53 protein-coding genes are annotated in these 57671 nt (G+C 73.7%); 35 read left to right on the forward strand and 18 right to left on the reverse strand.

Features of this window, described 5'->3' with window-relative positions:
- Positions 1-1880: heavy metal translocating P-type ATPase (locus HF526_RS15855; protein WP_169382215.1), on the reverse strand; the 1880-nt coding region annotated here is incomplete at its 3' end.
- A 140-nt stretch (positions 1881-2020) separates the two neighbouring features.
- Between HF526_RS15855 and HF526_RS15860 the strand changes: the two genes are divergently transcribed.
- Positions 2021-2314 (forward strand): ArsR/SmtB family transcription factor, encoded by a 294-nt coding sequence (locus HF526_RS15860; RefSeq protein ID WP_211177300.1) that lies wholly within the window; start codon positions 2021-2023, stop codon positions 2312-2314.
- A 13-nt stretch (positions 2315-2327) separates the two neighbouring features.
- On the opposite strand, the gene HF526_RS15865 is transcribed toward HF526_RS15860, so the two are convergent.
- From HF526_RS15865 to HF526_RS15885, 5 genes are read right to left on the reverse strand one after another with little or no spacing between them, the layout of a single operon-like run.
- The gene (locus HF526_RS15865) at positions 2328-2669 is read right to left on the reverse strand and encodes a MaoC family dehydratase (RefSeq protein ID WP_169382217.1); all 342 of its coding nucleotides are present in this window, start codon (positions 2667-2669) and stop codon (positions 2328-2330) included.
- Entirely contained in the window at positions 2666-3079 is a 414-nt protein-coding gene (locus HF526_RS15870; protein ID WP_169382218.1) for a hypothetical protein, read from the reverse strand. The genes HF526_RS15865 and HF526_RS15870 overlap by 4 nt, the downstream gene beginning before the upstream one ends.
- The gene (locus tag HF526_RS15875; RefSeq protein WP_169382219.1) at positions 3079-5193 is read right to left on the reverse strand and encodes an acetate--CoA ligase family protein; all 2115 of its coding nucleotides are present in this window, start codon (positions 5191-5193) and stop codon (positions 3079-3081) included. The genes HF526_RS15870 and HF526_RS15875 overlap by 1 nt, the downstream gene beginning before the upstream one ends.
- Positions 5194-5195: 2 nt before the next feature.
- Positions 5196-6041 carry an SDR family NAD(P)-dependent oxidoreductase gene (locus HF526_RS15880; RefSeq protein ID WP_169382220.1) on the reverse strand — a complete coding sequence of 282 codons (846 nt, stop codon included), beginning with the start codon at positions 6039-6041 and terminating at the stop codon, positions 5196-5198.
- Entirely contained in the window at positions 6041-7633 is a 1593-nt protein-coding gene (locus HF526_RS15885) for an AMP-binding protein (RefSeq protein ID WP_169382221.1), read from the reverse strand. Before HF526_RS15885 ends, HF526_RS15880 begins: the two co-directional genes overlap by 1 nt.
- Positions 7634-7718: 85 nt before the next feature.
- Here HF526_RS15885 and HF526_RS15890 point away from each other — a divergent pair, with 85 nt between their 5' ends.
- The 3 genes from HF526_RS15890 to HF526_RS15900 are packed head-to-tail and all read left to right on the forward strand — an operon-like array spanning position 7719 to position 10713.
- Positions 7719-8372 carry a TetR/AcrR family transcriptional regulator gene (locus tag HF526_RS15890; protein WP_169382222.1) on the forward strand — a complete coding sequence of 218 codons (654 nt, stop codon included), beginning with the start codon at positions 7719-7721 and terminating at the stop codon, positions 8370-8372.
- On the forward strand, positions 8333-9892 hold the full coding sequence (locus tag HF526_RS15895; protein WP_338051507.1) for a hypothetical protein: 1560 nt from the start codon (positions 8333-8335) through the stop codon (positions 9890-9892). Before HF526_RS15890 ends, HF526_RS15895 begins: the two co-directional genes overlap by 40 nt.
- On the forward strand, positions 9889-10713 hold the full coding sequence (locus tag HF526_RS15900) for an amidohydrolase family protein (protein WP_211177295.1): 825 nt from the start codon (positions 9889-9891) through the stop codon (positions 10711-10713). Before HF526_RS15895 ends, HF526_RS15900 begins: the two co-directional genes overlap by 4 nt.
- Here HF526_RS15900 and HF526_RS15905 read toward each other — a convergent pair.
- The 3 genes from HF526_RS15905 to HF526_RS15915 form a co-directional block, all read right to left on the reverse strand.
- On the reverse strand, positions 10695-11435 hold the full coding sequence (locus HF526_RS15905) for a polysaccharide deacetylase family protein (RefSeq protein ID WP_169382224.1): 741 nt from the start codon (positions 11433-11435) through the stop codon (positions 10695-10697). The two genes, HF526_RS15900 and HF526_RS15905, sit on opposite strands and share 19 nt — an antisense overlap.
- Positions 11432-12718, reverse strand: coding sequence for an MGDG synthase family glycosyltransferase (locus HF526_RS15910; protein WP_169382225.1), 1287 nt, complete (start codon positions 12716-12718; stop codon positions 11432-11434). The genes HF526_RS15905 and HF526_RS15910 overlap by 4 nt, the downstream gene beginning before the upstream one ends.
- Before the next feature lie 133 nt (positions 12719-12851).
- On the reverse strand, positions 12852-14528 hold the full coding sequence (locus tag HF526_RS15915) for a phosphoenolpyruvate--protein phosphotransferase (protein ID WP_169382226.1): 1677 nt from the start codon (positions 14526-14528) through the stop codon (positions 12852-12854).
- A 91-nt stretch (positions 14529-14619) separates the two neighbouring features.
- Between HF526_RS15915 and HF526_RS15920 the strand changes: the two genes are divergently transcribed.
- The 6 genes from HF526_RS15920 (at position 14620) to ppc (ending at position 21539) form a co-directional block, all read left to right on the forward strand.
- Complete coding sequence (locus HF526_RS15920) at positions 14620-15381, forward strand: DeoR/GlpR family DNA-binding transcription regulator (RefSeq protein ID WP_169382227.1); 762 nt, start codon at positions 14620-14622, stop codon at positions 15379-15381.
- A complete protein-coding gene (gene pfkB / locus HF526_RS15925) occupies positions 15378-16325 on the forward strand; it encodes a 1-phosphofructokinase (RefSeq protein WP_169382228.1) in 948 nt (315 codons plus the stop codon). The genes HF526_RS15920 and pfkB overlap by 4 nt, the downstream gene beginning before the upstream one ends.
- Positions 16322-16774, forward strand: coding sequence for a PTS sugar transporter subunit IIA (locus HF526_RS15930; RefSeq protein WP_169382229.1), 453 nt, complete (start codon positions 16322-16324; stop codon positions 16772-16774). Before pfkB ends, HF526_RS15930 begins: the two co-directional genes overlap by 4 nt.
- A gap of 4 nt (positions 16775-16778) precedes the next feature.
- The gene (locus tag HF526_RS15935) at positions 16779-18281 is read left to right on the forward strand and encodes a PTS fructose transporter subunit IIC (RefSeq protein WP_169382230.1); all 1503 of its coding nucleotides are present in this window, start codon (positions 16779-16781) and stop codon (positions 18279-18281) included.
- A gap of 30 nt (positions 18282-18311) precedes the next feature.
- Positions 18312-18593 carry an HPr family phosphocarrier protein gene (locus HF526_RS15940; protein ID WP_169382231.1) on the forward strand — a complete coding sequence of 94 codons (282 nt, stop codon included), beginning with the start codon at positions 18312-18314 and terminating at the stop codon, positions 18591-18593.
- Between the two features lie 153 nt (positions 18594-18746).
- Complete coding sequence (gene ppc, locus HF526_RS15945; RefSeq protein WP_169382232.1) at positions 18747-21539, forward strand: phosphoenolpyruvate carboxylase; 2793 nt, start codon at positions 18747-18749, stop codon at positions 21537-21539.
- Between the two features lie 7 nt (positions 21540-21546).
- Here ppc and HF526_RS15950 read toward each other — a convergent pair whose 3' ends face one another.
- Positions 21547-23073 carry an MFS transporter gene (locus HF526_RS15950; RefSeq protein ID WP_169382233.1) on the reverse strand — a complete coding sequence of 509 codons (1527 nt, stop codon included), beginning with the start codon at positions 23071-23073 and terminating at the stop codon, positions 21547-21549.
- A gap of 43 nt (positions 23074-23116) precedes the next feature.
- Entirely contained in the window at positions 23117-24391 is a 1275-nt protein-coding gene (locus HF526_RS15955) for an ROK family protein (protein WP_239028747.1), read from the reverse strand.
- A gap of 109 nt (positions 24392-24500) precedes the next feature.
- Here HF526_RS15955 and HF526_RS15960 point away from each other — a divergent pair, with 109 nt between their 5' ends.
- The 12 genes from HF526_RS15960 to HF526_RS16015 all read left to right on the forward strand — a co-directional run bounded on the left by HF526_RS15960 (position 24501) and on the right by HF526_RS16015 (position 35349).
- On the forward strand, positions 24501-25319 hold the full coding sequence (locus HF526_RS15960; RefSeq protein ID WP_169382234.1) for a sugar phosphate isomerase/epimerase family protein: 819 nt from the start codon (positions 24501-24503) through the stop codon (positions 25317-25319).
- Positions 25316-26476, forward strand: a complete 1161-nt coding sequence (locus tag HF526_RS15965) for a substrate-binding domain-containing protein (RefSeq protein ID WP_169382235.1) — start codon at positions 25316-25318, stop codon at positions 26474-26476. The genes HF526_RS15960 and HF526_RS15965 overlap by 4 nt, the downstream gene beginning before the upstream one ends.
- Positions 26473-27981, forward strand: coding sequence for a sugar ABC transporter ATP-binding protein (locus HF526_RS15970; protein ID WP_211177296.1), 1509 nt, complete (start codon positions 26473-26475; stop codon positions 27979-27981). The genes HF526_RS15965 and HF526_RS15970 overlap by 4 nt, the downstream gene beginning before the upstream one ends.
- A gap of 2 nt (positions 27982-27983) precedes the next feature.
- On the forward strand, positions 27984-28937 hold the full coding sequence (locus HF526_RS15975) for an ABC transporter permease (RefSeq protein WP_169382236.1): 954 nt from the start codon (positions 27984-27986) through the stop codon (positions 28935-28937).
- A gap of 8 nt (positions 28938-28945) precedes the next feature.
- A complete protein-coding gene (locus tag HF526_RS15980) occupies positions 28946-29989 on the forward strand; it encodes a Gfo/Idh/MocA family protein (protein ID WP_169382237.1) in 1044 nt (347 codons plus the stop codon).
- Positions 29986-30906: a TIM barrel protein gene (locus HF526_RS15985; protein WP_169382238.1), complete on the forward strand. Its 921-nt coding sequence runs from the start codon at positions 29986-29988 to the stop codon at positions 30904-30906. Before HF526_RS15980 ends, HF526_RS15985 begins: the two co-directional genes overlap by 4 nt.
- 45 nt (positions 30907-30951) lie before the next feature.
- Positions 30952-31482 carry a hypothetical protein gene (locus HF526_RS15990; RefSeq protein WP_169382239.1) on the forward strand — a complete coding sequence of 177 codons (531 nt, stop codon included), beginning with the start codon at positions 30952-30954 and terminating at the stop codon, positions 31480-31482.
- A gap of 1 nt (position 31483) precedes the next feature.
- A complete protein-coding gene (locus tag HF526_RS15995; RefSeq protein ID WP_169382240.1) occupies positions 31484-32296 on the forward strand; it encodes a mycofactocin-coupled SDR family oxidoreductase in 813 nt (270 codons plus the stop codon).
- Positions 32297-32486: 190 nt separating this feature from the next.
- Complete coding sequence (locus HF526_RS16000) at positions 32487-32765, forward strand: FmdB family zinc ribbon protein (protein WP_169382241.1); 279 nt, start codon at positions 32487-32489, stop codon at positions 32763-32765.
- Between the two features lie 54 nt (positions 32766-32819).
- Positions 32820-33464 (forward strand): AmiS/UreI family transporter, encoded by a 645-nt coding sequence (locus HF526_RS16005; RefSeq protein WP_169382242.1) that lies wholly within the window; start codon positions 32820-32822, stop codon positions 33462-33464.
- 87 nt (positions 33465-33551) lie between these two features.
- Positions 33552-34805 carry a formamidase gene (fmdA, locus tag HF526_RS16010; protein WP_169382243.1) on the forward strand — a complete coding sequence of 418 codons (1254 nt, stop codon included), beginning with the start codon at positions 33552-33554 and terminating at the stop codon, positions 34803-34805.
- A 298-nt stretch (positions 34806-35103) separates the two neighbouring features.
- Positions 35104-35349 carry a hypothetical protein gene (locus HF526_RS16015; RefSeq protein WP_169382244.1) on the forward strand — a complete coding sequence of 82 codons (246 nt, stop codon included), beginning with the start codon at positions 35104-35106 and terminating at the stop codon, positions 35347-35349.
- A 7-nt stretch (positions 35350-35356) separates the two neighbouring features.
- Here the strand turns inward: HF526_RS16015 and HF526_RS16020 are convergent, their stop codons facing one another.
- On the reverse strand, positions 35357-36061 hold the full coding sequence (locus HF526_RS16020; protein WP_338051509.1) for a GntR family transcriptional regulator: 705 nt from the start codon (positions 36059-36061) through the stop codon (positions 35357-35359).
- Positions 36062-36173: 112 nt separating this feature from the next.
- Between HF526_RS16020 and HF526_RS16025 the strand changes: the two genes are divergently transcribed.
- The 5 genes from HF526_RS16025 to HF526_RS16045 are packed head-to-tail and all read left to right on the forward strand — an operon-like array spanning position 36174 to position 40423.
- On the forward strand, positions 36174-37391 hold the full coding sequence (locus tag HF526_RS16025; RefSeq protein WP_169382246.1) for a divalent metal cation transporter: 1218 nt from the start codon (positions 36174-36176) through the stop codon (positions 37389-37391).
- On the forward strand, positions 37388-38164 hold the full coding sequence (locus HF526_RS16030; protein ID WP_169382247.1) for a 5-oxoprolinase subunit PxpA: 777 nt from the start codon (positions 37388-37390) through the stop codon (positions 38162-38164). Before HF526_RS16025 ends, HF526_RS16030 begins: the two co-directional genes overlap by 4 nt.
- Positions 38161-38775, forward strand: coding sequence for a 5-oxoprolinase subunit B family protein (locus tag HF526_RS16035; protein WP_169382248.1), 615 nt, complete (start codon positions 38161-38163; stop codon positions 38773-38775). Before HF526_RS16030 ends, HF526_RS16035 begins: the two co-directional genes overlap by 4 nt.
- Complete coding sequence (locus tag HF526_RS16040; RefSeq protein WP_169382249.1) at positions 38772-39644, forward strand: 5-oxoprolinase/urea amidolyase family protein; 873 nt, start codon at positions 38772-38774, stop codon at positions 39642-39644. Before HF526_RS16035 ends, HF526_RS16040 begins: the two co-directional genes overlap by 4 nt.
- Before the next feature lie 11 nt (positions 39645-39655).
- Positions 39656-40423, forward strand: a complete 768-nt coding sequence (locus HF526_RS16045) for a putative hydro-lyase (protein WP_211177305.1) — start codon at positions 39656-39658, stop codon at positions 40421-40423.
- Here HF526_RS16045 and HF526_RS16050 read toward each other — a convergent pair.
- The 4 genes from HF526_RS16050 to HF526_RS16065 are packed head-to-tail and all read right to left on the reverse strand — an operon-like array spanning position 40405 to position 45516.
- Complete coding sequence (locus tag HF526_RS16050; RefSeq protein ID WP_169382251.1) at positions 40405-41949, reverse strand: adenylate/guanylate cyclase domain-containing protein; 1545 nt, start codon at positions 41947-41949, stop codon at positions 40405-40407. The genes HF526_RS16045 and HF526_RS16050 overlap by 19 nt on opposite strands.
- 11 nt (positions 41950-41960) lie before the next feature.
- Positions 41961-42851, reverse strand: a complete 891-nt coding sequence (locus HF526_RS16055) for a MaoC family dehydratase (RefSeq protein ID WP_169382252.1) — start codon at positions 42849-42851, stop codon at positions 41961-41963.
- A complete protein-coding gene (locus tag HF526_RS16060; protein ID WP_338051510.1) occupies positions 42851-44233 on the reverse strand; it encodes a 3-oxoacyl-ACP reductase in 1383 nt (460 codons plus the stop codon). The genes HF526_RS16055 and HF526_RS16060 overlap by 1 nt, the downstream gene beginning before the upstream one ends.
- Complete coding sequence (locus tag HF526_RS16065) at positions 44230-45516, reverse strand: acetyl-CoA C-acetyltransferase (RefSeq protein ID WP_169382253.1); 1287 nt, start codon at positions 45514-45516, stop codon at positions 44230-44232. Before HF526_RS16065 ends, HF526_RS16060 begins: the two co-directional genes overlap by 4 nt.
- A gap of 77 nt (positions 45517-45593) precedes the next feature.
- On the opposite strand from HF526_RS16065, the gene HF526_RS16070 reads away from it, so the two are divergent.
- The 5 genes from HF526_RS16070 (at position 45594) to HF526_RS16090 (ending at position 51693) form a co-directional block, all read left to right on the forward strand.
- Entirely contained in the window at positions 45594-46256 is a 663-nt protein-coding gene (locus HF526_RS16070; protein WP_169382254.1) for a TetR family transcriptional regulator, read from the forward strand.
- Entirely contained in the window at positions 46253-48172 is a 1920-nt protein-coding gene (locus HF526_RS16075) for an acyl-CoA dehydrogenase family protein (protein ID WP_169382255.1), read from the forward strand. Before HF526_RS16070 ends, HF526_RS16075 begins: the two co-directional genes overlap by 4 nt.
- Positions 48173-48277: 105 nt before the next feature.
- Complete coding sequence (locus tag HF526_RS16080) at positions 48278-49915, forward strand: long-chain fatty acid--CoA ligase (RefSeq protein ID WP_338051511.1); 1638 nt, start codon at positions 48278-48280, stop codon at positions 49913-49915.
- A gap of 2 nt (positions 49916-49917) precedes the next feature.
- Positions 49918-50967, forward strand: a complete 1050-nt coding sequence (locus tag HF526_RS16085) for an alcohol dehydrogenase catalytic domain-containing protein (RefSeq protein ID WP_169382256.1) — start codon at positions 49918-49920, stop codon at positions 50965-50967.
- A gap of 42 nt (positions 50968-51009) precedes the next feature.
- A complete protein-coding gene (locus tag HF526_RS16090; RefSeq protein WP_338051512.1) occupies positions 51010-51693 on the forward strand; it encodes a type 1 glutamine amidotransferase domain-containing protein in 684 nt (227 codons plus the stop codon).
- Between the two features lie 36 nt (positions 51694-51729).
- Here HF526_RS16090 and HF526_RS16095 read toward each other — a convergent pair whose 3' ends face one another.
- Positions 51730-52104 (reverse strand): winged helix-turn-helix transcriptional regulator, encoded by a 375-nt coding sequence (locus HF526_RS16095; protein WP_169382258.1) that lies wholly within the window; start codon positions 52102-52104, stop codon positions 51730-51732.
- A 103-nt stretch (positions 52105-52207) separates the two neighbouring features.
- On the opposite strand from HF526_RS16095, the gene HF526_RS16100 reads away from it, so the two are divergent.
- Positions 52208-53026 (forward strand): NmrA family NAD(P)-binding protein, encoded by an 819-nt coding sequence (locus tag HF526_RS16100; protein WP_169382259.1) that lies wholly within the window; start codon positions 52208-52210, stop codon positions 53024-53026.
- A 24-nt stretch (positions 53027-53050) separates the two neighbouring features.
- On the opposite strand, the gene HF526_RS16105 is transcribed toward HF526_RS16100, so the two are convergent.
- Positions 53051-54655, reverse strand: coding sequence for an AMP-binding protein (locus HF526_RS16105; protein WP_169382283.1), 1605 nt, complete (start codon positions 54653-54655; stop codon positions 53051-53053).
- A gap of 85 nt (positions 54656-54740) precedes the next feature.
- On the opposite strand from HF526_RS16105, the gene HF526_RS16110 reads away from it, so the two are divergent.
- A complete protein-coding gene (locus HF526_RS16110; protein WP_169382260.1) occupies positions 54741-56402 on the forward strand; it encodes an FAD-dependent oxidoreductase in 1662 nt (553 codons plus the stop codon).
- Between the two features lie 8 nt (positions 56403-56410).
- Positions 56411-57628: a cytochrome P450 gene (locus tag HF526_RS16115; protein ID WP_169382261.1), complete on the forward strand. Its 1218-nt coding sequence runs from the start codon at positions 56411-56413 to the stop codon at positions 57626-57628.
- Positions 57629-57671: the final 43 nt, after the last annotated feature.

Raw genomic sequence — 57671 nt, forward strand, 5'->3', positions numbered from 1 at the left:
GGGGACCAGCCGGGGCGGGCCAGCAGGCGCAGGCCGTTCAGGCACACCAGGACCGTGGACAGCTCGTGGCCGGCCACCCCGAGCGCGAGCGGCAGCGTGCCGACGAGGTCCCAGCCGACCAGGAAGACGATCACCGCGGCGGCGAACGCCAGGTTGGCCTGCGCGACCCGGCGGGCCCGGCGGGCGAGTGTGATCAGCGGGGCCAGGTTGCCCATCGGGTCCCGCAGCAGCACCCCGTCGGCGGCCTGCACGCTCAGCGCGCTGGCCCCCTCCCCGACGGCGAGCCCGACATCGGCCGTGGCCAGCAGCGGAGCGTCGTTGACGCCGTCCCCGGCGGCGAGGACCGTGCGGCCCTCGCGCTGCCAACCGGCGACCACCGCGGTCTTGTCCGCCGGGAGCAGCTCGGCGTGCAGGCCGGCCTGCGCATCGGCCAGGCCCAGCCTGCCGGCGACCGCGCGGGCCGGCACCGCGGCGTCGCCGGTGAGCAGCGCGGGACCGCGCCCGATCAGCTCCGTCAGCGCGGCCACCGCGGCGCCGGCCTCCGGGCGCAGCTCGTCGGCCAGCGCGAGCACACCCACCGGGCGGGCGTCGGCGAGCACGACGACCGCGGTGTGGCCGTCCCGCTCGAAGCCCGCGACCACCCGGCGGGCCCCGGCATCGTCGTCCTCCAGCAGCGCGGGGTGCCCGACCGCGACCTCGGTGCCCGCCACCACAGCGCGGACCCCGCGCCCGGGCAGCGCGACGAAGTCGCGCACCTGCGGCAGGACGACGGCGCGGCGGCGCGCCTCCTCGCGGACCGCCCGGCCCAGAGCGTGCTCGCTCCCGGACTCCGCCGCCGCGGCCAGCGCCAGCACATCCTCGGGCGTGCCCCGCAGCGCCGCGACGCCCACCACCTGCGGGACGCCGCGGGTGACCGTCCCGGTCTTGTCCAGCGCCACCGCGTCGACGGCAGCCAGCGCTTCGATCACCGTCGCGTCCTTGACCAGCACACCGTTGCGCCCGGCGGCGGCGATCGCCGCGAGCAGCGGGGGCATGGTGGCCAGCACGACGGCGCACGGCGAGGCGACGATCATGAACGTCATCGCCCGCAGCAGCGTCGGCTCGAAGGCCGCACCGAACAGCAGGGGCCCGACGAGCAGCGCGACCGCGCCCGCGACCACCAGGACCGAGTAGCGCTGCTCGATCCGCTCGATCAGCAACTGCCGGCGGGCCTTGGTCTCGCCGGCCTGCTCGACCTGCGCGGCGATCCCGGCGACGAGCGTCTCGGCGGGGTCGCGGTCGACCCGCACCCGCAGCGTCCCGGTGCCGTTGATCGTGCCCGCGTACACGGTGTCGCCTGGGACGGTGCGCCGCGGCAGCGGCTCCCCGGTGAGGCTCGCGGTGTCGACCTCGCTGGCCCCGTCGATCACCTCGCCGTCGGCCGGGATCTTCTCCCCCGGGCGGACCAGCACCTCGTCGCCGACGACGAGGTCGCGGGCCGGGACCTGCCGCTCGCCGTCGGGGCCGATCCGGGTCGCGGTCTCCGGGGCCAGGTCGAGCAGGGCATGGATGCTGTCGCGGGTCCGCGCGGTCATCACCGCCTCGAGCGCCCCCGAACTGGCGAAGATGACGATCAGCAGGCCGCCGTCGAAGTACTGGCCGATCGCCGCGGCGGCGATCGCGGCCACGACCATCAGCAGGTCGACGTCGAGCCGGCGCTCGCGCAGGGCCTGCAGCCCGGACCAGGCCGGCTCCCAGCCGCCCGCGACGTAGCAGACCAGGTAGGCCGCGCCGACGAGCGCGACGGGCGCCCCGGCGAGGTCGCCGGACACGGCGATGCCGAAGGCCGCCAGGGACAACGCCGCGCGCCGGACGTCCGGCACCGACCAGAGCGATGACATGCGTGGGAGCATAACTGCGCACTCACGCAGATACGAAGGCAGCTGCCCACGCAGACGTGAAGCCACATACCTGCGCATTCCCTCAGGTGAGCAGGCGGAGCTAGACTCGCCTCGTGCACGACGGCATTCCCGGCTTCGAGATGCCGCACCCGGAGGACGTCCGGCGAGCGGCGGAGTCGCTGCGTCTGCTGGCCGACCCCACCCGGATCAAGATCCTCTGGGCCCTGCTGCAGGGCGAGACGTCGGTGGCGTGCCTGGCCGAGCTCGTCGGCGCGGCGCCCACCGCGGTGAGCCAGCACCTCGCCAAGCTGCGGCTCGCCGGCCTCGTCGAGGGCCGTCGCGAGGGCACCTTCGTCTACTACTCGGTCGAGGGCAGCCACGTCCGCGCGCTGCTCACCGAGGCCCTCGGGCACGCGACCGCCGGCGCGCGCTGAGCGATCCCGCCCGTCAGGCCGGTCGCAGCCGCGCCGTCCCCACCACCGCCGGGCCGGCCGGTGTGCTCGCCAGGATCTCCCAGCCGCCGTCGCGCTCGGCGAGCTCCACGGAGAACGGCGTCCCCTCGGTCACCGGCGACACGAACTTCACCTCGAGGCTGCCCCGCCCGGACCACTCCGGGACCTGCGCGCACAGCTGCTTCTCGATCACCGCGAGCAGGTAGACGCCCTGGACCAGGGTCTTCCCGAACGGCGTCGTGGCCGCGAACTCCGGTTCGGTGTGGATCAGGCCGGTACCGCCGCTGGCCACCCCGAAGTCGTCCATGTCCTGCTGGCTGAACGTCCTCGTGCTCATCGCGTCGCATACCCCCACAGCAGCGTCGACCGCACCCGGCAGACCACGTCACCGTCCCTGGCGTACTCGGTGTCCAGCACCACCGTCGGCCGGCCCCTGCGCATCGCGGCCTCGGTGACCGTCACCGCGACGCTCAGCACGTCGCCGACCCGGGCCGCGCCGAACTGCTCCACCTGCTGGCGGGCGTGCACGCTGCCCTGCTCCATCCGCCCGCCCATCGCCCGGTAGATCGGCAGGAACGTGCAGTACACCCACGGCGGCACCACGACGCGCTCACCCGGTGGCGCGTCGACCAGACGGTCGTAGGACGCGACGAGCTCCGGTGTGAGCGGGTACGTCGTGCGGTACACCGACCCCGGCTCCAGCTGCGCGAACGGGATGTCGGCGAACTCCTGCGCGATACGCGGCATCAGGCCTCCTCGGGGTCCGGCCCGGCCACCCGGACCAGCGCGTCGGCGACGACCACGCCGTCACGCAGGACGAACACCGGATTCAGGTCGATCTCGGGCAGCGCGCCACCGGTCGCGGCAAAGTGCGTGGAGAAGCGCAGCACCAGGTCCACCAGTGCGTCCACGTCGAGCGGCTCGGCCCCCCGCGCCCCGGTGAGCAGCGGATGGATCGCCAGCGCCCGGAGCGCGTCGGCGACGCCGGCGCGGTCCAGCGGCGGGATCAGCAGCTGGAAGTCACGCAGCACCTCGACGTGCACGCCACCCGACCCGACCAGCACCGTCGGCCCGAACACCGGATCCCAGGTCGCCCCGAGCGAGATCTCCACCCCGCCGCGGACCATCCGCTCGACCAGGACACCCTCGATCGGCGTCACCCCCGCGGTGCGGCCCGCGGCGAGCACCTCGGCGGCGGCGCGCTCGACCGCGTCGGCGTGGGTCAGCCCGAGCCGGACCGCGCCCAGCTCCGTCTTGTGCGCGGCGGCCGGCGAGCACAGCTTGACCACCAGCGGGTAGCCCAGGTCCACCCGCGCGGCGGCGGCCGGGCTCGGCACGAGCCGGCCCGGGACGACCGGCAGCTCCCAGGCCGCCATCAGCGCCTTGCCCGCGTGTTCGCTGAGGAAACCGGGGGGCGCCCCCTCGGGCAGCGGGACCGCCAGGGGCGCCGCGGCGGGCGGCGGGGTCCGGCGCAGCCACTCGCAGTGTTCGGCGAAGCGGGCGACGGCGCGGACGCAGGCGGCGTCGTCGTCGAAGGTGGGTACGCCGCGCGCGGTGAGCCGCTCCCCGAGGTCGGGGCGCCCGCCCACGGACGCGGCGGCCACCAGCACCCCGCGGGTCGCGGCCTCGGCGTGCAGCGCGGCGATGTCGGAGACGATCGCGTCGATGTCGTAGGTCGGGCCGACGATGCCCAGCGCGACCAGCACGATGTCGACCCACGGGTCGGCGGCCAGCAACGGCAGCACGTCGGTCAGCACCCGTGGCTGCTGCACGATCTGCCCGGTGACGTCGACCGGGTTGCCCACCGCGGCGAACGACGGCAGCACCGCGCGCAGCGCCTTCCGGGTGCCCTCGGTGAGCTCGGCGAGCTCGAGGCCGCCGGCGACCGCGGCGTCGGCCATCATCACGCCGAGGCCGCCCGAGTTGCTGACGATCGCGAGCCGGTTGCCGCGCACCGGCACCGACGTCCCGAAGACCCGCGACAGCTCGGACAGCTCGCCGAGGCTGCGCGCGCGGACCACCCCGTGCCGGCGCAGGAACGCCTCGACGACCACCTCCGGCTGGGCCAGCGCGCCGGTGTGTGAGCCGGCCGCCTTCGCGCCGGCCTCCGTCGCCCCGGCCTTGACCATCAGCACCGCCTTGCCCGACCGGCGGGCCTTCTCCGCGGCCGCGGCCAGCCGCGGCGCGTCGGCGAGGTGTTCGCCGTAGGCCTGCACGACCCGCACGCCCGGGTCGTCGAGCACCGCGTCGATCAGCTCGGCGACGGTCACGTCGGCCTCGTTGCCGGTCGCCACCCAGTAGCGCAGCCCCGTGGCGTGCGGGTGCTGCAACGCCGCCAGCATGCCGGCCACCGCGCCGCTCTGGCTGACGATCGCGACCGCACCGTCGCGCAGCGGAAAGTTGGTGAAGGTGCTGGAGAAGCTGGTCACGGCGCCGCTGGCCAGGTTGGCCACGCCCTGGCAGTTCGGCCCGAGCAGCCGCATCCCGTGGGCGCGGGCCGTGGCCACCATCTCCCGCTGCACCCGCTCGCCGTCGCCGCCGAGCTCGGCGAACCCGCTGCTCAGCACCACGCAGGCGCGCACCCCGCGGCGCGCGCACGCGGCCACCGCGTCCGGCGCGGCGCCGGCGGCGGTGACGACCACCGCCAGGTCGACCCCCTCGGGCAACTGGTCGGCGGCGCGCAGTGCGGGCAGCCCCTGCACGGTGTCCCGGGTCGGGTTGACCGGCAACACCTTGCCGGCGAAGCCGTAGTCGGACAGGAACCGCAGCAGCCTGCCGCCGATCTTGTCCGGGTCGTCGGACGCCCCGATGACCGCGATCGATGCGGGGTCCAGCAGCGCGGTGAGCCCTGGATCGGTCATGCTCAGCTCGGCTCCACTCGTCGGCGGATCACCGGCGGTTCGCCGGTGGTTCCACGGTTCACCCCGACCAGGCCGCGGCCCCGCGGGTCACCGCCGTAGGCCGCGTGCATCCGGGGGCCGGCGGCGCGCAGGCCGCCGTCGACGGTGATCTCCTCGCCGGTGACGAAACGGGAGGCGTCCGAGGCCAGGAACACGATCACCTCGGCGACGTCCTCCGGCCGGCCCAGGTCCGGCCACGGCTGCGCCTCGTCCATCACCGACCGGGCCGCGTCGACGGCGTCACCGATCAGCGGGGTGACGATCAGTCCCGGGCACACCGTGTTGACCCGGATCCGGTCGGCGCCGAGCTCGGCCGCGGCCACCTTGCCCAGGTTGAGCACCGCCGCCTTGGCCGCCGAGTACGCCTGCGGTCCGGCACCACCGCTGAACGCCGCGACCGACGCGGTGTTGACGATCGAGCCGCCGCGGCCGGCCGCCCGCATGGCCAGCGCGCCGTGTTTGATCCCGAGGAAGACGCTGCGCACGAGGACGGCGAACGTGTAGTCCCAGTCCTGCACCTCGATCTCGGTGAGCGCGCCGAACGCGCCGCCCACCCCGGCGTTGTTCACCACGCAGTCGATGCGCCCGAACGCGTCGACGGTGGCCGCCACCGCGGCGGCGACGTCGTCCTCCTGTGCGACGTCGGTCCGCACGAAGGTCGCGCCCAGCTCGTCGGCCGTCGCCTTCCCGGTCTCGGCGTTGAGGTCGGCGAGCACGACCTGCCAGCCCTCGGCCAGCAGCCGCGCGACGGTGGCCCGGCCGATCCCGCTCGCACCGCCGGTGACCAGTGCGGCCTTCCCGTCCCCCATCAGGCCTGCCTCGCCGCAGCGCTGCCCAGATGCGCGTACTCCTCGCGCAGCCTACGTTTGAGGATCTTGCCGCTCGCGTTGCGCGGCAACGCGTCGACGAACACCACGTAGCGCGGGCGCTTGTACCCGGCCAGGCGTTCCCGGCAGTAGGCGATGACCTCGTCGGAGGTCAGGCTGTGCCCGTCGTTGAGCACGATCGCCGCGCACGGCGTCTCGTCCCACTTCGCATCCGGCACACCGATCACCGCGGACTCCTGGATCGCGGGATGGTCCGCGAGGATGTTCTCGATCTCGGCGGGATAGATGTTCTCCCCGCCGGAGAGGATCATGTCCTTGACCCGGCCGATGATGTAGATGTAGCCGTCGGCGGTGATCCGGGCCAGGTCACCGGTGCGGCACCAGCCGTCGACGAACGTCTCCGCGGTGGCCTCCGGTTTGCCCCAGTACACCCCGCACACCGACGGGCTGCGCGTCCACAGCTCGCCGTCGGTGTCGGCCGGGAGCTCCTCGAGCGTCGCCGGGTCGACGATCTTGACCTCGGTCAGCGGCAGCGGGCGGCCGACGCTGGTGCGGTGGTCGTCGAGCCGCTCGGGGTCCATGACGCTGGTCATCGCGCCGCCCTCGGTGAGCCCGTAGGCCTGCTCCATGCGCACCTGCGGGAACCGGGTGCGGATCTTGTCCACCGCCCAGCCGAGGATCGGCGAGCCGCCGGTGACCACCCGGCGCAGCTCCGGCACGTCGACCCGGTCGAGCTCCGGCCAGGACATCCACTGGTAGATCGTGGCCGGCAGCAGGAAGACGTCGGTGCAGCGGTGGTGCTGCAGCACCCCGACGATCGTGTCGATGGTCAGCCCGGTGGAGCGCATCATCACCGCGTGCCCGCCGCTCATCAGCACCGGCAGCACGCAGTCCTCGAAGCCGCTGACGTGGAACATCGGGGTGGTGCCCAGGTGTACCGAGCGTTCGTCGTAGCGCCAGTACATCGCCTGCATCGCGCCGAACCACAGCGTCTGCCCGTGCGTCCACAGCGCACCCTTGGGGTAGCCGGTGGTGCCCGAGGTGTACATGATCATGCAGGGGTCGGTGAGCGAGGGCTCGGCCGCGGCGGGCTCGCTCGCGTCGGCGTCCTCGAGCACCGACTGGCCGAGCGCGCCGGGCAGCGCCGAGCCGTCGGCGTCGAGGTCGGTGTCGAGCACGAACACGATCGACGTGCGGACCGGCGTCTCGGCGAGCACCGGGGCGATCGTCGCGGCGAAGCGCCCGTGCAGGCACAGCACGCTGGTCCCCGAGTCGGTCAGCGCGTAGCGCAGCTCCGCACCGGTGAGCCGCCAGTTCAGCCGGACCGCGATCGCGCCGAGCCGGGTGATGGCCAGGTACATCGCCCAGTACTCGAGGCTGTTCGACAGCAGCATCCCGACCCGGTCGCCGGCCTGTACGCCCTGGGCCGCCAGCCCGTTGGCGTAGCGGTTGGTCCGCTCGGCCAGCTCGGCGTAGGTCCAGGTCCGCTCGTTCTCCAGCGAGATGGCGGGCCTGTCGCCGGCTCCGCCGCGGGCGGGTTGCAGCAGGTTGCGCGTGATGATCCCGGTGAACACGCTGATTCCCTCCGATGGGGCAGGTGACCTGGACTACTGGGCGAACGTACTGTTGTGTTGGACACACGTCCAGAGGAGGAGCCCGATGCCCTCGCGGAGCTACGGCGACCGCCTGCTGTCGCCCAATCAGGAGTTCCGGCGCGGTGAGATCGTCGAGGCGGCGTGCCGGCTGTTGCGGACCCAGGGCGTGGCAGCGTGCACCGTCCGCACCATTGCCGACGAGGCCGGCGTGAGCAAGGGCGTCATCCACTACTACTTCGCCGACGTGCACGAGCTCGTCGAGCTCGGCTTCGCGCAGCTGGCCCGGTCGTTCTACGCGCACATCGATGAGCACGCGGCCGCGATCGCCGACCCGGTGCAGGCGCTGTGGGACGCGATCGTCTCCTACGTGACGCCGTGGGACGCGCACGCGAGCATGGCCGGGCTGTGGTGCGAGTACTACGTGGCGAGCCTGCGCGCGGGCCGGCTCGACGGGGTGGTCGCGATGCAGCGGGCCATGCACGACCTGTTCGCCGGGGCGCTGGCCCGGGTCGCGCCGGACGCCGTCCGGCACGCCGGGGCCCTCACCCGGCACGTCACCGGGACCGTGCTCACCCAGACCCAGATGCCCGTCGACGTGCCCGAACTGCTCGCGGAGATCAGCCGCATGATCGGGGTCCCGGCGCCGGCCACGGTGGGCGCGGGCTGCGACGACCCGGGGTGCGTGTTCCACTCCGCCCGCCGATCGAGGTCGGCCTGATGGGCGGCCCGCTGCGCACCGCGCTCGACGACCGGACACCGGTGCTGGTCGGCGGCGGCCAGGTGGTGCGCCGCGACGGCGACCCCGCCCCGGACAGCGAGCCGGTCGCCCTGATGGCGGCGGCGCTGCGCGCGGCCGCCGCGGACGCGGGGGCGCCCGGCCTGCTGCGGCGCGCCACCGGTTTGTGGGTGGTGGACCCGCTGACCTGGGCCTACCGCGACCCGGTGGCACCGGTCGCGGAACGGCTCGGTATTGCGCCGCGGCACCGGGTGCGCACCACGGTCGGCGGCCAGCTCCCCCAGCAGCTCGTCGGCCGGGCCGCGGAGCTCGTCGCCCGCGGCGAGCACGACGCGGTGCTGATCTGCGGCGCCGAGTCCGGACGCAGCCGGCGCGCGGCCGACAGGGCCGGGACCCCGCCGCCGTGGATCATCCAGGGACCGGAGGTCACCGAGCCGGAGCGCCTCGGCGGCGACCGGGACCCGATCCACGACGGCGAGCGGGCCATCGGGATGCGCCGCCCGCTGGACTACTACCCGCTGTTCGAGAACGCGCTGCGCGGCACCGCCGGGCGGAGCATCGACACGCACGTGGCCCGGATCGCCGGGCTGTGGAGCCGGTTCTCCGCCGTCGCCGCAGCCAATCCGCACGCCTGGCGGCAGCAGGCCGTGCCGGCCGCGGCGATCGCCGACGCGTCCCCGGGAAACCGGCTGGTGAACTTCCCGTACCGCAAGCTGATGAACGCGAACCCGCTGGTCGACATGGGCGCCGCGGTCATCGTGTGCTCGGTGGCGGCCGCGCGGGCCGCCGGGGTCCCGGCGCGGCAGTGGGTGTTCCCGTGGGCGGCGGCCGAATCGAACGACCACTGGCACGTCGGGCAGCGGTGGGACCTCGGCGCGTCGCCGTCCATCGCCGCCAACGGCCGCGCGGCGCTGCGCGCCGCCGGGATCGGGATCGACGAGATCGCGCACGTCGACCTGTATTCGTGCTTCCCGTCCGCGGTGCAGGTCGGCGCGGCGGCGCTCGGGCTGCCCGCGGACGACCCGGACCGGCCCCTGACGATCACCGGTGGGCTGACCTTCGGCGGCGGGCCGGGCAGCAACTACGTCGGCCACTCGCTGGCCACGTTGCTCGGCCGGCTGCGCGCCGACCCCGGTTCGGTCGGGCTGATCACCGGCAACGGCTGGTTCCTCACCAAGCACACGCTGGGGCTCTACGGCAGCGAACCGCCGCCCACCCCGTTCCGCCGCCTCGACGTGCAGGCCGAGGTCGACGCCGGGCCACGCCGGGAGGTCGTGACCGGCTACCGCGGCCCGGTGACGCTGGAGACCTACACCGTGCTGCACGGTCCCGGCGGCGCCCCGGACCGCGCGTTCGCGGCCGGCCTGCTCGCGGACGGGCGCCGCACCTGGGCCGCGAGCACCGCCCCCGATGTGCTGAAGGCGCTGGAGACCGAGGAGCTGCTGGGCAGCGCCGTCGCGGTGCGCGACGGGGAGCTGCGGCCGGGGGGAGCGATCCGATGAGGCCAGGGATGCCGGACGGCGCGGTCGACGTGCACGCGCACGTGATGACCGGCCCGGCGCCCGGGGTGGACGGCGCGGCGTACGCGCCGTTCGAGGCGCCCGCCGAGGAGTTCCTGGTCCATCTCGACGAGCTCGGGCTGGCCCGCGGAGTGATCGTCAACCCGAGCGTCTACGGCGGCGACCACCGGGTGCTGGTCGACGCGCTGCGCGCCCACCCGGACCGGCTCCGCGGCGTCGCCGTGATCGGCGCGGACATCGACGACGCCACACTGGCCGTCCTGCACGAGGCCGGGGTGCGGGCCTGCCGGGTGCAGGACCGCTTCGCCGGAGGCGCCTCGGTCACCGAGCTGCCGGCGCTGCTGGACCGGGTCGGGGCGCTGGGCTGGCACGTCGAGATCTGGACCGACCCGCGCGAGCACCTCGACCTGCTCCGGGACGCGGCCCGGCGCGGCCGGATCGTGCTCGACCATCTCGGGCTCATCCCCGCCCCGGCCCCCGGCGACCCCGACCAGGCCGTCCCGGTGCTGCGTGAACTGCTGGCCGCAGGGGACTGCTGGGTGACGCTGTCCGGGGCCTACCGGCTGTCGCCGGGCGAGCCGGAGGCGGTGGCGGCGCGGGCGCTGCGGGAACGGGTCGAGGCGGTGCTGTCGGCCGCCCCCGACCGGGTGGTGTGGGGCAGCGACTGGCCTTACGTCGCGCCGCCGACGGTCCCGACACCGGCCGATCACCGCGCGGTGCTCGACACCTGGCTGCCCGATCCGGACCAGCGCCGGCAGGTGCTGGTGGACAACGCGGCCCGGCTCTACCGCTGGGCGGACTGAGCCGACCGCAGGCCGTGCTCGGCGAGCGGGCCGACCTGCAGGCCCTCGGCGCGCCAGCCGTCGAGCAACCGCGGCAGCGCGGCCAGCGTCCGGCGCCACGAGCCCGGCGTCGAGGTGCAGTCGGAGTCGTGCAGCAGGACGGTGCCGCCCGATGCGGGCCTGCGGCCCACTGCGGCGACGATCGAGCTCGCCGAGGCCCGCGCCGACCAGTCCCGCCCCCAGGCCGTCCACAACACGGGGACGAGTCCGGCGCGCCGGGCGGCCCGGGCCGCGCCCGCGGCGAACACCCCGTAGGGCGGCCGGTACCAGCGCGGCCGCTGCCCGGTGACCTCACCGACGAGGTCCCGCGCGCGCACCAGGTGCTCGGCGGTGCGCCGCGGCCCGCGCAGCAGCAGACAGCGGTGGTCCCAGCCGTGCACCGCCACCTCGTGCCCGGCCGCGGCCAGCTCGCGGCCGAGGCCGGGGGCGCGCTCCAGCATCGTGCCGAGCACGAAGAACGTGGCCCGCACGTCGTACTCGGCGAGCAGCCGCAGGAACGCCGGGGTGGACGCCGGGTCGGGCCCGTCGTCGAAGGTCAGTGCGAGGTGCCCGGGCCTACCGGCACCGGCGAGCGCGGGGGCGGTCAGCCGGCGCAGCGGCCCGATCGCGGTCAGCGCCGGGGCTGCATGCAGCCCCGCACCGGCCGCACCGGCCAGCAGGGCGGAGCGGGCAGCCGGCTTCACGGCCGCGGCCCGCGCGAGGCCGCCCGCAGCGCGGCGACGGCCCGCGGCACCGTGGCGCCCCGCCTGAGCCCTGCCAGACGCAGCACCGTCTCGGCGGCACCGGGGGCGTCGAACAGCGCCGCGGCCGGGGAGACGGCGGCGTCCCCGGCCGGGAGGGCCGGCTCGGCGGCGCCGGAGAGCACGCGCTGCAGCACCGGCGCCAGGTCGTCGGCCCGCTGGATCAGCGGCACCAGACCGGCGCGGTCCAGGGCGATCGAGTTCGCCAGGCCGTGCCCGGGCACGCAGCGGTAGCTCACCAGCGGCGTGCCCACCGCCATCGCCTCGAGCGAGGTCAGGCCGCCCGCGTTCTGCACCACGACGTCGCAGGCCGCCAGCAGTTCGGGCATCGCATCCGTCCAGCCGAGCGCGATCCCGTGGCCCGCCTCGTCCACCCGCCGGCGCAGCTCGTCGTTGCGCCCGCACGCGACCACGGGGGTGGCCAGCCCGGTCGCGGCGACCTCGGCCACGGTGTCGTCGATCTCCCCCACACCCCAGGAGCCGGCGACGATCAACGCGAGCGGGGCGGTGACGGGCAGGCCCAGGCGGTGCCGCAGCCGGGCCCGCGCCACGGCGCCCTCGACCGGGGCGAACGCCGGCGGAACCGCCGGACGCACCACCGCGATGCCGTGGGCGCCCAGCCGGGAGGCCTGCCGGGCGGGTTCGGCGTGCAAGGCGAGGTGAGCGTCCACGCCGGGTGCGACCCACAGCGGATGCACCGACATGTCCGTCAGGTAGGTGATCACCGGGACGCCCAGCCGGCCGGCCCGGCGCAGCCGCCCGGCGGCCTGGCTGGCCAGCGGATAGGCGGACACCACCGCCCGGGTGTCCGGCGGCAGCACCGCGAGCATCCGGGACGCGGCCAGCTGGCTGATGGCCTCGCTCGCGCCGCGCAACAGCCGGGACCGCTCCAGCTCGGCGTGCAACCAGCCCCAGCTGCCGGGGACCGCGCGCAACTGCAGCGCGTACGCCCCCCGCAACGCCCGGCCGAGCGAGCCCGGCAGCAGGTCCAGGAAGTCGTGGACGGTGCAGGTGCAGCCGTGGCCGGTGAGCCTGCGGGCCAGCTCGCGCGCCGCCCCGTCGTGGCCGGCACCCACACTCGCCGACAGGATGACGATCCGCCCACCGCGGCTCGGCTCGCTGTGCGGAACCCACGGGTGGGTGGCGACCCGGTCGGCCGGGATCGGTCCGGCGGTGACGCGAGCGCCGGTTGCTCCGGCACCTCCCGCCGGTAGCAGCCAGGTCACATCGCCTCCAGCGGATCACGCCCCGTGCCGGGCGATAGTGCACGGGCGATCGATAACGCGAGGTAAGCGTCGGGTCAGCGAGGGGTATACCGGCCGTGTCAGTGCGCCGAATCACCCCGCGGGGGCGACGGGCTCAGCCGATCGCGACCGGCCGGCGGTGCTCGGCGTCCAGCGCCGCCACGGCCGCGCGGGCCGCGGCCGGGTCGACCGCGGCGCACGCCGCAGCGGCCCGGGACCGGCACTCGTCGAGCGTGACGGCGGCCAGCGCCGCGCCCACCCCAGCCAGCGCACCGGAGCCCATCGACAGCGTCGCCATGCCCAGACCCACCAGCACCGGGGCCAGCCCGGGGTCGGCGGCGGACTCGCCGCACACCCCCACCGGCGTCCCGGTCGCCGTGGAGGCCTCGCCGAGCAGCCGGATGAGCCGCAGCAGCGCGGGCTGCCACGGGTCGTTGAGGGCGGCCAGCGCGCCGGACTGCCGGTCGGCGGCGAACAGGTACTGGGCCAGGTCGTTGGTGCCGACGCTGGCGAAGTCGACCTCGGCGAGGATCTCCCGGGCGGTCAGCACAGCGGCCGGGACCTCGATCATGACTCCGGCCTGCGTGATGCCGTGCGCTCGGCAGCGCGCGACGAACCACGCGGCCTCCTCGGCGGTGGCGACCATCGGGGCCATCACCTTGAGCTGCGCTCCACTCCCGTCGGCGGCGGCGACCAGCGCCGCGAGTTGACGGTCGAGCAGGTCGGCGCGGGCGCGCGCGACGCGCAGTCCGCGCACGCCCAGCGCGGGGTTCGGCTCACCGTCCTGGACGAGGAACGGCAGCGGCTTGTCCGCGCCCGCGTCCAGGGTGCGCGCGGTGACCGGCAGGCCCGGGAACGCCGACAGCACGCCGGCGTAGATCTCGTGCTGGCGGGCCGGCGAGGGCTCCTCGGTGGCGGAGAGGAAGGCCAGCTCGGTGCGCAGCAGGCCGACGCCCTGCGCGCGGTGCCCGGCTGCGGTGGCGGCCCCGGCAGAGTCGCCGACGTTGGCCAGCAACGGGACGCGGTGCCCGTCGGCGGTGCGGCCCACGCCGTCCCACTCGGCCACGGCGGCCGCCGGGCCGGTGACGTCGGCGACCTCGGCGACCTCACCCGTCGAGCCGTCGACGAGCACCGCGGCCCCCTCGGCCAGCGACGTGGCGCCCGCGCAGCCGACGACGGCCGGGATGCCCAGTGAGCGGGCAAGGATGGCGGTGTGGCTGGTCGGGCCGCCCTGTTCGGTGACCAGCGCGAGCGCGACGCCCGGGCGCAGGCCCGCGGTGTCGGCCGGGGCCAGGTCGGCGGCCACCAGCACGACCGGGGACTCCAGGTCGGCCAGGTCGGGGCAGCCCGGCGCGGGCAGGCCGAGCAGCTCGGCGACGATCCGGTCGCGCACGTCCTCGATGTCGCGGACCCGCTCGGCCATGTACCCGCCCATCCCGGCGAGCAGGTCGGCGAACGCACCCGCGGCCTCGTGGACCGCGCGCGCGGCCGGGCGCCCGCCGGCGAGCACCAGTTCGCGGGCGTTGTCGAGCAGCGCGGGGTCGGTGACCATCGCGACGGTCGCGAGCAGGACGTCGTGCGCGTCGCCGGTGACCGCCGCGGCCCGGGCCTCCAGCCGGCCCGCGACCGCCTGCACCGCGGGCTCGATACGCGCGGCCTCGGCGACCGGATCGGTGGGGGCGGGGCCCGCCGGGGGCTCGCCCGCGGCGGTGTCGTTCCCGCCCACCCGGACCACCCGCCCGCTCGCCCGGCCGGGGCTGGCCGGGATCCCGTTCATCGTCCGCATCGACATGAGTTCACTCCTGCGACAGATCCCCGTTGACAAACACAGTTAAACCCACATACTCAGACAGAAGCAAGCAGCGAAGCAGGAGCAAACAAACATGTACGCAGCGGAGCGTCAGCAGTGGTTGCTCAACCGGGCGCGCGATGACGGCCGGGTGGACGTCGCCGCCACCGCCGAGGAACTGCAGGTCACGCCGGAGACCATCCGCCGCGACCTCGGTGTCCTGGAGCGCCAGGGTCTGGTGCGCCGGGTGCACGGCGGCGCCATCCCCGCCGACCGCCTCGACTTCGAACCGGCCGTCGGCCAGCGCGACGCCGTCTCCGCCGCGGAGAAGGAGCGCATCGCCAAGGCCGCACTCGGTGAACTCGACGGCCGGCACACCGTGCTGGTCGACGCCGGCACCACGACCGCCCGGCTGGCCACGCTGCTGCCGACCGACCGCGAGCTCACCGTCGTCACCAACGCGCTGCCGATCGCGTCGATGCTGGCCGCCCGGCCCAACATCACCCTGCGGCTGCTCGGCGGCCGGGTCCGCGGCACGACGATGGCCACCGTCGACGACTGGACCGTCGACACCCTGGCCACCCTGACCGTCGACGTCGCCTTCCTCGGCACCAACGGCTTCTCCGCCGACCGCGGCCTGACCACCCCGGACCCCGCCGAGGCCGCCGCGAAGCGGGCCATGATCGGCGCCGCCCGGCGGGTGGTCGTGCTTGCCGACGCGACCAAGCACGGCGCCGACCAGTTCGTCCGCTTCGGCCGGCTCGACCAGGTCGACCTGCTGATCACCGACACCGGCCTGGGCGTGGACGACGCCGCCCACCTCGAGGCCGCCGGACCGAGAGTGGTGCGCGCATGATCGTGACCGTCACGCCCAACCCCAGCCTGGACCGCACGATCGAGCTGGCCCGACTGCAGCGGGGCCAGGTACTGCGCGCCCGGTCGGTCCGGCTCGATCCGGGCGGCAAGGGCGTCAACGTGGCCCGTGCGCTCAACGCCGCCGGCATCGAGACGGTGGCCGCGCTGCCGTCCGGCCGGGCTCCCGGCGGGCGACTGTCCGAACTGCTCGACGCGCACGGCGTGCGCGCGGTGACCGTCCCCATCTCCGGCGCCACCCGCACGAACATCACCCTGGTGGAGCCGGACGGCACCACCACCAAGATCAACGAGTCCGGCCCGGTCCTCACCGCGGCCGAGGTCGTGGAGCTCGCCGACCAGGCCGCCGAGCTGAGCACCGGGGCGTCGTGGCTGGTCAGCTGTGGTTCCCTGCCGGCCGGCATCTCGGAGTCCTTCCACGCCGACCTGGTCCGCCGGGCCCGCCGGGCCGGCACCCGGGTCGCGGTCGACGCCAGCGGCGCCCCGCTGCGGGCGGCGTGCGCGGCCGCGCCGGACCTCGTCAAGCCCAACCACGACGAGCTGGCCGAGCTCGTCGGCCGCACGCTGTCCAGCCTCGGCGACGTCCTGGCCGCGGCCCGTGAACTGCGCTCCGGAGGGGTGGGCGCAGTGCTGGTCAGCCTGGGCGCGGGTGGCGCGGTGCTGGTCGACGCGACCGGCGAGTACCACGCGGCCACCCCACCGATCACCGTGCGCAGCACGGTCGGTGCGGGCGACGCGACGCTGGCCGGTTTCCTCGCCGCCGGCGGGGACGGGCCGGAGGCCCTGCGGCTCGCGGTCGCCTACGGCGCCGCCGCCTGCCGCCTGCCGGGCAGTGCGATGCCCGGCCCGCACGACATCCACATCGACGACGTCCGGGTGGTCGGCACGCCGGACGCATCACTCGCCCTGACCGGAGGAGCAGCATGACCGAACCGTTGATCACCGCCGATCTCGTGGACCTCGACCTGCCCTCGGACGACCGCCGCACCGCGGTGGAGTCGCTGGCGCAGCGTCTGCTCACGGCCGGGCGGGTGACCGACCTCGACCGGTTCCTCGCCGACATCGAGGCCCGGGAGGCGCAGATGCCGACCGGTCTCGAGGGCGGCATCGGCATCCCGCACTGCCGCTCCGCCGCCGTCACGGCGCCGACCCTGGGGTTCGGCCGCAGCGCCACGGGCGTCGACTTCGGCGCCGAGGACGGGCCCGCCCGGCTCGTCTTCCTGATCGCCGCCCCCGCGGGCGGCGACACCGACCACATGACGGTATTGGCCGCGCTGGCCCGCCGGTTGGTCCGCAAGGCGTTCAAGGACGAGTTGCTCGGTGCGACCGACGCCGGGCACGTCGCCGACTACATCCAGCAGGAAGTAGGGGGTTGAGGACATGAAGCTGCTCGCCGTCACCGCGTGCCCGACCGGTATCGCGCACACCTACATGGCCGCCGAGGCCCTCGAACAGGCCGCCGCCGACGCGGGCCACGAGATGATCGTCGAGACCCAGGGTTCCGCGGGTTCGGACCCGTTCCCGGCCGACGCGCTCGCCGCCGCCGACGCGATCATCCTGGCCGCCGACGTGGAGGTGAGGGACAAGGAGCGCTTCGCGCACCTGCCCACCGTGCACAGCGGGGTCAAGAAGGCCATCAGCGGCGCCGACGACCTCATCGCGCAGGCCGTGGCCGCCGCGGAGGAACGGGCCGCCGCGCCCGCCGGCACCGTTGCGGCGCCGCGGGCGCCCGAGCTGCAGACGAAGGTGTCCGCCGGCATGGGCGCCGGGGCCAGGATCCGCGGCTGGCTGATGACCGGGGTCAGCTACGTGATCCCGTTCGTCGCCGCGGGCGGTCTGCTGATCGCGCTCGGCTTCGCCCTGGGCGGCTACCAGATCAGCGACGCGCCGCCCGTCACCGAGCAGTTCTCCTGGACCTCGCAGGTCAGCTGGGCCGCGCTGCTGTTCCAGCTCGGTGCGCTCGCGTTCGGCTTCCTCGTGCCGGTGCTGGGTGGGTTCATCGCCTACGCGATCGCCGACCGCCCGGCCCTGGTGCCCGGTTTCGTCGGCGGCATGGTCGCGGTGAAGGTCGGCGCCGGATTCCTCGGCGGCCTGGTCGCCGGTCTGCTGGCCGGTGGCGTGGTCTACGCGATGAAGAAGTGGAAGGCGCCCAAGGCGGTCGCCGGGATCATGCCGGTGCTGGTGCTGCCGCTGTTCGGCACGCTGATCGTCGGCGCGATCATGTTCGTGGTGGTCGGTGCGCCGCTGGCCGCCGCGACCAGCGGGCTGACCAACTGGCTCAACAGCCTGTCGGGCGGCAACGCGCTGCTGCTCGGCGCGATCCTCGGCCTGATGATGGCCTTCGACATGGGCGGGCCGGTCAACAAGGCGGCCTACGCGTTCGCCGTCGCCGGGCTGTCGACCGGCTCCGGCACCGCACTGCTGATCATGGCCGCGGTGATGGCCGCGGGCATGACCCCGCCGCTGGCCCTGGCGCTGGCCACGGTCCTGCGCAAGAAGCTGTTCAGCGAGGTCGAGCGGGAGAACGGCCGGGCCGCCTGGCTGCTGGGCGCCTCCTTCATCACCGAAGGCGCCATCCCGTTCGCCGCGGCCGACCCGTTGCGCGTCATCCCGTCGATCATGGCCGGGTCCGCGGTGGCCGGCTCGCTGTCGATGGCCTTCGGCAGCACCCTGCGGGCCCCGCACGGCGGCATCTTCGTGCTCCCGCTGATCGGCAACCCGTGGGGCTACCTGGTCGCGATCATCGCCGGGACGCTCGTGTCCACCGCGCTGGTCATCGCCCTGAAAACGCTGGGCCGGCGCAAGGCCGCCGCGATCACGGACACCGCGGTCGCCGCCGCGTCCCCGTCCAGCACCGCCCGGACCGCAGCCGCGCGCGTCTGAGCCGCACCGTCGTCGAAGAGGAGATCCGTCATGGCGCAACGTCGAGTGAAGGTCGGTTCGTCGGTGGGCCTGCACGCCCGCCCGGCGCAGATCTTCTGCAAGGCCGCCGCGGCCCAGCCCACGAAGGTGAGCATCGCCGCGGGTGACCGGGGCCCGGTGGACGCCCGCAGCATCCTCAGCGTGCTCGGGCTGGGCGTGGGCAGCGGTGAGGAGGTCGTGCTCTCCGCCGCGGACGACACCGACGGCGAGGCCGCGGTCGAGGCGCTGGCCGAGCTGCTCGCCACCGATCTGGACGCGGTGCCCAGCAGCTGATCCCGCACGCCCACGACGGCGCGGCACCCGGAGGGGGGTGCCGCGCCGTCGGCGTCTCCCGATGGCGGCGCCCGGCGGACCACAGCACGATGAGCACCACTTCCGTTCCCAGTGCCGCGAGCGGGCCCACCCCGGACGCCGACGGAGGACCCCATGACCGATGCGGCACGCTCCCCCAGACCGCAACTGCTGGCCGCCGCCTCCGTCGCGGCGCACGCGGGCGTCGTCTCCGAGTCCGAGCACGAGGCGTTGCGCGCCGACATCCGGCGGCTCTCCACGATGCTCGGGCGGACCGTCGCCCAGCAGAGCGGTGACGAGCTGCTCGAGCTGATCGAACAGGTGCGCCGGCTGTCCCGGGCCGCGACCGAGGGCGAGAACGGCACCGACAGCGCGGACACCGAGATCACCCGGCTGCTGTCCGGGCTGGACGCGGGCACCGCCGTCGCGCTGGCCCGGGCGTTCTCGCAGTACTTCCAGCTGGCCAATGTCGCCGAGCAGCTGCACCGCAGCAACGAGCTGCGCACGCTGCGCCCGGCCGATCGCCGTCCGCTGCGCACGGTCATGCAGCGCCTGGCCCGCGACGCCGACCACGACGAGGTTCAGGCCGTCCTGGCCCGCGCCGAGCTGCGCCCGGTCTTCACCGCGCACCCCACCGAGTCGACGCGGCAGTCGGTGCTGGGCATCCTGCGCCGGGTGGCCGACGCGCTCGATCGCGGCGCCCCCGACGAGGAGCTCACCGCGCTGATCGATCTGCTCTGGCAGACCGACGAGATCCGCCCGGGCAAGCCGACCGTGGCCGACGAGGCCCGCGCCATCGGCTGGTACATGGAGCAGCTCGGCAGCCACGCGGTGCCCGAACTGCTGGCCGCCCTCGAAGCCGAGGCGCGCGCGGCCGGCTTCGAGGTGCCCGGCACCGCGCGGCCGCTGGCACTCGGCACCTGGGTGGGCGGCGACCGCGACGGCAACCCGAACGTGACCCCCGCCGTCACCGCCGAGGTCATGCGGCTCTACGCGGACCGTGCGCTGCGCATCCACCGCGACCTCGCCGAGACACTGGTGTCCGAGCTGAGCATCTCCACCCGGGTCGTCGGGGTGTCGGAGGAGCTGCGCGCGTCGCTGGCCCGCGACCGCCGGGCGCTGCCCGAGATCCACGACCGCTACATCCGGCTCAACGCGAACGAGCCCTACCGGCTCAAGGCCTCCTACGTCCAGGCCCGGCTGGAGAACACCCGGGGCCGGCTGGCCGCCGGCACCCCGCACGTCGAGGGCCGGGACTACCTGGGGGCCGCGGGCTACCTCGCCGACCTGGAGGTGATGGACCGGTCGCTGCGCCGGCACCTCGGCGAACGGATCGCCGACGCAACGCTGGCCCGCGCGATCCGCACCGGCCGCGCGCTCGGGCTGCACCTGGCCGCCCTCGACGTCCGTGAGCACGGCGACGCCCACCACGAGGCGCTGGCCGCGCTCTACGCCCGGCTCGGCGAGCCGGACACCCCTTACCAGGAGCTGGATCGGGAAGGCCGGACCGCGCTGCTGTCGCGGGAACTAGCGGGTGGGCGCCCGCTGGCCGCCCGGCACGGTGACCTGCCTGAACCCGCCGACCGGGTGATGGCCACGTTCGACATGCTGCACGACGCCCAGCACCGCTACGGGGAGGAGGCGGCGAGCACCTACATCGTCTCGATGGCCAAGGGCGTGGACGACCTGCTCGCCGTCGCGGTGCTGGCCCGCGAGGCCGGGATGGTGGACCTGTCGGAGTCCACCGGGCGCTCGTCGCTGGACCTGGTGCCGCTGTTCGAGACCGTCGAGGAGCTCAGCCGGGCCGGCGCGCTGCTCCACGGGCTGTTGTCCGACCCCGGCTACCGCCGGCACGTGCGCCAGCGCGGCGACGTGCAGGAGGTGATGCTCGGCTACTCCGACTCCAACAAGGGCGCCGGCATCACCACCTCGCAGTGGGAGATCCACCGTGCCCAGCGCCAGCTCCGCGACGTCGCGGCCGAGCACGGGGTGCGGCTGCGGCTGTTCCACGGGCGCGGCGGCTCGGTGGGCCGCGGCGGCGGGCCCGCGGGCGAGGCCGTCGCGGCGACCCCGTTCGGGACCGTCGACGCCACGATGAAGGTCACCGAGCAGGGGGAGGTCGTCTCGGACAAGTACTCGCTGCCCGCGCTGGCCCACGACAACCTCGAGATCATGCTGGCCGCGATGCTCGACGCGACGCTGCTGCACCAGGCCTCGCACTGGCCCGCGGGCACGCTCGCCCGCTGGGACGAGGCGATGACCGCGGTCAGCGACGCGGCCCGGTCGGCCTACCGGCGGCTGGTGGAGTCGCCGGGACTGCCGGAGTTCTTCACCACGGCCACCCCGGTCGAGGAGCTGGGCCGGCTCAACGTGGGCTCGCGACCGTCGCGGCGCCCGGGCCGGGGCACCCCGACGCTGGACGACCTGCGCGCGATCCCGTGGGTGTTCGGCTGGACGCAGACCCGGATGGTGGTGCCCGGCTGGTACGGGGTGGGCAGCGGCCTGCGGGCGGCCCGGGAGGCCGGGTACGGGCCGGTGCTCGACGAGATGCGCGAGTGGGCGTTCTTCTCCAACCTGCTCGGCAACGTCGAGATGACGCTGGCCAAGACCGACCTGCGGATCGCCGCCGACTACGTCTTCGCGCTGGTCGACCCGGCGCACCAACCGATCTTCGACGACATCCGCGCCGAGCACGAACGGACCCTGCGCGAGGTGCTGCGGCTGGCCGGCGCGGGAACCCTGCTGGCCCGCCATCCGGTGCTGCGCAACACCCTCGCCGTGCGGGCCGCCTACCTGGAGCCGCTGCACCACCTGCAGGTGGAACTGCTGGCCCAGCGCCGCAAGGTCGACGAGCCCGATCCCGACCTGCACCGGGCGCTGCTGCTGACGATCAACGGCATCGCCGCGGGCCTGCGCAACACCGGGTGAGCGCCGCTCAGGTGCGGTGCAGTTCGAACTCCGGGCGCGCCGGCGTCACCCGCGGGTGCGGCTGCGGTCGGTGCCGCGCGCGCCACCGGACGAGTTCGGCGACGGCGAGGGCCAGCGCCACCAGCATGGCCCCCGCTGCGCAGAACAGCGCGTCCGACACCGCCCGCCCGTAGTCGCCACCGCGGCTCAGCGTCGCGTAGAAGATCCCGGCCAGCAACGCGGTGCCCATCGCGGCGCCGATCCGTTGCCCGGTCTGCAGGGCCCCGCCGGCGGCGCCGGCCATCTTCACCGGAACCGCCTCCAGGGCGAGGGTGATGTTGGGCGTGACCACCATCCCGCCGCCGATCCCGGCCACGAACAGCGGCGCGGCGCAGGCGAGCCCCGCCGAGAGGCCGCTGACATGGCGCAGCACCAGCGCGGTGGCCAGCAGCCCTGCCGCCACCACGGTAAGCCCGGCCACCGTGAGCCACCGACCGAGCCGGGGCACCAGCCGGCCGGAGACCATCGAGGAGAGCGCGGCACCCAGCGCGAACGGCGTCACCGCCAGGCCCGACCGCAGCGCGGAGTAGCCGAGTCCGAACTGGAAGTACATCGCCAGGACCAGCCAGATGCCGGTGAACCCCGCGAAGTACACCAGCCCGATGAGCAGCCCCTCGGGGTAGCCGGGGGTGTGCACCAGGCTCGGATCGAGCAGCGGCTGGTGGCCGCGGCGCACCGTGTACGCCTCCCAGCGGGCGAAGAGCACGAACAGGACCACCGCGAGGAGGTAGGCCCACCACCACCGGCTCAGCCCGCCGCTCTGGCCGTCGACGAGCGGCAGCAGCACGGCGACCACCCCACCGCCCAGCAGCACCGTTCCCACCAGGTCGAGGTGCGCCCGGCCGGCCCGCCGGGTGGTCCGCGGTACCCACCGGGCGGCCAGCACGAGGGCCACGATCCCGATCGGGACATTGACGTAGAACACCCAGCGCCAGGCCTCCGGGCCGTTGCCCAGGGTGATGATCAGACCGCCGAGCACCGGCCCCACCGCGGTGGCGAGCCCGATGGTCGCGCCGAGCACACCGAAGGCCCGGCCGCGCTCAGGCCCGCGGAACAGGTCCTGGATCAGCGCGGAGTTCTGCGGGGCGAGGGTGCCGGCCGCGACGCCCTGCAGCAGCCGCGCCACCACCAGCAGCTCGGCGGTCGGTGCCGCCCCGGCGCCGGCGCTCGTCAGCACGAAGGCGGCCAGCGCGATGAGGAACATCCGGCGCCGGCCCATCAGGTCGCCGAGCCGGCCGGCCGGGACCAGCGCCAGCCCGAAGGTCAGGGCGTAGCCGGACACCACCCACTGCACCTGCTGCGGTGAGGCGTGCAGTCCACGCTCGATGGAGGGCACCGCGACGTTCACGATGCTGACGTCGAGCAGGGTCATGAAGCCGGCGATCTGCGTCACGAACAGCGCGCGCCAGCGCCGGGGGTCCGGCGTCCAGGCCGCCGCGGGGGCGGCCGGCGCCGGGCTGGACGGATCGCCTTGTCGGCTCGTCACCCCGTCCATCGTCCGCGCCCCGGGGGCACGTTGGCCACCTGGGGCGGTGCGGTCAGCCGGCAGCGAGCGTGGGCCGCCCGGCGGGGGTGCCGTGCCCGATCCAGCGGCCCAACCGCTCCCGGGAGAGCAACTCGTCGACGACCATGAACGCGGCCCCGAGCAGCCCGGCCCGGCCGCTCAACGGGGAACGGGCGATCTGCAGGTCGCGGGTGGCCAGCGGCAGCGAGCGGCGGTACACGGCGTGGCGGATCGAGGCGAGCAGCAGGTCGCCCGAGGCCCCGACCCCGCCGCCGAGCAGCACCATCGCCGGGTTGTAGAAGTTCACCAGCGCGGCGAGCGTCTCCCCGACCAGCCTGCCGGCGCGCTGCAGCAACTCCACGGCCACCGGGTCGCCGAACTCGGCCGCCGTCACCACATCGAGGGCCTGCAGCGGGCCCTGCTCGAGCCGCTGCGCGAGCACCGGGCTGCGCCCCTCCCCGGCCGCCACCGTCGCGTCCCGGGCCAGCGCCGCCCCACCGGCCAGCGCCTCCAGGCAACCGACGTTGCCGCAGCGGCACACCACGTCGGCCGCCCCGGGCACGCTGCTCACCAGCGCGACGTGGCCGATGTCGCCCGCACAGCCCTGGGCCCCGCGGTGCAGCCGGCCACCGGAGACGAGACCGGCCCCGATCCCGGTACCGATCTTCACGTAGATCATGTCGGCGACGTCGCGGGCCAGGCCGGCGCGGACCTCGCCGAGGGCCATCGTGTTGACCTCGTTGTCCACCCAGACCGGGACGTCGTAGCGGGCGGCGAGCCGGTCGCGGACCGGGTAGCCGTCCCAGCCGGGCATGATCGGCGGGGCCACCGGGCGGCCGGAGGCGAACTCGACCGGCCCGGGCACGCCGACCCCGATGCCCCACACCGGCGACGGGTGCCCGTCCGCGAGCAGGGCGTCGAAGAGCTCCTCGACCAGGCTCAGCGTGGCCTCCGGGCCGGCCGCGATGTCCCAGGTCGCGTCGCGGTGCACGAGCAGGTTCCCGGCCAGGTCGGTGAGGCCGGCGCTCAGCCCGGTGGCGCCTAGCTCGGCGACGAGCACGGCGCCGGCCTCCGCCCGGAACCGCAGTTCACGAGGGGCGCGCCCGCCGGTGGACCGGCCGAGCTGGCCCTCCTCGAGCAGCCCGCTGCCGATCAGTTGGCCGAGCCGCTGAGTGATCACGGTGCGGCCGAGCCCGGCCCGCCGGGACAGCTCCGGGCGGGTCCGGGCCTCGCCGAAACGAACCATGTCGAGCACCGCGACCAGGCTGTCGAGCTGGTCAGGGGGCATCCCCGGGTCGGTCACCGCCATACCGCCTCGTACTCCGTTCCGGATAACGCACCGGTTCCGAGCGTAGAGCATTGACTTATGTTCAGAGCAAACATTACGGTGCGCGCATCGGTCCAAAGGAGGGGCGATCATGCGCCTGGGCTATCACTCGATCACCTGGGGTGGCGTCACCGGTGACGCCACCGGGGTGACCAGCGTCAAGGACCTCGTCTACAAGGTGCCCGGCTCGATGCACCGCGCCCTGCGCGACATCGCCGCCGCCGGGTACGAGGGCGTGGAGATGTTCGACGGCAACGTCGCCGACTTCGCCGACAACCCCGGCGAGCTGCGCAGCCTGCTCGCGGAGACCGGGTTGTCGCTGGTCAGCGTGTACACCGGGGCCAACTTCATCTACTCCGAGATCCTCCCGGACGAGCTGTACCGGGTGCGCCGCGCGGCCGAGCTGGCCGCGACCTTCGGCGCCGAGCAGCTCGTCGTCGGCGGCGGCGCGCGGCGCGCGGCCGGCACGCGAGAGGCGGACTACGACCGGCTCGCCGAGGCCCTCGACACCGTTACCGGCATCGCCGAGGAGCACGGCCTGTCGGCCTGCTACCACCCGCACCTGACGACGATCGTGGAGAGCCCGGAGGAGGTCGAGAAGATCTTCACCCGGTCCCGGATCGGGTTCTGCCCGGACACCGCGCACCTGGCCGCGGGCGGCGGCGACCCGGCGGCGCTGATCCGCCGGCACCCCGACCGGATCCGCCACGTACACCTCAAGGACCTGCGCCGCGACCCGTTCACGTTCCTCCCGCTCGGCGAGGGCGAGATCGACTTCGCCGACGTGCTGGCCGCCGTCCGCGAGGTCGGCTACGACCGCTGGCTGATCGTGGAACTCGACTCCTACGACGGCGACCCGGCCGAGGCCGCGCGGATCAGCAAGACCTTCCTGGACAAGGCCCTGTCGTGAGGCGCTTCCGGTACGTCGCCGCGCTCGGGCTGGCGCTGGTCGTCGTGCTGGCCGGCTGTTCCGGCCCCGCCGAGACCCGCACCGCGCCGCAGCGGGGCTACCCGCCGGCCCAGCAGGCGCTCGCCGCGCTGGCCGGGAAGGTGCTCGCCACCGGACCCAACGGCGAGCCGCCGGCCTCCGCCGAGTCGGTGACCCTCACGCCCGCCGAGATCGAGCAGGTCAAGGCGAAGAAGGCCACCGCCGCGATCGTCATGCACTACACCGGCGACGGCTGGACCGACGCCCAGATCGCCGGGCTGCGCCAGGAGTTCGGCGCGCTCGGGATCCGGATCATCGCCGTCACCGACGCCAACTTCGAACCCGACAAGCAGGTATCCGACATCGAGACCGTGCTCGCCCGCAAGCCCGACATCATCGTCTCCATCCCGGCCGACCCGGTCGCCACCGCCGGCGCCTACAAGCAGGCCGCCGCCGCCGGGGTGAAGCTCGTGTTCATGGACAACGTGCCGTCCGGGATGGTCGCCGGCCGGGACTACGTCTCCGCGGTGTCGGCGGACAACGTCGGCAACGGCGTCGTCGCCGCGCACCTGATGGCCGACGCGCTCGGCGGCCGCGGTGACATCGGCGTCGTCTTCCACGAGGCCGACTTCCAGGTGACCCGCCAGCGTCTGCAGGGCTTCGAGCAGACCATCCAGCGGGACTACCCGAACATCCACATCGTCGACCGCAAGGGCGTCACGGGTCCCGACTTCGCCGGCCAGGCGCAGGCCGCAGCCACCGCGATGATGGTCAAGCACCAGAACCTGGCCGGGATCTGGGGCGTCTGGGACGTCCCCACCGAAGGGATCATCGCCGCGGCCCGCGCGATCGACCGCCACGACCTGGCGATCACCACCGAGGACCTCGGGCCGAACGTGGCCATCGCGCTGGCGTCGAACCAATTCGTCACCGGGCTCGGCGCGCAGCGGCCCTTCGACCAGGGCGTCACCGAGGCCAAGCTCGCCGCCTACTCGCTGATCGGCAAGCAGGCGCCGCCCTACGTCGCGCTCGACGCGCTGCCGGTGACCCACGCAAACGTCCTCGACGCCTGGCGCGAGGTCTACCACTCCGACCCGCCCGCGCAGGTCACCGAGTCGTTCGTGGGAGGCCGGCAATGACCGCCACCGTGGCGCCGGCCGTCGAGATGACCGGCATCGAGAAGGCTTTCGCGGGCACCCCGGTGCTGCGCGGCGTCGACTTCACCCTCGCCCACGGGGAGGTGCACGCGCTCGCCGGCGGCAACGGCGCCGGCAAGTCGACCTTGATGAAGATCCTGCAGGGGGTGCACCGCCCGGACGCCGGCACGATCCGCGTCGGGGGACGCCCGGTGGAGTTCGGCGCGCCGGCCGACGCCGAGGCGGCCGGGATCGGCATGGTGTTCCAAGAGTTCAGCCTGGTGCCCACGCTGACCGTGGCGCGCAACGTCTTCCTCAACCACGAGCCGCGCCGGTTCGGACTGATCGACGATCGCGCGATGGTCCGGCGAGCCGGCGAGATCCTGGCCGGGATGGGCGTCGACCTCGACCCGACGGCGTCGCTGCACACCCTCTCGACCGGCTACTGGCAGCTCACCGAGATCGCCAAGGCGCTGGCACTCGACGCCAAGGTCCTGATCATGGACGAGCCGACCGCCAGCCTGACGAAGAGCGAGTCCGAGGCGCTGTTCGCGCTGATCGAGCGGCTCAAGGGGCAGGGGGTCTCGATCGTCTACATCAGCCACCGGATGGAGGAGATCTACCAGATCTGCGACCGGATCACCGTGCTGCGCGACGGCGGCGTCGTGCTCACCGCGGCGCTCGCCGACCTGACTCCCGAACGGATCGTCGAGGCGATCGTCGGGCGGCGGATGGAGAACGCCCTGGAATGGCACGAGCGGCCCGCACCCGCCGAGACCGGCACACCCGTGCTGGAGGTGCGCAACCTGACCGCCGCCAACGGCGTCACCGACATGTCGTTCTCGCTGTACGCCGGGGAGATCCTCGGGCTGGCGGGGCTGATGGGCAGCGGACGCACCGAGCTGGCCAAGCTCGTCTTCGGCATCGACCGGCCGGAGTCCGGGGAGATCCTGCTGCGTGGCGAGCCGGCCGGGATCACCAACCCGCGGATCGCGATCGCGAAGGGCATCGCGCTGGTGCCCGAGGACCGGCGGCGTCAGGGACTGGTCCTCGAGCACGCGGTGCGGGACAACCTGCTGCTGCCCGTGCTCGGCGGGCTCACCCGCGGCGGGGTCGTCGACGACAAGCGGGGCGACAACCTGGCCGCCCGGCTCATCGAGCGGCTGCAGATCACGCTGAGCTCGCCGAAGCGGCCCGTCCGGCTGCTCTCGGGGGGCAACCAGCAGAAGGTCGTCATCGGCAAGTGGCTCGGCCGGGAGCCCGACGTGCTGATCCTCGACGAGCCCACGGCGGGCGTCGACATCGGCACCAAGACCGAGATCATCGCGCGGATCCGCGAACTGGCCGACGCGGGCAAGGCCGTCATCGTCATCTCCTCGGAGCTCGCGGAGTTGCTCGCCGTGAGCGACCGCGTCCTGGTGCTGCGCCGCGGCACCGTCACGGCGGACCTGGATCGCCGGGACATCGCCGACGAGGAATCCCTCCAGCTCGCCGTCCAAGGAGTCTGACCATGTCCGACACGACCCTGGTGCGTCCTCGGACCACCATCGACTGGCGCCAGTACGCGATCTACATCGGTTTCGTCGTCGTGTTCGTGCTGTTCGCGATCTTCCTCGGCAGCGACGGATTCCTGACCAGCGCGAACCTGCTCAACATCTTCCGGCAGACCGCCATCATCTCGATCATGGCCGTCGCGATGACGTTCGTGATCGCCGCCGCGCAGATCGACCTGTCCGTCGGCTCGACGGCGGGGCTGTCCAGCGTCGTCGCCGCGCTGGCCATCGCCGGGACCGGCAACGCGCTGTTCGGCGTGCTGGCCGGGCTGGGCGTCGGCCTCGCCATCGGGATCATCAACGGCGGCCTGGTCACCTTCCTCGGGATGCCGTCGTTCCTGGTCACGCTGGCCATGCTCGGTATCGCGTTCGGGCTGGCGCAGTTCATCACCAGCTCGGCTCCGCAGCCGATCCTGAACGACACCTTCAACGCGATCTTCGGCGGCGGCAACCTCGGCCCGATCCCGGGGCTGCTGATCTGGACGGTGGTCGCCGTCGCCGTCGGCGCGGTGGTGCTGGCCAAGACCCGCTACGGCCGGCAGGTGCTCGCCACCGGCGGCAACCGGGTGGCCGCGGAGTACAGCGGCGTCAACACCAAGCGGATCACCTTCACGGTGATGCTGGTGTCGTCGGTGGTGGCGTCCATCGCCGGGATGCTCTACGCCGGGCGCCTGGAGTCGGGCCGCTACCAGTGGGGCACCGGCGACGAGCTGTCGGTGATCGCCGCGGTGATCCTGGGCGGGACGAGCCTGTTCGGCGGTGCGGGCAGCGTGATCGGCGCGCTCTTCGGCTCGCTGCTCATCGGCCTGATCAACAACGGGCTCATCCTGGCCGGGCTGGACAACAGCCAGCAGCAGATCATCCGCGGCCTGATCATCATCGTCGCGGTCGCCCTGGCCCGGAAGAAGTAGAAGCAGTCATGGCAGACCAGTTGCGAGCCGGGATCGTCGGCGCCGGGTTCATCGGCGCGGTGCACGCACACGCCGTCCGCGCTGCCGGCGGGGTGGTGGCGCGGGTGGCGGCGTCCACGCCGGAGCGGTCGGCGGAGGCGGCCGCCCGGGTGGGCGCCTCCGCCCCTGCCGCCACGGCCGAGGACCTGATCGACGCCGACGACGTCGACGTGGTGCACATCTGCACCCCCAACTCCCTGCACGTCCCGCTGGCCCGCCGCGCACTCGCCGCCGGCAAGCCGGTGATCTGCGAGAAGCCGCTGGCCACCGGGCTGGACGACGCACGGGCGCTGGCCGATCTCGCCGGCGGCCGGGTGGCGACGGTCCCGTTCGTCTACCGCTTCTACCCCGCGGTCCGGGAGGCCCGGGCCCGGGTCGCGGCCGGACAGGCCGGGCCGCTGCACCTGTTGCACGGCGCCTACCTGCAGGACTGGCAGGCCGGTGGGGCGTCCGCCGGCTGGCGCGGCGAGGCGGGCGAGGGCGGCGCGTACCGGGCGTTCGCCGACGTCGGCGTGCACTGGTGCGACCTGGTGGAGTTCACCACCGGGCACCGGATCACCCGGCTGTCCGCGCGGACGTCGGGCGGCGGCACGGTGAGCACGGTGGCGTTCGAGACCGACGCCGGCGCCACCGGGTCGACCGTGATCAGCCAGACCTCGATCGGGCGGCGCAACGCGCTGCGGTTCTCCCTCGACGGCGCCGAGGCCGCCTACGGCTTCGACCAGGAGCACCCGGAGACGCTGCTCGTGGGCGGCATCGCGGAGAACCGCACGGTGCACCGCGGCTCCCCGGCCACGTCGGGGGCCGCGGGGCGGTACTCGCTGCTGCCGCCGGGCCACCCGCAGGGCTACCAGGACTGCTTCAACGCGTTCGTCGCCGACACCTATGCGGCGATCGGCGGGTCCGCGCCGGACGGCCTGCCCACGTTCGCCGACGGTGCCCGCGCGGCCGCGCTGGTGGACGCCGTGATCACGTCCTCCGAATCGTCGACCTGGGTGGAGGTGCCCTCGTGAAGCTCGGATTCCTGACCGCGTGCCTGCCCGACCGGAGCCTGCCCGAGATCGCGGTGTGGGCCGTCGCGCAGGGCTACGAGGCGCTCGAGGTGGCCGCCTGGCCCGACCTCGGCGCCCGGCCGTTCACCGCGACGCACCTCGACGTCGCCGGATTCGGCGACCGCGAGGCCGAGCAGACCCGTGAACTGTTCGAGTCCCACGGCCTGACGCTGTCCTCCCTCGCCTTCTACGACAACAACCTGCATCCCGACCCGGACGAGCGGGCCGCGGTCAACGCCCACGTCGCGGCCTGCATCGACGCCGCCGCGCTGCTGGGCTGCCCCACCGTCGGCACGTTCGTCGGCCGCCACCCGGGCCGGTCGGTGGTCGAGAATCTCCGCGAGGCGGAGAAGGTGTTCGCCCCGCTGGTCGACCGGGCCGGCGAGCGCGGGGTCAAACTGATCATCGAGAACTGCGTGATGGAGGGCTGGCACCCCGACGGCTATCCGGGCAACCTCGCCTACTCCCCGGAGCTGTGGGAGTGGATGTTCTCCATCGGGCTGTACCTGAACTACGACCCGTCGCACCTGGTCTGGATGGGCATCGACCCGGTCGAGGCGCTGCGCCCCTACGTCGACAAGATCCCGCACGCCCAGGCCAAGGACGTGCAGCTGTTCCCGGACCGGCGCAACCGCTACGGCTGGCCGGGCAAGACCGTGGCGCGCGAGGACCCGTGGGACGTGGGCTGGTGGCGCTACCGGGTGCCCGGGCTCGGCGACGTGGACTGGCGCGCCGTGGTCGACACCCTCTACGAGGGCGGTTTCGACGGGGTGCTCTCGGTCGAGCACGAGGACCCCGTCTGGGGCGGCACCGAAGACAAGATCCACACCGGGCTGCAGGTCGCACACCGCACGCTGCGGCCGCTGATCGTCGCCTGAGGGCGGCAGGAAGGACGTCATGAGGATCCTCGCCGGGGAGCTCGCATGAGCCGATTCGCGATCCGGGGCGGGAAGCCCGTCGACCCCGGGGGCAACCCGTTCCTCACCCTCGGTGTCAACCACGCCGACGAGACCAACCTGAAGTACCCGCGCAACATCGGCATCCGGCGGCGCAAGTACGGCTCCCGGGAGAGCTGGATCCGCGACGGGGTCACGGCGGACCTGCACGACCGGGGCTTCAACACGCTCGACTGGACCCAGGAGTACGTCAGCGGCGGCTGGGGTGAGGCGCTCGACTGGTTCGCAACAAAGGCATCCCCGACCGGCAACTGGACGCCGACCGAGCTCGACCCGCACCGCACCGGGTGCGAGAGCCACGCCGCCCGGGCCGAGGACTACGGCGCCGCGCTCGAGGCCGTCCTCGACCAGCCGTGGTTCGCCGGCTGGCACTGGTGCGAGAACACCGGCCGCGGCCGGGGGCTCAAGGACCCGTGGGACGAGCCCTACCGCGACCTCACCGACCCGATGACCGAGCACAACCGCCGCGCCGCCGCGGCCTACCGGAAGGACGTCTGAGATGGGGAAGCTGGACGGCAAGGTCGCGGTCGTCACCGGCGGCGGCCGCGGTCAGGGCCGTTCGCACGCGGTGCGGCTCGCGCAGGAGGGCGCGGACATCGTCGTCTGTGACATCACCGAGCAGGTCGGCTCGGTCCCGTTCGCGACCGGGCAGGCCGGTGACCTGGGCGAGACCGTCGCCCAGGTCGAGAAGCTCGACCGGCGCTGCGTCGCGATCGAGGCCGACGTGCGCAGGACCGCCGACATGCAGCGGCTGGCCGACACCGCGATGAACGAGTTCGGCCGGATCGACTTCCTGCTGGCCAACGCCGGCATCCTCAGCCTGTCGGACACCACGTGGGAGCTGACCGACGAGCAGTGGGACGACATGATCGACATCAACCTGACGGGCGTGTTCAAGGCCTGCCGGGCGGTCGTCCCGCACATCCGCGCCGGCGGCAACGGCGGGTCGATCGTCATCACGTCGTCGATCGCCGGGCTCAAGGGCGTCGCCGGGTGCACCCACTACACCGCGGCCAAGCACGGCATCGTCGGCCTGATGCGCACGCTGGCCCGTGAGCTCGCACCGGAGCGGATCCGGGTCAACACGATCCACCCAACGGGCGTGGACTCGCCGATGTCGAACAACGACTTCTTCCCGGCCTGGCTCGAGGCCAACAAGGAGCTGGGCGACGCGATGCGCTTCAACCTCATGCCGGTCGACGCGATGCCGACGGGCGACGTGTCCGACGTCGTGGCGTTCCTGTGCTCCGACGACGCCAAGTGGATCACCGGCGTGACGCTGCCGGTGGACGCCGGGTTCCTGCTGAAGTAGGCATCCGCCGACCGCCGTCCGCCGTCCGCCCTCGCCGCGGGCTCGCGGGCGCTGGACCGGCCGGGCGGGTGCCCGGCCGGTCCGCGCAGCAGAAGCAAGGCTACCGCCGGGTCCTATGGCCCTAGTTGCATACGGACGTTCGCGACAGGCTTTCGCGTGCTCCGGTGGCCCGGATGGCGGTGATGCAGCGATGGCGGGATATCAGTATCGGTGCCCGGATTGCGGCGTCTGGGACGTCGCACTTGCGATGGGCACAGCAGAGGCGACCCGAGATTGTCCCGACTGCGGCCGGACGTCTGCTCGGCGGTACACCGCGCCCTCGCTGAACCGCATGCCTGCGCCCCAGGCACGGGCCCGCCTTCGTGAGGAGGCCAGCCGCGACGTACCCGAGGTGGTCACGGCGGTTCCGCCGAAGGCCCGCCGCCCGGTCGTCGCCGACCCTCGCACGGCCGCGCTACCGCGGCCGTAACCGGCCACCGGCGCCTTCCTGCCCGGCAGGGCGGAAACAGCGAGGAGGATTGAGATGGCCACCGTCGGACTGCTGTACGTGGGGGCAGTGCTCTTCTTGAACGGGCTGATGCTCATCGGGAAGGTGGAGCCCCGGGCGGCAGGGCCCTTGAACCTGTTCGTCGGAGCGCTGCAGGTACTCACCCCCACCTTCCTGATCTTCACAGCGGGGGGTGACACCTCGAAGATCTTGGCAGCGTCCGGCATCTACCTGTTCGGCTTCACGTACCTCTATGTCGGGATCAACCTGCTCGCGGGCCTGGACTCGACAGGGGTCGGGTGGTTCTCGCTGTTCGTCGCGATCGTGGCCTTGGGCTACTCCTACGCCAACTTCCAGGTACTGCACGACCCCTCGTTCGGCGTGATCTGGCTGTACTGGTCATTCCTGTGGGCGCTGTTCTTCCTGCTGCTCGGGCTCAAGCGGGAATCGCTGGAGCGCTACACCGGCTGGGTGACGATCGTCACCGCCTGGGTGACCGCCGCCATCCCGTCCTACCTGCTGCTGATCGGTGAATGGAAGAACCTCAGCCTGATCGCGATCGCCCTCGCCATCTTCGGCGTCGTGGTCTTCCTGGCGCTGCTGCCGCTCACCCGCCCGCGCGCGCCGCGCCGCGGTGCGCCGGTCACCGAACCCGCCCCGACCCCGGCACCGACGGGCTGACCTCCGCTTCCCGGCGCGGCCTGACCCGGTCGCGCCGGGGGGTGGGTGGGACAAGGACAAGGTTGTCCAGAAGGAGATGTGGTTGCGATGCCAGATGTGGTGTTCAGCGTCGATCAGGCGAAGTCGATGCGCGACCAGGCGGTGCCCGGGCACAACCGGTGGCACCCGGACGTCCCGTCCGCTGTAATGGTGCGCCCCGGGCAGCTGATCCGGGTCGAGTGCCGGGAGTGGACCGACGCCCAGATCCTGAACAACGACTCGGCCAACGACGTCCGCGACGTCGACCTGAGCCGGGCGCACATGCTCAGCGGCCCGATCGGCGTCGAGGGCGCCGAGCCGGGCGACCTGCTGGTGGTCGACATCCTCGACCTCGGCCCCGTGACGCCGCCGCAGGAGTACGGCGACGCACCCGGCCAGGGCTGGGGCTACACCGGCATCTTCGCCAAGGTGAACGGTGGCGGCTTCCTGACCGACTACTTCCCGGACGCCTACAAGGCGATCTGGGACTTCCGGGGTCAGTCGGCGACGTCGCGTCACATCCCGGGGGTGCGCTACACCGGGATCACGCACCCCGGGCTGTTCGGGACGGCACCGTCGGCGGAGCTGCTCGCCCGCTGGAACCGCCGCGAGCAGGCATTGATCGACACCGACCCGAACCGGGTCCCGCCGCTCGCGCTGCCGCCGCTGGAGCAGAGCACACTGGCCGGGACCGCCCAGGGCGACGCGGCGAAGAAGGTGGCCCAGGAGGGCGCGCGGACCGTGCCCGCTCGGGAGAACGGAGGCAACCACGACATCAAGAACTTCACCCGTGGCTCCCGGGTCTTCTACCCGGTCCACGTGCCGGAAGCCAAGCTCTCCGGCGGGGACCTGCACTTCAGCCAGGGCGACGGCGAGATCACGTTCTGCGGCGCCATCGAGATGGGTGGGTACATCGACTTCCACGTCGACCTGATCAAGGGCGGTATGGAGACCTACGGTGTCACCACCAACCCGGTCTTCATGCCGGGCAACGTGGAGCCCCGCTACTCGGAGTTCCTGACGTTCATCGGGGTGTCGGTGGACCGGGAGTCCGACGAGAACTACTACCTCGACGCGACCGTGGCCTACCGCCGTGCCTGCCTGAACGCGGTGGAGTACCTGAAGAAGTTCGGCTATTCCGGTGAGCAGGCCTACCTGCTGCTCGGCTCCGCACCCGTCGAGGGCCGGATCAGCGGAATCGTCGACATCCCGAACGCGTGCTGCTCGCTCTATGTGCCGACCGCGATCTTCGACGACGACATCAGGCCGTCGGCGACCGGGCCGGTGAAGAAGGACCGTGGACAGTGCGCAATGACGTCCTGACGGACGTCGGGCCCGCGCGCCGTGGCAGCGGCGCGCGGGTCACTCCGGATCTCTCCGGGATGCCCACCGCTCGATCGACACCGCGGGACGGGCCGTCACGGTGACCGCACCGCCGCAGTTCCAGCAGCTAGGCTCGCTCTCGGGGTCCTGCCCCTCGACCTCACACGCCCGGCAGAACCAACTCACAACGACCTGGAAGCTCATGGCCGCCTCCCTTCCGTGCATTACGGGCGGATACCCTGGTCCAGGGCGACCTACCAAACCCGGTCATTTCGTTGCGCCCCAACCGAAGACAACCATGAGTGAAGATCCGCCCGCACACCCTAAGCACATCGCCCGCGACCGCTTCGGCAAGGGTGCGCTGCACGCCGCGCACGACATCACCGAGGCACTTGCCGAGGCCGGTGTCGACGACGACGCCGTGGTGGTCCTGAACACCCGCGGCAAACGGCACAGCCTCGCCGAACTCGAGCAACTGATCGACGACGCACTGGCCGACGACGAGCAGGATCCGCCGGCGCACGGCGATCAGCCGGACCCGTGATACCCGCTCAGAGGGATTCGTAGGCGTCGAGCAACTGGGCCTCGGCCACCTGCAGGTAATCCGCGACCTCGACCGCGGCGGTCGGCCGATCGCCCGCCTCGAGCAGCCGGCAGATCCTCTCGTTGCGCACCAGGTACGGCTCGTGGAACTCCCGCACGCCCGGCATCCGGTGGAAGACCAGGCGCATCTCAGCCAGCAGCAGCCCCATCTGCTGGTCCAGCCGGGGGCTGCCGGCCAGCGCCACCAGGGCGCGGTGGAAGTGCTGGTTGGCGTTCGCCACGTCGTCCCAGCGGCCACCGGCGGCGGCCGCCAGCCCCTCGGTCACCGCGGCCCGGACCACGGCCACCGCGGCAGGGTCGCCGCCCGCCTCGCCATCACGCACCGCAGCCGGTTCGAGCAGCCTGCGGGCCCGGTAGACGTCCCGGACGGCATCGCGGTCGGGTTCGGCGACGAACACCCCGCGATGTGGTTCGCGGACGAGCACGCGCTCGGCCACGAGCTGGCTGAGCGCCTCCCGGACGGTGTTGCGGGAGACCCGCAGTGCGGCGCACACCGCCTGCTCGGGAAGCCGCGCGCCGGGGCGGAGCCGGCCTCCGGCCACCTCCTCGCGCACCGCCTCGGCCACCCGCTCGGCGGTCGAGGTGTGGGCGACCAGCGACCGCGCACGGGCCAGTGAGGCCAGCGCGTCACCGGCCGGGTCGACGAGGGTCACAGGACAACGGTATGTGACCGGCGGCCGCCGGGAGGACTCCGCCTGTTGCAGGATTGTTGAACAATCCTTACTCTCATCAATCACCGAACCGGACATCTGCGACGGGGGACCAGTGAGCGACGCTCCGAGAACCGCCACGGCCGCGATCGGGTCGGCCAGCAGCCGTGGCGCCGTGCTCGGCGCCATGTTCCTGATGGCCACCAGCGCCATCGGGCCCGGCTTCATCGTGCAGACGACCACGTTCACCGCCCAGCTCGGGGCGGCGTTCGCGTTCGCGGTGCTCGTGTCGATCCTGATCGACATCGCGGTGCAGTTGAACGTGTGGCGGGTGATCGGGGTGTCCCAGCGGCGCGCCCACGAGCTGGGCAACCTCGTCGCGCCCGGCGTCGGCTGGGTGCTCGCCGGGCTGGTCGTCCTCGGCGGCCTGGTGTTCAACATCGGCAACGTCGGCGGCACCGGGCTCGGCACCGACGCGATGCTCGGCCTCGACGCGAAGCTGGGCGGCGCGATGTCCGCCGCCATCGCCATCGCGGTGTTCCTCAGCCGCCGGGCCGGGGTCGCGCTGGACCGGATCGTCGTGGTGCTGGGCGCAGTGATGATCGCGATGACCGCCTACGTCGCGTTCGCCTCCGGCCCGCCGGTGGGCGAGGCACTGCGCAACACGGTGCTGCCCGAGCAGGTCGACTTCCTCGTCATCACCACGCTGATCGGCGGCACGGTCGGCGGTTACATCACCTACGCCGGGGCGCACCGGCTGCTCGACTCCGGGCTCACCGGTCCGCGCAACGTCGGCGCGATCTCCCGCAGCTCCGTCACCGGCATCGTGGTGACCGGCGTGATGCGGGTGCTGCTGTTCCTCGCCGTGCTCGGCGTCGTCGCCGGCGGCGTGACGCTCGCCGGCGAGAACCCGGCGGCCAGCGCGTTCTCCGCCGCCGCGGGCCAGGTGGGGCTGCGGGTGTTCGGCGTGATCCTCTGGGCCGCCAGCATCACCTCGGTGATCGGCGCGGCCTACACCTCGGTGTCGTTCGTGACCTCGCGCGGCACCACCGCACGCACCCGCAACCTGCTCACCGTCGGGTTCATCGCGCTGTCCGCCGTGAGCTACCTGCTCGTGGGCTCCGCGCCCGTGACGCTGCTCGTGTTCGCGGGCGCGTTCAACGGGTTGATCCTGCCGATCGGCTTCACCGTCGTGCTGTGGATCGCGTGGCGCCGCCACGACCTGCTGGGTGGCTACCGCTACCCGCGCCCGCTGCTCGCCGCCGGGGTGCTCGCCTGGCTGGTCAGCCTGTACCTAGGCTACTCCGCGCTCACGGGGCTGGCGAACCTGTGAGCACCGAGGTGGACCTGAACAGCGACCTGGGCGAGTCGTTCGGCCGCTGGGTGCTCGGCGACGACGAGGCGATGCTGGACCTCGTCACCTCGGCCAACGTCGCGTGCGGCTTCCACGCCGGTGACCCCTCGACGCTGCGCCGCACGACCGCGCAGGCCGCGAAGCGCGACGTCGCCGTCGGCGCCCAGGTCGGCTACCCCGACCTGGCCGGATTCGGCCGCCGGTTCGTCGACGTCGAGCCGGGGGCGCTGGCCGACGACGTGGTCTACCAACTCGGCGCGCTGGAGGGCATGTGCCGGGTCGCCGGCACCGCGGTGCGCTACGTGAAACCGCACGGCGCGCTGTACAACGCGGTGGTGCACCACGAGGCGCAGGCCCGGGCCGTCGTCGCGGCCGTCCGGGACTACGACGCCGCGCTGGCGGTGCTCGGCCTGCCCGGTTCGGCGCTGCTGCGGGCCGCCGAGGACGCCGGGCTGCGCGCGGTGCCGGAGTTCTTCGTCGACCGCGGCTACACCGCGCAGGCCACGCTGGTCCCGCGCTCGGAGCCGGGCGCGCTGCTGCACGACGCCGACGCGGCCACCGAGCGGGTGCTGCGGATGGTCACCGACGGCGTCGTCCGGGCCGTCGACGGCAGCGACGTGCGCGTCACCGCCGAGTCGGTCTGCGTGCACGGCGACTCGCGGGGCGCGGTCGCGATGGCCGCCGCGGTGCGCGCCGGCCTGATCGAGGCCGGCGTGACGCTGCGGCCGTTCGTCCGAGGGCCGGGCGGATGAAGGTGCTCCCCTGCGGCGACGCCGCCCTGCTGATCGAGGTCGGCGGGCTGCCCGGCGTACTGGCGCTCGCCGACGCCGTGCGGGCCGCCGCGCTGCCCGAGGTGCTGGACGTGGTGCCCGCGGCCCGCACCGTCCTGCTCAGCACCGCGCCCGGGACCGACCTGGCCGCGGTGCGGCGCACCGTGCTGGCGCTGCCCGTCGACGCCGCGCCGGCCGCCTCCGACGGGGACACCGTCGAGATCGAGGTGACCTACGACGGACCGGACCTGGCCGAGGTCGGCAGGCTCACCGGGCTCGGCGAGGCCGGCGTGATCGAGGCGCACACCGCGCGACCCTGGCGGGTGGCCTTCGGCGGGTTCGCGCCCGGGTTCGGCTACCTGTCCGACGGTGACCCGCGGCTGAACGTGCCGCGCCGCGACGAGCCCCGCACCACCGTGCCCGCCGGGTCGGTGGGCCTGGCCGGGGAGTTCAGCGGCGTGTACCCACGCTCGTCGCCCGGCGGGTGGCAGCTGATCGGGCGCACCGAGGCCGTGCTGTGGGACCTCGACCGCGATCCCCCGGCGCTGCTGCGACCGGGCGGCCGGGTGCGGTTCAGGCAGGTGCGGCCGTGATCGAGGTGCTGGCCACCGGCCCGCTCGCGCTGCTGCAGGACCTGGGGCGGCCCGGGCTCGCCGGCTCCGGGGTGGGCCGTTCCGGCGCGGCCGACCGGGCGGCGCTGCGGCTGGCGAACCGGCTCATGGCCAACCCCGAGGACGCCGCCGGGATCGAGGTCGTGTTCGGCGGGCTCTCGGTGCGGGCCGGACGCCGGTTGACCGTCGCGCTGACCGGCGCCCCGGCCCCCGCGACCGTCGACGGCACACCGGTCGGGCACCACGCGGTGGTGGTGCTGCGCGCCGGGCAGGTACTCACCCTGGGCGTCCCGCCGACCGGGCTGCGCACCTATCTCGCCGTGCGCGGCGGCGTGGACGTGGCGCCGGTACTGGGTTCGCGCAGCACCGACGTGCTGTCCGGGATCGGGCCGCCGCCGCTGCGCGAGGGCGACGAACTGCCCACCGGCCCAGAACCGGCGCGGTTCCCGCTGGTCGACGTGGCGCCGGTGGCCGTCCCGCCGGACGGCACCGTGACCCTGCGCGCCGTGGCCGGCCCGCGCGCGGACTGGGCCGCCGACGCGGCCGGGCTCACCGGCACCGTCTGGACGGCGTCGAGCCGCAGCGACCGCATCGGCATGCGGCTCGACGGGGAACCTCTGCGCCGGCTGCCTGGGGCCGACGAGCTGCCCAGCGAGGGGATGGTCCGCGGCGCGATCCAGGTGCCGCCCGGTGGCGGCCCGGTGCTCTTCCTCGCCGACCATCCGGTCACCGGCGGCTATCCGGTGATCGCCGTCGTGCTCGACGCCGACGTCGACCGGGCCGCGCAGGTGCGCCCCGGTCAGCCCGTCCGCTTCGCCCTCGTCCCGCCACCGTGGAAGGACCGCCCGTGAACCCTCGCGACCTGAGCCCCGCCGACGCCCGTGCCCGGTTCCGCGACGGGCTCGTCACCCCGACCGCCGGGTGGTGCGACGGCTGGACCCAGGCCAACCTGATCACCGTCCCGGCCGCGCTGGCCTGGGACTTCCTGCTGTTCACCCAGCGCAACCCACAGCCGTGCCCGGTACTCGACGTGCTCGACGCCGGCACCGTCAGCGGGCCGCTGCTCGACGGGGACATCCGCACCGACCTGCCGCTCTACCGGGTCTACGTCGACGGCGACCTGGCCGCCGAGACCCCGGACGTCACCGGCTGGTGGCGCGAGGACCTGGTCAGCTTCCTGATCGGCTGCAGCTTCACCTTCGAGCGCGCGCTCGGCGAGGCGGGCGTCCCGGTGCGGCACGTCGAGGAGGGGGTCAACGTGCCGATGTACCGCACCTCGTGGCGCTGTCGCGGGGCCGGGGCCGTGGGCGGGCCGCTGGTGGTGTCGATGCGCCCGGTCCCCGCCGACCAGGTGGCCGACGCGGTGCGGGTGACCGGCCGGTACCCGTCGGTGCACGGTGCACCGGTACACGTCGGGGATCCGCGCGAGCTGGGCATCGCCGACCTCGACGCGCCCGACTACGGCGACGCGGTGACCGTACGTGACGGCGAGGTGCCGGTGTTCTGGGCGTGCGGGGTGACCCCGCAGGCCGCCGTGGTGGAGTCCCGCCCGTCGCTGGCCATCGCGCACGCGCCGGGCTACATGCTGGTCACCGACGCGCGCGACGACGCCTATCTCGTCGGGGCCTGATCGGCCGCGGAGCGCTCCGCACCGGCCCGGGCCGCTGCCGGTCGCGGGGTGGCCAGCTGGGTCGGCTCGCAGCGCCCGCGCAGCGTGACGGCGTCGCCGAGCTCCCAGTTCGCCGCCTCCTCGGGACGGGCCAGCTGCACCGCCGCCCCGGCGGCGAGCACCCCACCCGGCACCGACTTGGCCAGCTCGGTGAGCCGGGCCGCCTCGTTCACCGGGTCGCCGATCACGGTGTACTCGTAGCGGCGGACGTCGCCGACGTTGCCCGCGACGGCGTCGCCGGCCGAGACGCCGATTCCTGCGGTCACCTCGCACAGCTGCGCGGTCAGCCGTTCGGCGAGCAGCCGGCCGGCCGCCAGCGCCGCACCGGCCGGGTCGTCGGAGTCGGTGGGGGCGCCGAACACGGCCAGCGCGGCGTCGCCCTCGAACTTGTTGATCCAGCCACCGCAGGACTCGACGACCTCGACGACGACGTGGAAGAACCGGTTGAGCAGGGCCACCACCTCGGTCGGCGGGCGCTGCGCGGCCAGCGCCGTGGAGCCGACCAGATCGATGAACAGCACGGCGACTCGGCGCACCTCCCCGCCGAGCTGCACGTCCGAGCGCAGCGCGGCCGCCGCGACCTCGTGGCCGACCTGGCGCCCGAACAGGTCCCGGATCCGTTCGCGTTCGCGCAGCCCGGCGGCCATCGTGTTGAACCCGGCCTGCAGCTGGCCGAGCTCGGTGCCGTCGTAGACCGGCACCCGGGCCTGCAGGTCGCCCTCCTCGACGCGGCCCATGGCGCTGCGCACCGCGAGGACCGGGTCGGCCACCGCGCGCGCCGCACCGACCGTCGTGAGGAACCCGACCACGAGCGCGGTGCCGCCGATGGCCAGCACGATGACCGCGAGCCGGGTGACCCCGACGTCGCGGAAGACCAGCGCGGAGACGGCCGACAGCAGCAGGCCGAACACCGGTACCCCCGTGCCCAGGGCCCAGAACAGCACCGATCGGACGATCACCCCGAACCTGATGCGGCGCCGCGGCGGGTCGGTGGTCAGCACACGCGCGGCCGCGGGACGCAGGATGCGCTCGCTGAGCAGGTAGGCGAGCGCGACCGTGGTGAGCCCGCCGAGCAGCACCGTCTCGCCGACCGACAGCGCCAGCCGCCAGGAGAACGTCGCGTTGAACGCCGCGAACACGGCGGTCGCGGTCAGCCACAGCACGGTCTGCACGGTGGCCAGCCGCAGCGGGCCGTAGAGCACGAGCTTGCGCTCCCGGCGCCGTGGGTCGCCCGCGCGCAGCCGGAACCGCCGCCCGCCCCAGTACAGCCCGAGCGGCAGCGCGGCGAGCAGGTACCCGCCGAAGAGCAGGAGGTTGAGCAGCCGGACGCGGCCGGGGTCGGCGATCGAGCCGGTCGGCAGCACCCACGCGGCCAGCATCATCACGATGGCGGCCCCGAACAGGTTGGCCACCACGATGACGGCCGCGAGCAGCAGCCGGATCGGCCAGCCGATCACCGACCGCTGCGCCTGCTCCGACTCGACCATGACCTGGGAGTTTAGGCCGATCGGCGCAACCGGCCGGGCGAGGTGGTGCGGACCGCCGCGCGCAGGTGCTCGTGCCCCGACCGCGACGCGACCGCGAGGTCCCAGCCACCCGGCCCGGCCTGCCGGGTCCGCAGTTCCACGGTGGACGGCAGCAGCAGCGGCTTGCGGAACGCGACGTCGAACTGCGCTGCGGCCGACAGCCGGCCCTGCAGCGCGGCGACGGCACGCGCGGCCGTCCACATGCCGTGCGCGATGGCCCGCGGGAAGCCGAACGCCCGCGCGGTGAGCGGGTGCAGGTGGATCGGGTTCACGTCGCCGCTGGCCCGGGCGTAGCGGCGCCCGGTGTCACCGGGCACCCGCCAGACCGCCGACGGCGGGCCGCCCTCGACGGCGGGCGGCTCGGGCTCGGCCGGCTCGCCCTCCGGCGCGCGGGCGCCGCGGGCCAGGTAGGTGCTGCGCCCGCGCCACACCGGCTCGCCGCCCGCCTCTACGTGCGCGACGAGGTCGACCCGGGCGCCCTTCGGGTGCGCCGCCAGGTTCTCCGCGTGCACCGCGATCCGCAGCCGCTCCCCCGGGTCGATCGCGCGGGCCGCGGTGATCCGGTTGCCCACGTGCACCAGCCCGGGCAACGCCAGCGGGAACGACCGGTCGGCCATCAGCGCGATCTGCAGACCGAACGCCAGCACGTGCGGGTAGGTCAGCGGCAGCGCGCCGTCCAGCGCGAACCCGCAGACCCGGGCGTACTCGGCGAGGTGCCCGAGGTCGACGGTGACGTCCTCTCGGACCAGTTCGGTGTCGGGCAGCGTCCCGGCGCGACCGCCCGGGAGCGCGGCGCCGATCGCGGCCTTGGCGTACAGCGGGCCCAGCGCGGGTGCGCCGTCCAGCAGGGTCACCGACGCCATCAGGCCCCCAGGATGCTCTGGCCGCACACCCGCACGGCCTGGCCGTTCACGCCGCCGGATTCGGCCTGTCCGAGCCAGCCGACCGTCTCGGCGACGTCGACCGGCAACCCGCCCTGGCGCAGGCTGTTGATCCGGCGACCGGCCTCGCGGGTACCCAGAGGCATCTTCGCGGTCATCTCGGTCTCGATGAAGCCGGGGGCGATCGCGTTGATCGTCGCGCCGCGCTCGGCGAACCGCGGGGCGAGCGCGCGGACCATCCCGATCACGCCGGCCTTGCTGGCCGCGTAGTTGGTCTGGCCGCGGTTGCCGGCGATGCCGCTGGTGGAGGCCACGCAGATGATCCGGCCGGTGTCGCGCAGCACGCCGGTGCCGGTGAGCAGCGCGTCGTTGATCCGCAGCTGCGCGGCCAGGTTGACCGCGAGCACCGCGTTCCAGCGGTCGGCGTCCATGTTGGCCAGCAGCTTGTCGCGGGTGATGCCGGCGTTGTGCACCACGATGTCCACGCCGCCGTGCCGCTCGCGGAGGTGGTCGAGCAGCCGGCGCGGGGCGTCGTCGGAGGTGATGTCGAGCTGCAGTGCGGTGCCGCCGGTGCGGTTCGCGACCGTCGCCAGTGCCTCCCCCGCCGCCGGGATGTCCACGGCGACGATCGACGCGCCGTCGCGGGCGAGGGTGTCGACGATGGCGGCACCGATGCCGCGGGCGGCTCCGGTGACGACGGCGATCCGCCCGGCCAGCGGCCGCACCCGGTCGACGGGGGCGTCCATCCCGGCCGGATCCACCGGCGGGCCGACCGGCACGCCGACGTGGACGACCTGCCCGTCGACGTAGGCCGAGCGGGCGGAGAGGAAGAACCGCACCGACGAGTCGACGGCCGCCGGGACGGCCTCGGACGCCACGACCAGCAGGTTCGCCGTCGCGCCCGCCCGGACCTCCTTGCCCGCGGACCGGACCAGCCCCTCCAGGGCCTGCGCGACCGCGGCCGCCTCGGCGTCGGTCTCGTCCGGCTCGGGGCCGAGCAGCAGCAGCCGCCCCGACGGGCCGAGCTCGCGGACGGCCGGGGTCAGGATCGCCTGCGCGGCGGCCAGGTCGGCGATGGTGCGGGCGCCCGTCGCGTCGAGCACGACCGCGGCGAGCTTCTCCTCCCCCGCCGCATCGACCACGGTGGCCCCGGACTCGGTGAGCAGCGCCCGGGTCGCGTCCACGAGCGCCCCCTTGCCCACGGCCCCGACCAGCGCGGGGCCGGCAAGCAGCGGCTGCCCGGGCTCGTAGCGGCGCAGCACCGGGACCCGGGGCAGCCCGGCCCGGGCAGTGATCGCCCCGCCGACGCCGGAGTTGGTCAGATTGCGGTACCAGTCGGTCGGGATCGAGCTCGGGGCACTCACTCGGCAGCCTCCAGGATCGCGACGACACCCTGGCCGCCGGCGGCGCAGATGGAGATCAGGCCACGCCCTGATCCCTTCTCGTGCAGCAGTTTCGCCAGCGTGGCGACGATCCGCCCGCCGGTGGCCGCGAACGGGTGACCGGCGGCGAGCGAGGAGCCGGCGACGTTGAGCTTCGAGCGGTCGATCGGCCCGAGCGGGGCGTCGAGGCCGAGCCGTTCCTTGGCGAAGGCCGGGTCCTCCCAGGCCTTGAGGGTGGCCAGCACGGTGGAGGCGAACGCCTCGTGGATCTCGTAGAAGTCGAAGTCCTGCAGCGTGAGGCCGTTGCGCTCGAGCAGCCGCGGAACGGCCCAGACCGGCGCGGTGAGCAGGCCGTCGCGGCCGTGCACGTAGTCGACCGCGGCGGTCTCGGCGTCGACGATGTGCGCCAGCACCGGCAGCTTGTGTTCCGCGGCCCACTCGTCGGAGCCGAGCAGCACCAGCGCGGCGCCGTCGGTGAGCGGGGTGGAGTTGCCGGCGGTCATGGTCGCGTCCGGACCGCGGCCGAAGACGGGCCGCAGCTTCGCGAGCTTCTCGGCCGAGGAGTCGGGGCGCAGGTTGTTGTCGCGGGTCAGGCCGAGGTACGGGGTGAGCAGGTCGTCGAAGAAGCCGCGGTCGTAGGCGGCGGCGAGGTTGCGGTGGCTCGCGGCGGCGAGTTCGTCCTGCTCGGCGCGCCCGACGCCCCACTCGGCGGCGGTGATCGCGGCGTGCTCGCCCATCGACAGCCCGGTGCGCGGCTCGGCGTTGCGCGGGATCTCCGGGACGATCTGTCCGGGCCGCAGGCCACCGAGGATCTTCAACCGGGCGCCGAGGCTGCGCGCCCCGTTGAGCGCGATGAGCACCCGGCGCAGGTCCTCGTTGACGGCGATCGGTGCGTCGCTGGCGGTGTCGACGCCGCCGGCGATGCCGCTCTCGATCTGCCCGAGGGCGATCTTGTTCGCGACCAGGACGGCGGCCTCCAAGCCGGTGCCGCAGGCCTGCTGGACGTCGTAGGCGGGCGTGGCCGGGGACAGCCGGCTGCCGAGCACCGCCTCGCGGGTGAGGTTGAAGTCGCGGCTGTGCTTGAGCACGGCGCCCGCCACGACCTCGCCGATCCGCTCGCCGGCCAGGCCGAAGCGGGCGACCAGGCCGTCGAGGGTCGCGGTCAGCATGTCGGAGTTGGACGCGCGGGCGTAGGCGCCGTTCGCGCGGGCGAACGGGATGCGGTTGCCGCCGATCACCGCGGCGCGCCGGGCGTTGGTCGCCATGGGGCCTTCCCTTCGTCGGGTGAGATTCCATTACCCACCAGTAGCCGGTACTGAAAGTACACGGTACTGTGAGTTCCGTGAAGGTCGCCCGTGATCGACGCAGCAGCCGGTGGGACGCCCACCGGCAGGCCCGCCGCGCCGAGCTCGTCGACGCCGCGATCGCCGCCATCCGCGCGCACGGCGCCGGTGTCGGCATGGAGGACGTGGCCGCCCGGGCCGGCACCAGCAAGACCGTCGTGTACCGGCACTTCGCCGACCGCGCGGAGCTGTACGTGGCGGTCTGCGCCCGGATCGCCGAGGCACTGGTCGCGCAGGTCCGCCGGGCCATGGACGCCGCGTCCGGCCCGCGCGCGACGGCGGCCGCCGGGATCGAGGCCTACCTGCAGCTCATCGAGGCCGACCCCGAGGTCTACCGGTTCGTGGTACACCGGCCGCTGCTCAGCGGCCGCGACGGCAGTGACATCCCCGCCGACCCCGTGCGCGATCTCGTCTCGTTGATCGGCGACCACGCCGCAGCGGTCATCGCCGGACGGCTCGAGCGCACCCGGGCCGACGTCGCCGCCGCCGTCCCGTGGGGGCACGGCGTCGTCGGCATGGTGCACGCGGCGGCGGACAACTGGCTGGCCCGCCCCTCGGGGATGACCCGCGAGGCGCTGGCCGCCCATCTCACCGATCTGGCCTGGGCCGGCCTGTCCGGCGTGGTGCCCGCTCCGGGGAGCGACACAGAGGAGGACGCATGACCGTCGAACGCGTGAACGCGATCGGCCCCGCAGCCCTGCAGCGCGTGCTGGACGGCCGCTGGGCCGCCGTACGCGACGACGTCCGCGCGCAGATGGGGGGGATCCGGCTGCATCCCGACCCCGACCTGGGCACCTCGGAGCACCGCGACCTGGTGGCCGACTGGATGCGCCGGCTCGCCGAGAGCCGCCGCCCGCACACCGGGTTCGACCCGGCGTACGGCGGCGAGGGGGACGTCGGCGGTGTCGTGACCGCGTTCCAGATGCTCGGCTACGGCGACCTGTCGCTGCTGGTCAAGGCCGGGGTGCAGTGGGGCCTGTTCGGCGGCGCGGTGCAGGTGCTGGGCACTTCTCGTCACCATGACAAGTACCTGAAGCAGATCATGGACGGGGACCTGCCGGGCTGCTTCGCGATGACCGAGACCGGTCACGGGTCGGACGTGCAGAACCTCGGCACGACCGCCACCTACGACCCGGCGACCGAAGAGTTCGAGATCCACACCCCGGACGCCGCCGCACGCAAGGACTACATCGGCAACGCCGCCCGCGACGGCCGGATGGCCGTCGTGTTCGCGCAACTGATCACCGGCGGCGCCTCGCACGGGGTGCACGCGCTGCTCGTCCCGATCCGCTCCGAGGAGGGCTCGGCGCTGCCCGGCGTCACGATCTCCGACTGCGGGCGCAAGGCCGGGCTCAACGGCGTGGACAACGGCCGGCTCATCTTCGACCGGGTCCGGGTCCCGCGCGAGGCGCTGCTCAACCGCTACGCCGAGGTGGCCCCCGACGGCACCTACACCAGCCCGATCGAGAACGAGACGCGCCGCTTCTTCACCATGCTCGGCACCCTGGTACGCGGGCGGATCAGCGTGGCCGGCGGAGCCGGCAGCGCGACCCAGAAGGCGCTGGCGATCGCGATCCGCTACGGCGAGACCCGCCGGCAGTTCAGCGACCCGGCCACCGGCGAGGAGGTGGTCGTCCTCGACTACCTCGCCCATCAGCGCAAGCTGCTGCCCGCGCTGGCCACGACGTACGCGCTGCACTTCGCCCAGGAGGAGCTCGTCTCGGCGATGCACGCCGTGCAGGCGTTCGGCGCCGAACCCGACGAGGCCGCGCAGCGCACCCTGGAGACGAAGGCCGCCGGGATCAAAGCCGTCGGGACCTGGCATGCGACCGCGACGATCCAGGCCTGCCGGGAGGCGTGCGGCGGCGCCGGTTACCTCGCGGAGAACCTGCTGCCGCAGCTCAAGGCCGACACCGACGTGTTCACCACGTTCGAGGGCGACAACACGGTGCTGCTGCAGTTGGTGGCCAAGGGCCTGCTGTCGGAGTACGGGGCCCGGGTGAAGAAGCTCGGTCCACTCGGGATGGCGCGGTTCGTGGGCGAGCAGGTCGCCGGCTCCGTGGTCGAGCGCACCGGGGCGCCGGCGATGATCGGCCAGGTCCGGCACCGCGACCTGCTCGACCGCGGCTATCATCGGGCGCTGCTCGTCGACCGCGAGGACCACCTGCTGGCCGCGCTCGCGCGGCGACTGCGCAAGGCCCTGACCCCCGGTGCCGACCAGTTCGGGATCTTCAACGCCGCCCAGGACCACCTGCTGCGGGCCGCGCGGGCGCACGTCGACCGGATCGTGTTCGACGCGTTCGCCGCGGCGGTGGAGCGGACCGGAGACGCTGCGGTGAAGCGGCTGCTCGACCAGGTCTGTCACCTGTACGCACTGTCGGTGATCGAGTCCGAGCGGGCCTGGTTCGTCGAGCACGGCCGGTTCACCGCGGCGCGCAGCCGCGCGGTCACCACCGCGGTCAACGAGCTGTGCGCGGCCCTGCGCCCGCACGCCCGGGCCCTGGTCGACGGCTTCGGCATCCCGGAGGACTGGCTGGCCTGCCCCCTGCTGGGCACTGACATGCTCGTGCGCGGATAACGCTGTTCGAACAGCGTTATCCGCGCACAGGCGGCCTGCCGCAAATTGGGACAGCGGGCGGGCCGGGTGCGCCGCCATCCTCGGTGAGGACCCCCGGGAGGCATCGTGCGCGCACAGATGATGGACCGCCCGTTGCTCATCAGCCAGCTGCTGTGGCGTGGTGAGCACGTCTTCGGCGAGAAGGAGATCGTCACCCGGCTCCCGGGCGCCTACCACCGGTACACCTACGCCGAGTTCGGCGTGCGGGCCCGCCGGCTCGCCCAGGCGCTGGCCCGGCTCGGCGTCGGCCCCGGCGACCGGGTCGGCACGCTGGCCTGGAACACCCACCAGCACTACGAGTCCTACTTCGGGGTGCCCTGCATGGGCGCCGTGCTGCACACGATCAACCTGCGGCTGTTCACCGAGCAGATCGCCTACGTGATCAACCACGCCGGCGACTCCGTGCTGCTCGTCGAGCCCGACCAGCTCCCGGCGCTGGAGAAGATCGCCAAGGACCTGCACACGGTCCGGGCCTACGTGGTGCTCGGCGACGGCCCGGTACCCGAGACGTCGCTGGCGCCCGTGTTCGGGTACGAGGAACTGCTCGCCGCCGAGGACGGCGACCTCGCCTGGCCCGAGTTCGACGAGAACACCGCTGCGGCGATGTGCTACACCTCCGCGACCACCGGCGACCCGAAGGGTGTCGTCTACTCGCACCGCAGCGTCGTGCTGCACTCGCTCAACCTCGCGCTGCACGGCTCCATCGGGGTTCGCGAGGAGGCCACGTTCCTGCCGATCTCACCGATGTTCCACGCCAACTCGTGGGGCATCCCGCACGCCGCAGCCATGCAGGGCACCACGCTGGTGCTGCCCGGACCGCACCCCGTGGCCGACGACTACCTCGACGCGATCGAGCGCGAGGGAGTCACACACGCGGTCGCCGCCGTGTCCGTCGGGGTGCTGATGCGCGACGCGCTGGAGCGCCGCAACCGCGACCTGTCCCGGCTCGAGGTGCTCTGGCTGGGCGGGCAGGCCCCGCCGCTCGGGCTCATCCACTGGTTCCGGGACCGCTACGGCGTCGAGGTCCCGCAGGGCTGGGGGATGACCGAGGCGTCCCCGCTGGCCACATTCACCGCGGTCAAGAAGCGGATCCGGGACGCGGGCCAGGAGGCGGTGGACCGCACGCTGGTCAAGCAGGGCCTGCCGATGCCCGGCATCGAGGTGCGGCTGGCCGACGAGTCCGGCGCGCCGCTGCCCTGGGACGGCGAGAGCGTCGGGGAGTTCCTGCTGCGCGGGCCGACGGTGACCGCGGCCTACCACGACGACCCGCGCACCGCCGCGAGCTTCGTCGACGGCTGGTTCCGCACCGGCGACGTGGGCGTCATCGACCCGGACGGCTACCTGCAGCTCACCGACCGGGCCAAGGACCTGATCAAGAGCGGCGGGGAGTGGATCTCGTCGGTGGAGCTGGAGAACGCGCTGATGTCGCACCCGGCGGTCGTCGAGGCGGCGGTGGTCGCGGTCACCGACGAGCGCTGGCTGGAGCGGCCGCTGGCGTGCGTGGTCGTCCGCGAGCCGGTGACCACCACCGGCCTGCGCGCGCACCTGGCCGGGCGGTTCGCCAGCTGGCAGCTGCCCGACGAGTTCCTGATCGTGCCCGAGATCCCCAAGACCGGCGTCGGCAAGTCGGACAAGAAGGTGCTGCGGGCCCGGTTCGCCGAACCCGCGAGCCGGCAGGCGCTGCGGGCGCCGGACGGGAGCTGACGATGCGCGCGGTCCGCTGGCACGGGGTCGGCGACGTCCGGCTCGACGAGGTCGAGGCCCCGGTGCTGCAGGAGGAGCCCGACGCGATCCTGCGGGTCACCACGGCCGCGATCTGCGGCTCCGATCTGCACGTGCTGCACGGCAAGATCCCGAAGGTGCCGAAGGGCATGATCGTCGGCCATGAGTTCGCCGGCGTGGTCGACGCCGTCGGGCCCGGGGTGAGCGCGTTCCGGCCAGGGCAACGGGTCGTCTCGGCCATGTTCGCCGCATGCGGGCGCTGCGACGCGTGCCTGGCCGGGCGGCACGCCCGCTGCCGGCAGAACCGCACGTTCGGCTACGGCGACCTGTTCGGCGGGCTCGACGGCGGGCAGGCCGAGTACGTCCGGGTGCCGTCGGCCGACACCACGCTCTGGCCGGTCCCGGACGGCGTCCCCGATACCGACGTGCTGTTCACCGGGGACATCCTGGCCACCGCCTACACCGGCTGCGTGGAGGCGCGCATCGAGCACGGCGACGTCGTCGCGGTGCTGGGTGCGGGGCCGGTGGGGCTGCTCGCGGTGCAGTGCGCGCAACTGTTCGCCCCGGCCGCGGTGTACGCGATCGACCTGGTGCCGGGCCGGCTGGAGCAGGCCCGGGCGTTCGGCGCGGTCCCGATCGACGCCTCCGCGGGCGACCCGCTCATGCTGCTGCGGGAACGGACCGGCGGACGGCGGGCGACCGTGGTGATCGAGGCGGTCGGCAACGCGGGTGCACTGGAGACCGCGTGGCGGATCACCGACGCCGGCGGGCGGATCGCGCTGGTCGGGGTGCTGACCGACGAGGCGTTCCCGCAGACCGCCGGACAGACCTGGCTGCGCGGCCTGTCGGTGATCCCGGTCAACGGCCAGCCGATCCGCTACCGGGAGCGGCTCGCCGCGCTGATCGGTGCGGGCCGGCTCGACCCGGCGGCCGTGATCACCGAGAAGATCCCGCTGGAGGGTGCCGTGGACGCCTACGCCCGGCTCGACCGGCGGGAGACGACGAAGGTCGTACTGGAGGTCTCACCCACCTGATCGGACCGCCGTCGTTTCCGGTCTCCAGGGGTCGGGTAGCCGATGAGCATGAAGATCTTGATGGTCCTCACCTCGCACGACCGGCTCGGCGACACCGGCAACCCCACCGGGTTCTGGCTGGAGGAGTTCGCCGCGCCGTACTACGTCTTCGCCGACGCGGGCGCCGAGATCACCCTCGCCTCGCCCGCCGGCGGGCAGCCGCCGCTGGACCCGAAGAGCGACGAGCCCGATGCCCAGACCGAAGCGACGAAGCGGTTCCAGGCCGACGAGGCCGCCGAGGCCCTGCTCGCCAACACCGTGAAGCTGGCCGACGTCTCCGCCGAGGACTTCGACGCCGTCTTCTACCCGGGCGGGCACGGCCCGATGTGGGACCTGCCCGACAACGAGACGTCGATCGCGCTGATCGAGAAGTTCCTCGCCGCCGGCAAACCGATCGGCGCGGTCTGCCACGCCCCGGCGGCGCTGGTGAACGTCCGCACCCAGGACGGTGCGTCCTTCGTCGCGGGCAAGCGCGTCACCGGGTTCAGCAACAGCGAGGAGGCAGGCGTCGGGCTGACCGACGTCGTGCCGTTCCTGCTGCAGGACCGGCTGATCGAACGCGGCGGCGGGTACGGCCGCGCCGAGGACTGGGCGCCGCACGTGGAGGTCGACGGCCGGCTGGTGACCGGCCAGAACCCGGCCTCCTCCGCGCCGGCCGCGCAGGAATTGCTGGCGCTGCTCCGCTGAAGTCGTCGTGCGCGGTTACTGGTGCTGACGCACCAGTTATCGCGCACGAGCCGCCAGCACCTCCGGCACCTGCAGGTTGATCCAGTCGATCAGGCCGGTGAGGTGCTCGGTGATCCCGCGGCCGAGCTCGGTGAGGCTGTAGGACACCTGCGGCGGGGTGGTGGGGACGACCTCCCGGTCGATGAACCCGTCACCCTCCAGCGTGCGCAGGGTCTGGGCCAGCATCTTCTCGCTCACTCCGCCGATGGCACGGCGCAGCCGGCTGAACCGCATCGGTTCGGTACGCAGCGCGACCAGCACCAGCACCGCCCACTTGCTCGTCACGTGGTCGAGGACGCTGCGCGCCGGGCAGGCGGAGTCGAATGCATCACCCGCAGACGGGTACCCGGCCTGTCCGACCTGCGTGCTCACGTCGACCTCCAGTACTTACCTGTGGGTACGTACTTACCGATGGTGAGTGCCCAACTCTACGGTCGACTGCGTCAACGAGGGAACACCGACCAGGGAGCGACACATGATCGCCGTGACAGGAGTGACCGGTCGCCTGGGCCGCGTCGTCATCGAGGACCTGTTGACCAAGGTCCCGGCCGACCAGCTCGTCGCCATTGTCCGCAACCCCGAGAAGGCGCGTGACCTGGCCGAGCGCGGGGTCCAGGTGCGCCACGGCGACTACGACGACCCGGACAGCCTGGTCGCCGCCTTCACCGATGCCGACCACCTGCTGTTCGTGTCCTCACCCGACGTGCGGCCGGGTGTGCGGACCCGCCAGCACATGCACGTCGTGGACGCCGCGGTGCGGGCCGCGGTCGGGCACATCGCCTACACCAGCGCGATCAAGGCCGACCAGGGCGTCGGGTTCCTCGAGGACCACGCCGTCACCGAGCACCTCATCCGCGAGACCGCGATCACCTACACGTTCCTGCGCAACACCTTCTACACCGAGGTCTTCGTCAACCCACCCTCGGTGCAGGCGGCCGTGCAGTCCGGTGAGCTGCGCGCCGCCGACGGCGGCAAGCCGCTCAACACCGCGACCATCCGCGATCTCGGCCTCGCGGCCTCGGCGGTGCTGACCGGTTCGGGCCACGAGAACCGGGTCTACGAGCTGTGCGGACCACTGTGGACCTACCCGCAGCTCGCCGACGCCATCTCCGAGCTGTCGGGCAAGCCGGTGGCATACCGGGAGATCCCGATCGAGGAGGCCGGGGAGATGGCCTTCGTCTTCCAGCTCGTGCGCGACGGCTTCTTCGCCGGGTCGACCGACGACCTGCCGAAACTGCTCGGGCGCCCGGCCACCGGCATCCGCGAGGCCGTCAAGGCGCTGCTCGCGGGCTGAGTCGTCCCGGTACCGGGCATGGCCTCAGCGAGCCGCCCGGTACCGGTCGACCAGGACCCGCTTGACCAGCTTCCCGGTCGGGGTGCGCGGCAGCTCGTCGACGAAGTCCACACTGCGCGGCGCCTTGTACCGGGCGATCCGCTCCCGGACGAAGTCCAGCAGCTCCTTCTCCAGGGCTGGGCCCGGCTCGGCACCCTGCGCCGGCACCACCACCGCCTTGACCTGCTCGCCCATCTCGTCGTCCGGCACCCCGATCACGGCGACGTCGTAGACCGACGGGTGCAGCGCGAGGCAGTCCTCGGTCTCCTGCGGGTAGATGTTCACCCCGCCGGAGATGATCGTGAAGGCGCGGCGGTCGGTGAGGAACAGGTAGCCGTCGTGGTCGAGGTAGCCGATGTCGCCGGTGGTCGACCAGGTCTCGTGCTCGGGGTGCTGCGCGGAGCGGGTCTTCTCGTCGTCGTTGTGGTAGCGGAACGGCACCTCGTCGCGCTCGAAGTAGACGGTGCCGATGCCGCCGACCGGCAGTTCCCTGCCGTCGTCGTCGCAGATCCGCAGGGTGCCCAGCGCCGCGCGACCGACCGAGCCGGGCTTGGCGAGCCAGTCGTGCGGTCCGATCACGGTGATCCCGGAGCCCTCGGTGGCGCCGTAGTACTCGTGCAGGATCGGGCCCCACCAGTCGAGCATCCGCTGCTTGACCTCCACCGGGCACGGGGCCGCGGCGTGGATCGCGGCCCGTTGCGACGACACGTCGTAGCGGGCGCGTACCGCCGGATCCAACTGCAGCATCCGGACGAACATCGTCGGCACCCACTGGCTGTGCGTGATCCGGTACCGCTCGATGTCGCGCAGCGCGGTCTCGGCGTCGAACCGGTCGGCCATCACCAGGGTCCCGCCCAGCGCGTGCGTCATCGCGCTGAAGCGCAGCGGCGCGGCGTGGTAGACCGGCGCCGGGGAGTAGTAGACGGTGTCGGCGTCGAAGCCGTAGAGGGGGCCGAACGCGGCGACGACGCTGTTGCCCGGCTCGTCCACCTGCCGGTCGGGGAGCTCCGGGCGGATGCCCTTGGGCCGGCCGGTGGTCCCCGAGGAGTAGAGCATGTCCACGCCGCAGGGCTGATCGTCCAGCGGCCCGCCGGGCTGGCCGGCGAGCGCCGCGGTGTAGTCGTCGTACCCGTCGACCGGCCCACCGAAGGGCCGCTCGCGGGCCCGAGCATCGGTACCGAAGGGCCGCTCGCCGGCCCGGGCATCGGTACCGAAGGCCAGCCGCCGCTGCACCCGCGGGGTGAGCGGGACGATCGCCTCGGCCGCCTCTCGCAGGCCCGCGGAGACCACCAGCACCCGCGCCTCGCAGTCGTCGACGATGTAGCCGATCTCCGGCGCCGACAGGTGGTGGTTCACCGCGGTGATGTAGAGCCCGGAACGGACCGCGGCCCAGTAGACCTCGAAGGCCTCCGGGGCGTTGTCGGTGACGACGGCGACGTGATCGCCCCGGGTGAGGCCGGCCGCGCGCAGCACCCGGGCCAGCCGGGCCGAGCGGTCGTCCAGTTGGGCGTAGGTCACGGTCCGTCCGTTGGCCGACATGATGATCGCCGGCTTGTCGGGCGTTGTGCGCGCGTGCGTTCCCGGGTACACCTGACCCCCTCGTCGTGTGCTCACCCCGGACGCTAGCCGCCCGGGCCCCGGCACGGACAACCCTCGGCCAGGAGGGACCCTGCCCATGAGGCTCGTCGTCGACCTGACCCGCTGCCAGGGCTACGCGCAGTACGCCTTCCTCGCACCGCAGGTGTTCCGGATGGCCGGCGAGGAGGCGCTGCTCTACGACCCCGGCCCGGACGAGGACCAGCGGGAACGCGTGCTGCGCGCCGCCGCGGCCTGTCCTGTCCAGGCGATGCGGATCGACCGGGTGGACACCCCTGCGGAGCCGTCGCCGGCCGTGCACTCCACGGCGGTGCGATCGACGACGGCCGGTGCGGCAGGAGCCGAGCCATCGGGCGGCGCCGCGGCGTTGCGGCGCACCGGCCGGGTGGTGATCGTCGGCGCCGCGCTGGCCGGTCTGCGGGCCGCGGCCGTGCTGCGCCGGGAGGGTTTCCGCGGGTCGCTGACCCTGATCGGGGACGAGCGGCGCGACCCCTACGACCGGCCGCCGCTGTCCAAGCAGGTCTTGACCGGCTGGGTGCCGGCCGCGGACACCGCGCTGCCCCGGCCGCGTGACCTCGACGCGCAGTGGCGTCTCGGGACACCCGCCACCCGGCTGGACCTGACCGGCAAGCGGGTGGGGCTGGCCGACGGCGACTGGGTTCCCTACGACAAGTTGCTGATCACCACCGGGGTGCGGGCGCGCCCCTGGCCGAACCCGGACGAGGCCGCGCTGGACGGGGTGTTCGTGCTGCGCACCCGCGACGACGGGCACGCGCTCGCCGCCCGGCTGGGCGCCGGGCCGGGTCGGGTGCTGGTGGTCGGGGCCGGGTTCACCGGTTCCGAGGTCGCGTCGGCGTGCCGGGACCTCGGGCTCGCGGTGACCGTCGTGGAGGCCGGGCCGGCGCCGCTGGTCGGCGCGATGGGCGGGGTGATCGGTGCGGTCACGGCGGACCTGCAGCGCGAGCACGGCGTCGACCTGCGGTGCGGGGTGACGGTCACCGCCCTGGAGGGCGACGGCAGCGGGCGGCTGCGGCGCGCCCGGCTCTCCGACGGCACCGTGCTCGACGTCGACGTCGCGGTGGCCGCGCTCGGCGGGATCCGCAACGTCGAGTGGCTGGAGGGCTCCGGGGTCGCAGCCGGCGCCTGGGGTGTGGGGTGCGACGCGGGCTGCCGCGTCTTCGACGTCAACGGCCTGGTCAGCGACGACGTCTTCGCCGCCGGTGACGTGGCCCGGCTGCCGCACCCGGTCTACGCGTACCAGTTCCTGGCCCTGGAGCACTGGGGCAACGCGGTCACCCAGGCGGAGATCGCCGCGCACAACATGGTCAGCGGGGAGACCGACCGCTGGCCGCACCTGACCCTGCCGGTGTTCTGGTCCTCCCAGTTCGGGGTCGAGATCAAGTCCGTGGGCGTGCCGAGCTTCGCCGACGAGGTCGTCGTCGCGCAGGGGTCGGTGGCGCAGCGGCGCTTCGTCGCCGCCTACGGCTACCGGGGCCGGATCACCGCCGCGGTCGGGATCGACCAGGCGAAGTGGATGGAGTTCTACGAGCGGCAGATCGAGCAGGCGGCTCCGTTCCCGCCCGCCTTCACCCACGTCGACCAGCCGCCGGCGGACACCGCGCCGGTGGAGGCCGGCTTCCCGGAGCGGGTGGTGCCCGTCCATGGCGCGACAGTGGTGGTCACCGGGCACGACCCGTCCGAACGCCGGGCGACGCTGGTGCGGCCGGGGCACGTTCGATGAGCGCCGGGATGACCGTGGACGAGGCGTTCGACCGGATCCTGGACCACCGCAACCGGGCGAACCCCTACCCGCTCTACGCCGACCTGCGGCGCACGCCGGTGGCGCGGCTGCGGGACGGCACGTACGTCGTCAGCACCTACCGGGAGATCACCGCGCTGCTGCACGACCCGCGGATCAGCTCCGATCCGGCCAACCTGCCCGACGGCACCGGCGAGGCGCCCACGGGCCTGCCGCCGAGCTTCATCCGGCTGGACCCGCCCGACCACGACCAGCTCCGCCGGCTGGCCATGCGGCACTTCGGGCCGCCGCACACCCCGGACCGGATCGACGGCATGCAGCCGCAGTTGCGCGAGATCACCGACCGGCTGATCGACGGGTTCGCCGACCGGAGCCGGGTCGACCTGGTCGACGACTTCGCCTACCCGTTCCCGGTCACGGCGATCTGCGCGCTGCTCGGTGTGCCCCGGGAGGACGAGCCGCGGTTCCACACCTGGGCCGACGCGATCGTCGAGGCGATCGACCCGGCCGCCGGGGACCTGGCCGAGCGGCGGCGCAAGGACAACCGGGCGCGAGCGGAACTCGCCGGGTACCTCGCCACCCTGATCGAGGCGCGCCGCCGGCAACCGGGCGACGACCTGCTCTCCGGGCTGGCCACCGACCACGCCCCGGAGGGGCCGATGTCGCTGCCGGACCTGCTCAGCACGGCCGTCCTGCTGCTCATCGCCGGCCACGAGACCACCGTCAATCTGATCGCCAACGGGATGCTCACGCTGCTGCGCCACCCGGACCTGCTCGTCCGGCTGCGCGGCGAGCCCACCATGGTGATCCGGCTGGTCGAGGAGCTGCTGCGCTACGAACCGCCGGTGCAGTACCTCCCCAGCCGGGCCGCCCTCGACGACATCGAGATCGCCGGCACCCACATCCCGAAGGGCTCCCAGGTGCGGCTGATGCTCGCGGCCGGTAGCCGCGACCCGGCGCGGGTACACGAGCCGGAACGGTTCGACCCCGGCCGCGAGCAGAACGAGCACTTCGGCTTCGGCGGTGGCGTCCACTACTGCTTCGGGGCGCCGCTGGCCCGGGTGGAGACCTACCTCGCGCTGACCGAGCTCGCCCGCCGGTTGGACAACCCACGCCTGGTCACCGACCCGCCGCCGTACCGGCCGAACTCGGTACTGCGCGGACCGCGCCACCTGCTCGTCGACATCGACGGGGTCCGCCCGGCCTAGTCGGGCCCGGGCGCGGCAACCGGCACTGCTCGCCGCGTGACCG

The organism is Pseudonocardia acidicola (genome assembly GCF_012911935.1).
GTDB lineage: Bacteria > Actinomycetota > Actinomycetes > Mycobacteriales > Pseudonocardiaceae > Pseudonocardia > Pseudonocardia acidicola.

Coding starts and splice junctions, on each gene's coding strand:
- HF526_RS16110 (WP_169382260.1), top strand. CDS start 54,741: ATGAGGCTCGTCGTCGACCTGACCCGCTGCCAGGGCTACGCGCAGTAC.
- ppc (WP_169382232.1), top strand. CDS start 18,747: ATGACCGATGCGGCACGCTCCCCCAGACCGCAACTGCTGGCCGCCGCC.
- HF526_RS15980 (WP_169382237.1), top strand. CDS start 28,946: ATGGCAGACCAGTTGCGAGCCGGGATCGTCGGCGCCGGGTTCATCGGC.
- HF526_RS15875 (WP_169382219.1), bottom strand. CDS start 5,193: ATGACCGATCCAGGGCTCACCGCGCTGCTGGACCCCGCATCGATCGCG.
- HF526_RS16115 (WP_169382261.1), top strand. CDS start 56,411: ATGACCGTGGACGAGGCGTTCGACCGGATCCTGGACCACCGCAACCGG.
- HF526_RS16000 (WP_169382241.1), top strand. CDS start 32,487: ATGGCGGGATATCAGTATCGGTGCCCGGATTGCGGCGTCTGGGACGTC.
- HF526_RS16065 (WP_169382253.1), bottom strand. CDS start 45,516: ATGGCGACCAACGCCCGGCGCGCCGCGGTGATCGGCGGCAACCGCATC.
- HF526_RS15950 (WP_169382233.1), bottom strand. CDS start 23,073: ATGGACGGGGTGACGAGCCGACAAGGCGATCCGTCCAGCCCGGCGCCG.
- HF526_RS15975 (WP_169382236.1), top strand. CDS start 27,984: ATGTCCGACACGACCCTGGTGCGTCCTCGGACCACCATCGACTGGCGC.
- HF526_RS16100 (WP_169382259.1), top strand. CDS start 52,208: ATGATCGCCGTGACAGGAGTGACCGGTCGCCTGGGCCGCGTCGTCATC.
- fmdA (WP_169382243.1), top strand. CDS start 33,552: ATGCCAGATGTGGTGTTCAGCGTCGATCAGGCGAAGTCGATGCGCGAC.
- HF526_RS15880 (WP_169382220.1), bottom strand. CDS start 6,041: ATGGGGGACGGGAAGGCCGCACTGGTCACCGGCGGTGCGAGCGGGATC.
- HF526_RS16090 (WP_338051512.1), top strand. CDS start 51,010: ATGAGCATGAAGATCTTGATGGTCCTCACCTCGCACGACCGGCTCGGC.
- HF526_RS15930 (WP_169382229.1), top strand. CDS start 16,322: ATGACCGAACCGTTGATCACCGCCGATCTCGTGGACCTCGACCTGCCC.
- HF526_RS15890 (WP_169382222.1), top strand. CDS start 7,719: ATGCCCTCGCGGAGCTACGGCGACCGCCTGCTGTCGCCCAATCAGGAG.
- HF526_RS15860 (WP_211177300.1), top strand. CDS start 2,021: ATGCCGCACCCGGAGGACGTCCGGCGAGCGGCGGAGTCGCTGCGTCTG.
- HF526_RS15940 (WP_169382231.1), top strand. CDS start 18,312: ATGGCGCAACGTCGAGTGAAGGTCGGTTCGTCGGTGGGCCTGCACGCC.
- HF526_RS16050 (WP_169382251.1), bottom strand. CDS start 41,949: ATGGTCGAGTCGGAGCAGGCGCAGCGGTCGGTGATCGGCTGGCCGATC.
- HF526_RS15955 (WP_239028747.1), bottom strand. CDS start 24,391: ATGGCGGTGACCGACCCGGGGATGCCCCCTGACCAGCTCGACAGCCTG.
- HF526_RS16005 (WP_169382242.1), top strand. CDS start 32,820: ATGGCCACCGTCGGACTGCTGTACGTGGGGGCAGTGCTCTTCTTGAAC.
- HF526_RS15870 (WP_169382218.1), bottom strand. CDS start 3,079: ATGCCGCGTATCGCGCAGGAGTTCGCCGACATCCCGTTCGCGCAGCTG.
- HF526_RS15915 (WP_169382226.1), bottom strand. CDS start 14,528: ATGTCGATGCGGACGATGAACGGGATCCCGGCCAGCCCCGGCCGGGCG.
- HF526_RS15970 (WP_211177296.1), top strand. CDS start 26,473: ATGACCGCCACCGTGGCGCCGGCCGTCGAGATGACCGGCATCGAGAAG.
- HF526_RS15960 (WP_169382234.1), top strand. CDS start 24,501: ATGCGCCTGGGCTATCACTCGATCACCTGGGGTGGCGTCACCGGTGAC.
- HF526_RS15900 (WP_211177295.1), top strand. CDS start 9,889: ATGAGGCCAGGGATGCCGGACGGCGCGGTCGACGTGCACGCGCACGTG.
- HF526_RS16035 (WP_169382248.1), top strand. CDS start 38,161: ATGAAGGTGCTCCCCTGCGGCGACGCCGCCCTGCTGATCGAGGTCGGC.
- HF526_RS15920 (WP_169382227.1), top strand. CDS start 14,620: ATGTACGCAGCGGAGCGTCAGCAGTGGTTGCTCAACCGGGCGCGCGAT.
- HF526_RS16085 (WP_169382256.1), top strand. CDS start 49,918: ATGCGCGCGGTCCGCTGGCACGGGGTCGGCGACGTCCGGCTCGACGAG.
- HF526_RS15865 (WP_169382217.1), bottom strand. CDS start 2,669: ATGAGCACGAGGACGTTCAGCCAGCAGGACATGGACGACTTCGGGGTG.
- pfkB (WP_169382228.1), top strand. CDS start 15,378: ATGATCGTGACCGTCACGCCCAACCCCAGCCTGGACCGCACGATCGAG.
- HF526_RS16075 (WP_169382255.1), top strand. CDS start 46,253: ATGACCGTCGAACGCGTGAACGCGATCGGCCCCGCAGCCCTGCAGCGC.
- HF526_RS15995 (WP_169382240.1), top strand. CDS start 31,484: ATGGGGAAGCTGGACGGCAAGGTCGCGGTCGTCACCGGCGGCGGCCGC.
- HF526_RS16055 (WP_169382252.1), bottom strand. CDS start 42,851: ATGGCGTCGGTGACCCTGCTGGACGGCGCACCCGCGCTGGGCCCGCTG.
- HF526_RS16015 (WP_169382244.1), top strand. CDS start 35,104: ATGAGTGAAGATCCGCCCGCACACCCTAAGCACATCGCCCGCGACCGC.
- HF526_RS15990 (WP_169382239.1), top strand. CDS start 30,952: ATGAGCCGATTCGCGATCCGGGGCGGGAAGCCCGTCGACCCCGGGGGC.
- HF526_RS15935 (WP_169382230.1), top strand. CDS start 16,779: ATGAAGCTGCTCGCCGTCACCGCGTGCCCGACCGGTATCGCGCACACC.